At 60.1% G+C, this 57109-nt stretch carries 50 protein-coding genes, 1 tRNA gene and 3 pseudogenes (1 of these 54 cut by a window edge); 31 read left to right on the top strand and 23 right to left on the bottom strand.

The features are described 5' to 3' along the window. A protein-coding gene (pcrA, locus tag HMPREF2743_RS07435; RefSeq protein WP_070818500.1) for a DNA helicase PcrA crosses the window boundary here: on the bottom strand, window positions 1–987 show its start. 1533 nt of this gene lie to the left of the window's left edge; only the first 987 of its 2520 coding nucleotides appear in the window; its start codon is at window positions 985–987; its stop codon lies off the left edge, out of view. Between the two features lie 121 nt (window positions 988–1108). Here pcrA and HMPREF2743_RS07430 point away from each other — a divergent pair, with 121 nt between their 5' ends. The 3 genes from HMPREF2743_RS07430 to pgi all read left to right on the top strand — a co-directional run bounded on the left by HMPREF2743_RS07430 (window position 1109) and on the right by pgi (window position 4168). Next, a complete protein-coding gene (locus tag HMPREF2743_RS07430) occupies window positions 1109–1471 on the top strand; it encodes a chorismate mutase (protein WP_070529391.1) in 363 nt (120 codons plus the stop codon). Window positions 1472–1538: 67 nt separating this feature from the next. Further along, window positions 1539–2432: a trypsin-like serine protease gene (locus HMPREF2743_RS07425; protein WP_070818528.1), complete on the top strand. Its 894-nt coding sequence runs from the start codon at window positions 1539–1541 to the stop codon at window positions 2430–2432. Window positions 2433–2533: 101 nt separating this feature from the next. Continuing rightward, the gene (gene pgi / locus HMPREF2743_RS07420) at window positions 2534–4168 is read left to right on the top strand and encodes a glucose-6-phosphate isomerase (RefSeq protein WP_070818499.1); all 1635 of its coding nucleotides are present in this window, start codon (window positions 2534–2536) and stop codon (window positions 4166–4168) included. A gap of 161 nt (window positions 4169–4329) precedes the next feature. Here the strand turns inward: pgi and HMPREF2743_RS07415 are convergent, their stop codons facing one another. The 5 genes from HMPREF2743_RS07415 to HMPREF2743_RS07395 form a co-directional block, all read right to left on the bottom strand. Beyond that, on the bottom strand, window positions 4330–5397 hold the full coding sequence (locus tag HMPREF2743_RS07415) for an HNH endonuclease signature motif containing protein (protein ID WP_070529395.1): 1068 nt from the start codon (window positions 5395–5397) through the stop codon (window positions 4330–4332). 52 nt (window positions 5398–5449) lie between these two features. Further along, on the bottom strand, window positions 5450–5863 hold the full coding sequence (locus HMPREF2743_RS07410) for a YccF domain-containing protein (RefSeq protein ID WP_049155174.1): 414 nt from the start codon (window positions 5861–5863) through the stop codon (window positions 5450–5452). 10 nt (window positions 5864–5873) lie between these two features. After that, window positions 5874–6695, bottom strand: a complete 822-nt coding sequence (locus HMPREF2743_RS07405; protein WP_070818498.1) for a DNA-formamidopyrimidine glycosylase family protein — start codon at window positions 6693–6695, stop codon at window positions 5874–5876. A gap of 27 nt (window positions 6696–6722) precedes the next feature. Continuing rightward, on the bottom strand, window positions 6723–7991 hold the full coding sequence (locus HMPREF2743_RS07400) for an alpha-hydroxy acid oxidase (protein WP_070529400.1): 1269 nt from the start codon (window positions 7989–7991) through the stop codon (window positions 6723–6725). A gap of 87 nt (window positions 7992–8078) precedes the next feature. Beyond that, window positions 8079–13016 (bottom strand): Lhr family ATP-dependent helicase, encoded by a 4938-nt coding sequence (locus HMPREF2743_RS07395; protein WP_070818497.1) that lies wholly within the window; start codon window positions 13014–13016, stop codon window positions 8079–8081. 34 nt (window positions 13017–13050) lie between these two features. Here HMPREF2743_RS07395 and HMPREF2743_RS07390 point away from each other — a divergent pair, with 34 nt between their 5' ends. Continuing rightward, window positions 13051–13809: a 3'(2'),5'-bisphosphate nucleotidase CysQ gene (locus HMPREF2743_RS07390; protein WP_186312204.1), complete on the top strand. Its 759-nt coding sequence runs from the start codon at window positions 13051–13053 to the stop codon at window positions 13807–13809. 41 nt (window positions 13810–13850) lie between these two features. On the opposite strand, the gene HMPREF2743_RS07385 is transcribed toward HMPREF2743_RS07390, so the two are convergent. Beyond that, the gene (locus tag HMPREF2743_RS07385; RefSeq protein ID WP_070818496.1) at window positions 13851–14519 is read right to left on the bottom strand and encodes a TetR/AcrR family transcriptional regulator; all 669 of its coding nucleotides are present in this window, start codon (window positions 14517–14519) and stop codon (window positions 13851–13853) included. 104 nt (window positions 14520–14623) lie between these two features. On the opposite strand from HMPREF2743_RS07385, the gene HMPREF2743_RS07380 reads away from it, so the two are divergent. From HMPREF2743_RS07380 to HMPREF2743_RS07360, 5 genes are all read left to right on the top strand, one after another. Beyond that, window positions 14624–15496, top strand: a complete 873-nt coding sequence (locus HMPREF2743_RS07380) for an NAD-dependent epimerase/dehydratase family protein (RefSeq protein WP_070818495.1) — start codon at window positions 14624–14626, stop codon at window positions 15494–15496. Between the two features lie 70 nt (window positions 15497–15566). Next, the gene (locus HMPREF2743_RS07375; RefSeq protein ID WP_070818494.1) at window positions 15567–16391 is read left to right on the top strand and encodes a thymidylate synthase; all 825 of its coding nucleotides are present in this window, start codon (window positions 15567–15569) and stop codon (window positions 16389–16391) included. Beyond that, on the top strand, window positions 16391–16936 hold the full coding sequence (locus tag HMPREF2743_RS07370; protein WP_070710656.1) for a dihydrofolate reductase: 546 nt from the start codon (window positions 16391–16393) through the stop codon (window positions 16934–16936). The genes HMPREF2743_RS07375 and HMPREF2743_RS07370 overlap by 1 nt, the downstream gene beginning before the upstream one ends. After that, complete coding sequence (locus HMPREF2743_RS07365) at window positions 16936–17223, top strand: glutaredoxin domain-containing protein (RefSeq protein ID WP_070710655.1); 288 nt, start codon at window positions 16936–16938, stop codon at window positions 17221–17223. Before HMPREF2743_RS07370 ends, HMPREF2743_RS07365 begins: the two co-directional genes overlap by 1 nt. A gap of 91 nt (window positions 17224–17314) precedes the next feature. After that, window positions 17315–17387 (top strand) — tRNA-Arg (locus HMPREF2743_RS07360). Between the two features lie 43 nt (window positions 17388–17430). On the opposite strand, the pseudogene HMPREF2743_RS12475 reads toward HMPREF2743_RS07360, so the two are convergent. After that, window positions 17431–17691: pseudogene (locus HMPREF2743_RS12475) on the bottom strand (IS481 family transposase); the annotation flags it as partial. Between the two features lie 140 nt (window positions 17692–17831). Here HMPREF2743_RS12475 and HMPREF2743_RS07350 point away from each other — a divergent pair. From HMPREF2743_RS07350 to HMPREF2743_RS07320, 7 genes and pseudogenes are all read left to right on the top strand, one after another. After that, complete coding sequence (locus HMPREF2743_RS07350; protein WP_070818493.1) at window positions 17832–18467, top strand: MptD family putative ECF transporter S component; 636 nt, start codon at window positions 17832–17834, stop codon at window positions 18465–18467. Then, entirely contained in the window at window positions 18464–19189 is a 726-nt protein-coding gene (locus tag HMPREF2743_RS07345; protein WP_070818492.1) for an energy-coupling factor transporter transmembrane component T family protein, read from the top strand. Before HMPREF2743_RS07350 ends, HMPREF2743_RS07345 begins: the two co-directional genes overlap by 4 nt. Further along, window positions 19186–20655 carry an ABC transporter ATP-binding protein gene (locus tag HMPREF2743_RS07340; RefSeq protein WP_070818491.1) on the top strand — a complete coding sequence of 490 codons (1470 nt, stop codon included), beginning with the start codon at window positions 19186–19188 and terminating at the stop codon, window positions 20653–20655. Before HMPREF2743_RS07345 ends, HMPREF2743_RS07340 begins: the two co-directional genes overlap by 4 nt. Before the next feature lie 7 nt (window positions 20656–20662). Continuing rightward, window positions 20663–22411: an ABC transporter ATP-binding protein gene (locus HMPREF2743_RS07335; protein ID WP_070818490.1), complete on the top strand. Its 1749-nt coding sequence runs from the start codon at window positions 20663–20665 to the stop codon at window positions 22409–22411. Further along, window positions 22404–24176, top strand: coding sequence for an ABC transporter ATP-binding protein (locus HMPREF2743_RS07330; protein ID WP_070683882.1), 1773 nt, complete (start codon window positions 22404–22406; stop codon window positions 24174–24176). Before HMPREF2743_RS07335 ends, HMPREF2743_RS07330 begins: the two co-directional genes overlap by 8 nt. A 375-nt stretch (window positions 24177–24551) precedes the next feature. Beyond that, window positions 24552–24674: pseudogene (locus HMPREF2743_RS07325) on the top strand (transposase); the annotation flags it as partial. Window positions 24675–24676: 2 nt separating this feature from the next. Then, window positions 24677–25216, top strand: a pseudogene (locus HMPREF2743_RS07320) (IS256 family transposase); the annotation flags it as partial. 122 nt (window positions 25217–25338) lie between these two features. Here HMPREF2743_RS07320 and HMPREF2743_RS07315 read toward each other — a convergent pair. Next, entirely contained in the window at window positions 25339–27561 is a 2223-nt protein-coding gene (locus HMPREF2743_RS07315; RefSeq protein ID WP_070818489.1) for a LamG-like jellyroll fold domain-containing protein, read from the bottom strand. A gap of 126 nt (window positions 27562–27687) precedes the next feature. Here HMPREF2743_RS07315 and HMPREF2743_RS07310 point away from each other — a divergent pair, with 126 nt between their 5' ends. Further along, window positions 27688–28116, top strand: coding sequence for an OsmC family protein (locus HMPREF2743_RS07310; RefSeq protein ID WP_070818488.1), 429 nt, complete (start codon window positions 27688–27690; stop codon window positions 28114–28116). Window positions 28117–28147: 31 nt separating this feature from the next. On the opposite strand, the gene HMPREF2743_RS07305 is transcribed toward HMPREF2743_RS07310, so the two are convergent. Then, entirely contained in the window at window positions 28148–29149 is a 1002-nt protein-coding gene (locus HMPREF2743_RS07305; protein WP_070710650.1) for a hypothetical protein, read from the bottom strand. Window positions 29150–29273: 124 nt separating this feature from the next. Here HMPREF2743_RS07305 and HMPREF2743_RS07300 point away from each other — a divergent pair, with 124 nt between their 5' ends. After that, window positions 29274–30200 carry a DUF1906 domain-containing protein gene (locus HMPREF2743_RS07300; RefSeq protein ID WP_070710649.1) on the top strand — a complete coding sequence of 309 codons (927 nt, stop codon included), beginning with the start codon at window positions 29274–29276 and terminating at the stop codon, window positions 30198–30200. 23 nt (window positions 30201–30223) lie between these two features. Here HMPREF2743_RS07300 and HMPREF2743_RS07295 read toward each other — a convergent pair whose 3' ends face one another. The 6 genes from HMPREF2743_RS07295 to HMPREF2743_RS07270 form a co-directional block, all read right to left on the bottom strand. Next, window positions 30224–31216: a hypothetical protein gene (locus HMPREF2743_RS07295; RefSeq protein WP_371441231.1), complete on the bottom strand. Its 993-nt coding sequence runs from the start codon at window positions 31214–31216 to the stop codon at window positions 30224–30226. Window positions 31217–31301: 85 nt separating this feature from the next. Continuing rightward, window positions 31302–32948 (bottom strand): solute symporter family protein, encoded by a 1647-nt coding sequence (locus tag HMPREF2743_RS07290; protein ID WP_070818486.1) that lies wholly within the window; start codon window positions 32946–32948, stop codon window positions 31302–31304. Window positions 32949–32951: 3 nt separating this feature from the next. After that, window positions 32952–33296: a DUF485 domain-containing protein gene (locus HMPREF2743_RS07285; RefSeq protein WP_070818485.1), complete on the bottom strand. Its 345-nt coding sequence runs from the start codon at window positions 33294–33296 to the stop codon at window positions 32952–32954. Window positions 33297–33731: 435 nt separating this feature from the next. Further along, the gene (locus HMPREF2743_RS07280) at window positions 33732–34589 is read right to left on the bottom strand and encodes an aldo/keto reductase (protein ID WP_070818484.1); all 858 of its coding nucleotides are present in this window, start codon (window positions 34587–34589) and stop codon (window positions 33732–33734) included. 160 nt (window positions 34590–34749) lie between these two features. Beyond that, window positions 34750–35106, bottom strand: coding sequence for an FKBP-type peptidyl-prolyl cis-trans isomerase (locus HMPREF2743_RS07275; RefSeq protein ID WP_010187736.1), 357 nt, complete (start codon window positions 35104–35106; stop codon window positions 34750–34752). 172 nt (window positions 35107–35278) lie between these two features. Beyond that, window positions 35279–36571, bottom strand: coding sequence for a citrate synthase (locus HMPREF2743_RS07270; RefSeq protein ID WP_083299027.1), 1293 nt, complete (start codon window positions 36569–36571; stop codon window positions 35279–35281). Between the two features lie 151 nt (window positions 36572–36722). Here HMPREF2743_RS07270 and serC point away from each other — a divergent pair, with 151 nt between their 5' ends. The 3 genes from serC (at window position 36723) to HMPREF2743_RS07255 (ending at window position 40030) form a co-directional block, all read left to right on the top strand. Next, on the top strand, window positions 36723–37853 hold the full coding sequence (gene serC / locus HMPREF2743_RS07265) for a phosphoserine transaminase (RefSeq protein ID WP_070745056.1): 1131 nt from the start codon (window positions 36723–36725) through the stop codon (window positions 37851–37853). 154 nt (window positions 37854–38007) lie between these two features. Then, window positions 38008–39186, top strand: a complete 1179-nt coding sequence (gene sepH, locus HMPREF2743_RS07260) for a septation protein SepH (RefSeq protein ID WP_070818483.1) — start codon at window positions 38008–38010, stop codon at window positions 39184–39186. 13 nt (window positions 39187–39199) lie between these two features. Next, window positions 39200–40030 (top strand): DUF6928 family protein, encoded by an 831-nt coding sequence (locus HMPREF2743_RS07255; RefSeq protein ID WP_070818482.1) that lies wholly within the window; start codon window positions 39200–39202, stop codon window positions 40028–40030. Here HMPREF2743_RS07255 and HMPREF2743_RS07250 read toward each other — a convergent pair. From HMPREF2743_RS07250 to HMPREF2743_RS07240, 3 genes are all read right to left on the bottom strand, one after another. After that, window positions 39982–40803: a TrmH family RNA methyltransferase gene (locus tag HMPREF2743_RS07250; RefSeq protein ID WP_070523069.1), complete on the bottom strand. Its 822-nt coding sequence runs from the start codon at window positions 40801–40803 to the stop codon at window positions 39982–39984. The two genes, HMPREF2743_RS07255 and HMPREF2743_RS07250, sit on opposite strands and share 49 nt — an antisense overlap. A gap of 44 nt (window positions 40804–40847) precedes the next feature. Further along, entirely contained in the window at window positions 40848–42251 is a 1404-nt protein-coding gene (locus tag HMPREF2743_RS07245) for an NCS2 family permease (protein WP_070818481.1), read from the bottom strand. 126 nt (window positions 42252–42377) lie between these two features. Then, window positions 42378–43007 (bottom strand): DUF3027 domain-containing protein, encoded by a 630-nt coding sequence (locus HMPREF2743_RS07240; protein ID WP_210400253.1) that lies wholly within the window; start codon window positions 43005–43007, stop codon window positions 42378–42380. 65 nt (window positions 43008–43072) lie between these two features. Between HMPREF2743_RS07240 and HMPREF2743_RS07235 the strand changes: the two genes are divergently transcribed. After that, on the top strand, window positions 43073–43924 hold the full coding sequence (locus HMPREF2743_RS07235) for a glutaminyl-peptide cyclotransferase (RefSeq protein ID WP_070818526.1): 852 nt from the start codon (window positions 43073–43075) through the stop codon (window positions 43922–43924). Window positions 43925–43935: 11 nt separating this feature from the next. Further along, window positions 43936–44523, top strand: coding sequence for a DUF2771 domain-containing protein (locus tag HMPREF2743_RS07230; protein ID WP_010187766.1), 588 nt, complete (start codon window positions 43936–43938; stop codon window positions 44521–44523). A 152-nt stretch (window positions 44524–44675) separates the two neighbouring features. Here the strand turns inward: HMPREF2743_RS07230 and HMPREF2743_RS07225 are convergent, their stop codons facing one another. After that, complete coding sequence (locus HMPREF2743_RS07225; RefSeq protein WP_010187767.1) at window positions 44676–45056, bottom strand: cold-shock protein; 381 nt, start codon at window positions 45054–45056, stop codon at window positions 44676–44678. Window positions 45057–45584: 528 nt separating this feature from the next. Between HMPREF2743_RS07225 and HMPREF2743_RS07220 the strand changes: the two genes are divergently transcribed. Then, complete coding sequence (locus HMPREF2743_RS07220) at window positions 45585–46247, top strand: resuscitation-promoting factor Rpf1 domain-containing protein (protein ID WP_010187768.1); 663 nt, start codon at window positions 45585–45587, stop codon at window positions 46245–46247. A 100-nt stretch (window positions 46248–46347) separates the two neighbouring features. Here the strand turns inward: HMPREF2743_RS07220 and HMPREF2743_RS07215 are convergent, their stop codons facing one another. Next, window positions 46348–47304 (bottom strand): SNG1 family protein, encoded by a 957-nt coding sequence (locus tag HMPREF2743_RS07215; RefSeq protein ID WP_246824476.1) that lies wholly within the window; start codon window positions 47302–47304, stop codon window positions 46348–46350. 111 nt (window positions 47305–47415) lie between these two features. Between HMPREF2743_RS07215 and HMPREF2743_RS07210 the strand changes: the two genes are divergently transcribed. Beyond that, window positions 47416–48018, top strand: a complete 603-nt coding sequence (locus HMPREF2743_RS07210; RefSeq protein ID WP_246824481.1) for a TetR/AcrR family transcriptional regulator — start codon at window positions 47416–47418, stop codon at window positions 48016–48018. 124 nt (window positions 48019–48142) lie between these two features. On the opposite strand, the gene HMPREF2743_RS07205 is transcribed toward HMPREF2743_RS07210, so the two are convergent. Next, a complete protein-coding gene (locus HMPREF2743_RS07205) occupies window positions 48143–48328 on the bottom strand; it encodes a hypothetical protein (RefSeq protein WP_010187772.1) in 186 nt (61 codons plus the stop codon). 93 nt (window positions 48329–48421) lie between these two features. Here HMPREF2743_RS07205 and HMPREF2743_RS07200 point away from each other — a divergent pair, with 93 nt between their 5' ends. Genes HMPREF2743_RS07200 through HMPREF2743_RS07185 form a run of 4 tightly spaced genes read left to right on the top strand, consistent with a single transcriptional unit; the run spans window position 48422 to window position 53970 of the window. Further along, a complete protein-coding gene (locus HMPREF2743_RS07200) occupies window positions 48422–50524 on the top strand; it encodes a helicase-associated domain-containing protein (protein WP_070818477.1) in 2103 nt (700 codons plus the stop codon). A 37-nt stretch (window positions 50525–50561) separates the two neighbouring features. Continuing rightward, window positions 50562–52199 carry a DNA repair helicase XPB gene (locus HMPREF2743_RS07195; RefSeq protein WP_070818476.1) on the top strand — a complete coding sequence of 546 codons (1638 nt, stop codon included), beginning with the start codon at window positions 50562–50564 and terminating at the stop codon, window positions 52197–52199. Between the two features lie 4 nt (window positions 52200–52203). Beyond that, window positions 52204–52842: a DUF3239 domain-containing protein gene (locus HMPREF2743_RS07190; protein ID WP_070718703.1), complete on the top strand. Its 639-nt coding sequence runs from the start codon at window positions 52204–52206 to the stop codon at window positions 52840–52842. Beyond that, window positions 52843–53970, top strand: a complete 1128-nt coding sequence (locus tag HMPREF2743_RS07185) for an aminotransferase class I/II-fold pyridoxal phosphate-dependent enzyme (protein ID WP_070818475.1) — start codon at window positions 52843–52845, stop codon at window positions 53968–53970. It begins immediately after the preceding gene. A gap of 71 nt (window positions 53971–54041) precedes the next feature. Here the strand turns inward: HMPREF2743_RS07185 and HMPREF2743_RS07180 are convergent, their stop codons facing one another. Continuing rightward, a complete protein-coding gene (locus tag HMPREF2743_RS07180; RefSeq protein WP_070745028.1) occupies window positions 54042–54569 on the bottom strand; it encodes a CPBP family intramembrane glutamic endopeptidase in 528 nt (175 codons plus the stop codon). Window positions 54570–54906: 337 nt separating this feature from the next. Between HMPREF2743_RS07180 and istA the strand changes: the two genes are divergently transcribed. Next, entirely contained in the window at window positions 54907–56532 is a 1626-nt protein-coding gene (istA, locus tag HMPREF2743_RS07175) for an IS21 family transposase (RefSeq protein WP_070818474.1), read from the top strand. A gap of 5 nt (window positions 56533–56537) precedes the next feature. Continuing rightward, window positions 56538–57089: an ATP-binding protein gene (locus HMPREF2743_RS07170; RefSeq protein ID WP_246824475.1), complete on the top strand. Its 552-nt coding sequence runs from the start codon at window positions 56538–56540 to the stop codon at window positions 57087–57089. Window positions 57090–57109 lie beyond the last annotated feature (20 nt).

Genomic DNA, 57109 nt, shown 5'->3' with positions numbered 1-57109 from the left:
TTGCTCAAGCAGAATCGTGTGCGCCTGCGGGTAGTCCCGCTCGAACTCCTGAATATTCCTGATGGTGGCTCCGCGGAAGGCATAAATCGACTGATCAGAATCACCCACCACACACAGTTCCGGAGCATCCGGCGGCAGCTCGCCCCTGCCCACCAAGGCCGAAACAAGCGCGTACTGCGCGTGGTTGGTGTCCTGGTATTCGTCGATAAGCACATGCTTAAAGCGGCGACGATAAAACTCCACTACCTGCGGGTGCTGGTTAAAGATGCGCACTACTTCCCCGATAAGGTCATCGAAGTCCACCGCGTTCGCGGCACGCAGGCGGCGCTGATATTCCTCGTACACACTCGCCACAGTGAGCTCGAAAGGATTCTTCGTCCTCTCTGCCTCCGCGCGCGCCTGCTCCGGAGAGACGAGCTCATTCTTGCGGTTGGAAATCTGATTCGCCAGAACACGTGCCGAATACTTCTTCAGATCCAGCTGCATGTCCTTTGCAATCATGGTGAGCAGCCGGCGCGCATCATCGCCGTCATAAATGGTGAAATTGGTGTTCAACCCCGGCACCAGTTGGGCGTTATTGCGCAGGATACGCACGCAAATGGAGTGGAAGGTAGACACCCACATCCGCTCTGCGACGGGGCCGACAAGCTGGCCCACGCGCTCCTTCATCTCCGCGGCTGCCTTGTTAGTAAAGGTGATGGCAAGGATCTGCCACGGGGCGACCCCACGCTCGCGCATGAGATAGGCAATGCGGCGGGTCAACACGGCGGTCTTACCCGAGCCCGCGCCGGCCACGATGAGCAGCGGCGAGCCCGAATGCGTCACGGCCTCTTCTTGTTGCGGGTTTAAACCTTCCAGCAACGGATCGGAGCCCTGACCGGAAGGGGCATCCGCGTTGAGTCCGGGCGTGGGAAATAAGCCACCAGCGGTGGCGTCAGTGGAAGGATCAGAAGAAGAACGAGGCCTAAACGGAGAATTGTTATTCATAATGCTCTCCAACCTACTAGCACCACCGGACATTGCCTGCCACACCACTTTTTATCTGCGAATACCGACGTCACGACTCATAATTCCCCTTTGCTTGAACGTGGTGGCACAATCTGAAGACATGAGCGCTTCACAATCTGGCACCCCTGACTCGGGCTTGAGCCCCGAACACCAAGACCCCAACGTCGTGGACAATGGCCTCGATATTCGTATGCCCTCGGGCACCGATGACCCGCTGAGCGATGCCGAGATTCAGCGCTACCGCGAAGAAATCAACCGGCTCGACCGCGTTATTCTCGACGCCATCAAGCGCCGCACCGATATTTCCCGCACCATTGGCAAGACGCGAATGAGTTCGGGTGGTACCCGTTTGGTGCATACCCGCGAAATCGCTATCCTCAACGAATTCCGCAGCGAGTTGGGTGAGGAAGGCCCCGCCATCGCCTCTGCCCTGCTGCGGTTGGGGCGCGGCAAGCTTGGCTAGCTAAGCACCTCGCGGAATAGTCCCCAACGCCCGCTCCTCACGCCTGGTCGTGAGCTACTCTCTCTTCATGCGCTTTTTCTCTCGTCTCGCTGCAACTCTCGCCGCAGCTAGTTCTGCCTTCGTGCTGACCGCCTGCAGCGGTTCTTCCTCCCACGTCGCTTCCATTACCACCACGACCCTGAACCTTCCCGCCGTCGGCGATTCCGGCCGCACACAGGATTCCGGAACAAATAGAGGTTCGGAAGAGGTCCTCGACAGCAATTCTCTCTGGGATAACACCACTGAAATCCCCCAAGCGGAGCGCCCTGATCCCCGCGTGGACTTGGCCCAGCCGGAAGCCGCTGAGTACTTCATGACGGTGGGGTTGCTGACGCCAGGAGCAGCTATTTATAACGCCGCTGGCGATAATCGGTGTTCAGCCGGGCACTTCGTAGGCGATGGCGAGCGCCTCTTTATTCTCACCGCCGGCCACTGCGGGGACAAGGGCGACACCTTTTTCTATAAGGATCGCGCTGGAGACAACGTGAAGATCGGCGAAATGGTGTTAGAGGCCCGTAATACCAATACGGACAGGATTAACTCGGCCGACATCGCGCTTATCGAAGTCTCCAACCCAGCTGCACAAGTGTCGACGTCACCGGCCCTTAATGCTCCTTTGGCGGGATGGATGCCTCTTGAGGAGGTAGCTTTGACGAAGCCCACAATTTGCCGCGCCGGCTCGACGCGAGGAGTCTCCTGTGGCAACTTCATCGACCGCCACGAGGATCAGGGGCTGTTTACTTTCGGCAATGACAGCGCCCCAGGCGACAGTGGCGGACCAGTCTATGCTTCCATCGACGGCAAACTCTGGGCCGTTGGTGTGCTGTCCTTCGGCAACGACCAGGACCCCTCTGACGTCGAAGTGGGCGCCATGGAGATCGGAAACACGATGAAGCAATTCGATTTAAAGCTCTACGCCTAGTTCATCGCAGTGCAGCCTTCTGCTTCGGCAGCGAAGGGGTTTCTGGACTACGGTGGACACAGTAAGTTTCATGTCTGCTACCTGCCAGAAAGGCTTTTGCAATGGACATCACCGCTCAGCCGCAGTGGGCCGCGCTCACCTCGCTTTTTGAAAGCAAGAAGGACCTCAACCTGCGTGAGCTTTTTGCCAACTCCGCTTCCCGCGCCGCAGACTATTCTTTCGACGCCGCGGGCCTGCACGTGGATCTGTCGAAAAACCTCATCGATGAGGAAGTAGTCACCGCGCTGGTGGACCTCGCCCGAGCTGCCGACGTCGAGGGACGCCGCGACGCCATGTTCGCCGGCGAGCACCTCAACAACACCGAGGACCGCGCCGTGCTGCACACCGCGCTGCGCCTGCCTGTTGAAAAAGATTTGAGCGTGGACGGCCAGGACGTCGCTGCCGACGTCCACGAAACTTTAGGCCGCATGCGCGACTTCGCCACCGCGCTGCGCTCCGGCACGTGGCTGGGACATACGGGCCACACCATCAAGAAGGTGGTCAACATCGGCATCGGCGGCTCCGACTTGGGCCCGGCCATGGCCGCGAAGGCCCTGCGCTCCTACGAGGTAGCGGGCATTAGCGCGGAGTTCGTCTCCAACGTCGACCCGGCGGATCTCGCCGCAACTCTCGACGGCCTCGATGCCGGATCCACCCTCTTCATCGTCGCTTCCAAGACCTTCACCACTCAGGAAACCCTGGCCAACGCTCACGCCGCGCGCCGCTGGCTGATTGAGCAGTTTGATGGTGACGAGTCGGCCGTCGCCAAGCACTTCGTTGCGGTCTCCACCAACGCGGAGAAGGTCGCGGAGTTCGGCATCGACACCCAGAACATGTTTGGTTTCTGGAACTGGGTGGGCGGGCGCTACTCCGTCGACTCCGCCATCGGTCTGTCGCTCATGTGCACCATTGGCCCACTGGACTTCATGCGTTTCCTCGAGGGCTTCCACGCCATGGATGAGCACTTCCGCACCGCGCCTATGGAGCAGAACGTACCTGTGCTCATGGGTCTGCTCGGCGTCTGGTACTCCAACTTCTTCGGCGCGCAGACCCACGCGGTGCTGCCTTACTCCGAGGACCTTGGACGCTTCCCTGCCTACCTGCAGCAGCTGACTATGGAGTCCAACGGCAAGTCCGTGCGCCGCGACGGCACCGCTGTCACCACCGGCACCGGTGAGATTTACTGGGGCGAGCCGGGCACCAATGGCCAGCACGCCTTCTTCCAGCTCATGCACCAGGGCACCCGCCTCATCCCGGCGGACTTCATCGGCTTTGCCCGCCCGAAGGAGGACTTCCCTACTGCAGACGGCACCGGTTCCATGCATGACCTGCTCATGGGTAACTTCTTCGCGCAGACCAAGGTTCTGGCTTTTGGTAAGACTGCGGAAGAGATTGCCGCCGAGGGCGTGGACCCGGCCGTGGTCCCGCACAAGGTGATGCCGGGCAACCGCCCGTCCACCACGATCCTGGCGGAGGAGCTCACCCCGCAGACCCTCGGCGCACTCATCGCGCTCTACGAGCACATCGTGTTCACCCAGGGCATCATCTGGGACATCAACTCCTTCGACCAGTGGGGTGTGGAGCTGGGCAAGCAGCAGGCCAACGACCTGGCACCGGCAGTCTCCGGCAAGGAGGAGGCCGCATCCGGCGACGGCTCCACCGATGCTCTGATCGGTTGGTACCGCAACCACCGTTAAGCACTGCTTGGCGACGTCTCCCCCCGGCCGAACGGTCGGGGGTTCACGCGTTTTAACGCGTCAATCGAGATGTGGGATCGCCAACGCCGCAGAGGCCCTGTGGGCGTCCGCGTGGTGGTGCGTTTCCTTTGCGTTGCGTGTCCTTCGTGCTGCGTGGCGGTTTACCCGCCACGCGGTCCAAGTCCGCGTTGTGCGGCTTGATACGCAGCCTGGGCGGTTATCGGTTCTCCCCAGGGAGGGATGTAATCCACATCGCCGCGTAGTCGGAAGACATAGCCGGCACCGGTGGGTTTCTCCGGGTCATCATCATTGACGCCGTTGTGATAGGCACACAACATTGTCAGATTCGGCGGGTCGGTGGTACCTCCTGCTTTCCATGGGATGAGGTGGTGTACCTGGGCATAATCAGCAGGTTTATTACATCCCTTCCTGGCACAGGTGGGATGCTCGGCGCTGGCCATCATGCGCTGCTCAAACCCGGCCAAACGTTTCATGCGGTGCAGCCACACCGGCCCGATCGTGGGGTGGATGAGGGTTACGTAGCCGATCTCGGCAAACTTATAGTTCAGAAATTCCGTGCCGGTCATGCGGCCGCCATTGGTTAGTTCGAGCACGATGTCATCACCGTCGCCGCTCACAATCTTGTCGAGCTTGTCCAAGGTAACGACCACGCTGGTGAGCACCGCCGGTTTGGTACCGCCGTGAGATTTGTTGAAGAAGACGTGCCTGGAAGCATCAAGCAGGTTGTCCTTGTTGATGGATTCCAGCACGCCGCGCATCTCAGTGACGGTCAAAGGGTCATCGGTAATGGTCAGCGAGTGCGGCCCATCAGCACGGTAGGTCATGCGCACCCCGGGCGTGGGAATACGTTTGGGCTTGAGCTCTTTGAGGCGTTTAGCCGCCACGGCGGGGATGTTGTGGGCGGGCGTGCCGGCGAGCTTTACACGCAGGTTCCACACATGAAGCTGATTCTTCAGCTTCTTCGTGTAGGACTCAATAAGGCTCAGCGTGGCCAGGTCATGGCCTTGTTCTAAAGCTCGGCTGCGGGCGGTGCGTTGCTTGCCCGTGAACTTGGTGGCGCCGAAGTAGATGTAGTTTAAGCGCGCCAGTTCGGCGGCGTCGGCCGGTCCAGCGCCGAGTGCGCGTAAACGTTTCTCGCCTCCTACCGCCTGCTCCACCAACTTAATCCCCGAGTTGCGGTAGGAGAAGTAGGTCTCTAAATCCCCCATGCCTCAGAACACTAAAGCACCCTTGGCAACCCCGCAACCGGAGACAGAAACTCTAAAGCTTGATCATCGACTCCCAGCCGAACGGAATGTGGTCAGAGTCCACAATCTTGCGGCCGAACGGGAAGCACGTCACCGGGATCATCTTCAGGTTGGCCAGAGCCACCGGGATGCCCACGATGGTCACGGCCTGCGCCGCTGCAGTGGTGACGTGGCCGATGGCCAGCCACAGGCCAGCGACAAGGAACCAGACAACGTTAGAGAACCGAGACATGCCGCCGGTACCTTTGACCGGTTGAATGACGGAGCGCCCAAAGGGCCACAGGGCGAAATTCGCCATACGCATCGAGGCCACACCGGCGGGAATCGTCACGACGGGGATGCAGGCCAGGATGCCTAGGAGAAAGTAGCCCAGTGCGAGGACAAGGCCACCAGTTGCCAACCAGATGATGTTCAAAATGATCTTCATGCATCCCAGCCTAGCGATGCGGCTGGCAGTGCGGGCACCACCAGATGACGCGTTCTAGCTCACCTTCGTCGCCGCCCGCGTCCACTCCTCCCAACGTGGACTTCTCAATCAGCGTGCCGCAGCGCCGACAGCGCTGACGGTTGCGGCCGAAGACGTACGTGGTCTCCCCTGCCCGCTTCACGCCGGTCGTTACGCGTATCGGCGAGTCCCGGTTAGCCCAGATGAGGCGGCGGGAGATGGTGAGGATATGAGGGACGTCGACAAGCGCTACCGGTGTTGCTGGATGAACGCCGGCTAGGAAGCAGATCTCGGCGCGGTACTCGTTGCCCAAACCCGCCACGTTGCGCTGGTCCAAGAGCGCGGCGCCGATGCTGCGCTCGGGGCGTGATTCGATGCGGCGAACGGCCTCCTCGAAGCCGCCGTCTAACCACTCGGGCGCGAGGATGTCTGGGCCCAGGTGCGCCATGCGCTGCTCAAACTCGCGGGCTGGAAAGACCTCGACCAGCCCTAGCCAATGCCCTACCAACTCAATATCGCGCGGGGTGTTCTCCATCTGCAGCACCACGCGTGCGCTGTGGCCGGGCTTGCGCCAGCGGTCCCCGGCATAGTGGATGGCCCACGTGCCCTCCATCTTGAGGTGGGTATGCAGGATGAGCTCGCCGCCGAAATCCATGAAGAGGTGCTTGCCATAGGGCCAGACCTCCTCGCACACCAGCCCGTCGAAGCGCACGGTGGCATAGCGCGGCACGCGCAGGGAGGAGGAGATCACGCGCCGGCCGTCCATGAACTGCAGCCGGTTCGACAGCTGCAGTACGGAATCACCCTCGGGCACAGCAGAACCTCCTCACCGAACGGGTGCCTACTCTACCGGCGCGTCCTTTCCCGCACCGAATGCCAGCGCGCCCGGCTCCCACGGGGTGACCACGTGCTGGCGGGATAGGTCTTCGATCTTCTTCACGCCGAGCAGCTGGAGGGTGTTCTTGAACTCCTCCGCGAGCAGCTCGATGACGCGGTCGACGCCTTGCTTGCCGCCGGCCATCAACCCGTAGAGGTAAGCGCGGCCGATGAGGACGAAGTCCGCACCCAGAGCCAGCGCAATGGCGATGTCGACGCCGGACATGATGCCGGAGTCGTAGATGATTTCCACGTCCGGGCCCACCTCTGCGCGCACGGCCTCAAGGGCCTGGAGGGTGTTGACCACGCGGTCGAGCTGGCGCCCGCCGTGGGAGGACACCACGATGCCGTCGGCACCAAGGTCAATGACCTTGCGCGCGTCCTCGGGATTGACGATTCCCTTGACGAAGAGCTTGCCCGTCCACTGCTTGCGAATCCACGCCAGGTCCTCGAAGTTGAGGCCTGGGTCGAACATGGTGTTGACAAGCTCGCCCAGGGTGCCGGTGGTCGAGGTCAACGACGCGAAGGTAACTGGGTCCGTGGTGAGAAAGTTGAACCACCACTCGGGGCGCCACGCGGCATCGAAGACCGTGCCGGCGGTCAGGCGCGGCGGGATGCGCATTCCGTTGCGGGTATCGCGCAGGCGCTGGCCCGCCACGGGCGTGTCCACGGTAACCACGAGGGTGTCGTATCCATTGGCGGCAGCGCGCTCGATGAGTTCTTGGCAGGCAGAGTGGTCCTTCCACAGATAAAGCTGGAACCAGCGGCGTCCGCTATTGCCTTGCGACGCCGCGACCTCCTCGACCGAGCGCGTGCCCATCGTGGAGAGCGTAAACGGGATGCCTGCGTCGCGGGCGGCTTGGGAACCAGCGTCCTCGCCTTCGGCATGCATGAAGCGGGTAAAGCCGGTCGGCGCGATGCCGAAGGGCAATGCTGCCGGCTCGCCGGCGATCTCGGTGCCAAGGCTGATGTCGTGCGCGCCGTTGAGCACGTTGGGCATGAGGCGAACATCGCGGAAGAAATCGCGAGATTCCTGGTAGCTAACCTCATCGCGGGCTGCACCATCGACGTAGTCAAAGGCCGCCTTGGGTGTGCGGCGCTTGGCAATCTTGCGCAGGTCCCACACATCAGCGGCCTCTGCCAGGCGGGCAGCCCGGCGGTCGAGGTTGGGTGCTTCGAACCGCATGAGGTTCTTGAGCTCGGACACGTTAGGTAGTTGGCGCTTTAGCCGCATGGAAACAAGACTCCTTTTCTATTGGGCTATCAGCTTTTGAGGTTAGACCCATGAAAAGCCCGTGGGCTAAATGAAGGTGAATATCATTCAGCGGCGTCGGCGGCGCGGGCGGAAGCCGCCTGGGCTTCCCGGTGCAGTCGATGGGCCACCAGACTCAGTGGAATCCTCCGGATCATCGAAGGAAAGCTCCTCCATCGCCTCGGCGGCGCGGCGCCCGCCGCGACGTGCGGGACGGTAAGGCTCGGCGGAGCGCGCGGCTTCTCCAGATTGGCCGTGCTGTCCTGCACGGCCGGAAGAGGCGGTGTGGGCAGATCCAGTAATCCGCACGCCCTTCGGGGTCAGTGCCGCCCCTAGTGTGCGCAGCTCGCCGCCCAGCTTTGATTCGAAGATGGGCCGCCCGTTCGCCTTCTCAATGACCAGCTTGCCCAAGCGCCCAGCGGCCACCAGCTCGTTGAGGCCTGCAAGCACTGCGGCTAGTACCTCGGTGCGCTCGATGCCCTCGGGCAAAGCGTTGAAGAACGTGGTCAAGGTCTTTCCGCCGCGAGTCAGGTGGGCTACGGGCAGGCCATCCATGAGCACCACTAAAGCACCCGCGGCGCGGGTGGGACGGGCCGCTGATTCGCCAGCATCAGCGGGTGGCCAGGACAGCGCCGCGCCATAGGGGTTCGCAGGGTCGGTCGCGGCTAGAACATAAGTCTGCGGCTCGCGGGTACCGGACGGCCAGCCCGTGACATCGGGGGAATCATCCACCCCGCGCAGGCGGTCAATGACCGCAGGCGTGGAGAACTGCGCGGCGCCCAAGCCTTCAATGACATAGCCGCGCATGGCCTTGCCAGATTCCTCAAAACCGGAGAGCACCTTATAAGCCAGGGCGAAACCGCCCAGGACGTCCTCAGCCACCACGGATCCGCGGGTGAGCACGCCGTAGCGGTCCAGCCAGGCCTCGCCGTGCGCGATGGAACGCGACGTGGCATCGGTGGCCGCGGGAACGGACAACGACCACCGCCCCACCACGTCGGGCGCGGTCGGCGTACTCGAGGCATTGTGCGCTTGCGCAAAGGACGTGCGCCCCATGCGCAGGCGCGAGCGCGTTGGCCGACGCCGCGCGCGATGCGCCGCACGCCCGGCGCGCCCACCTGCGGCCAGGTGGGCCCGGATAGGAGCGAAGGAATCGGGGCTGACCAGACCTGCTTCCACCAAGCCCCAGAGCGCCTCCCGGACCTCCTCGGGTGTGCCGCTCAGCTGCGGTTGAATATCGGAGATGAGGTAGCTACCGCCGCCCTGCAAAGCCTCCAGCAGCTGGGTTTGCAGCATGGACAAGCCCACCTCCTCCGCAGAGATCTGCGGGGCGAGCTGCGCGGCATAATCCACCGGCAGCAGCATGATCCACGGGTCGTTGGAGCCGGCCTTGCCCGCGCCCACGATGAGAACCTCGCCGCTGGCGGTGAGCTCATCGAGCATCGTCGGCGAATAATCCCCGACGCGCGCAGGAAGGATGAGGCTCTCCCAGGCCGAGGCCGGCAGGCGCACGCCGGCCAGCTGCTCGATGACGGCGAAGACGCCGTCCACCCCGCGCAGCACTGGGCGCCGGCCCACCGCCGCCACCTGTTGCCAATCCGGCAGGAAGCGCCCGAAGGCCGCGGGAGAAACAGGCTGCGTGGCAGCTCGGGCAGCCGCCAGCGAGCGCGAGCGGATGACCTTGAGCACCTCCGCCGCGCAGTACTCCTGCTCCTCCACGCCCTGGCGGTAGTGCCCCGCCAGGATGGAATCCAGCCCATTCAGCGTCGAGTGCGCCACCGCGGCTGACAGGCCAAAAGCTTCCTGCACATCGCGCGCCACAAAGGGCCCGCGCGTGCGCGCCCAGCGGCTAACCAGCTGATCGACGGCATCGGTAATCGTGGCCTGCTGTGCAGGAATACCGGGCGGAACGGGGATGCCGAGACCGTCGCGAAGCAGCGGCGCATCGAGCGCTTGCGCCACGTGCTCGCGGCCGTTGATGCGCACCCGCATAATGCGTGCACCGAGCGCATCGAGTGCGCTGAGTGGCACCGTGGCGTGCGCACCGAATTCCTCGACCGGGATGGGGCCGAGCACGCGCAGCAGGTCCGCGACCTCCTCAGTGGTGCGCGCCTGACGTTCCGGAGTGGTGCGCTGCAGCTGGGCGTGGACTTCGGCGATGATGGAGCCGTCGAGAAGCTCGCGCAGCTCCACCGTGCCCAACAGCTTCGCCAACAGCGCCGAGTCCAATGCCAAGGCCGCTGCGCGCTTTTCCGCTAGGGGCGAGTCCCCCTCGTACATGAACGCGCCGGTGTAGTTGAACAGCAGCGAGGACGCGAAAGGCGAAGGCTGCTCCGTGGTGACCTCCGCGATGCGCACGCGGCGGTGCGCCAGCTCCCGCATGACCTCCGTGAGCGCCGGCAGGTCATAGACATCCTGCACGCACTCGCGCACGGTCTCCAGGATGATGGGGAACGAGGGGTAGTTGCGGGCGACGTCGAGAAGCTGCTCCGCGCGCTGGCGTTGCTGCCACAAGGGCGCGCGCTTGCCCGGGTTACGCCGCGGCAGAAGCAGCGCACGCGCCGCGCACTCCCTAAACCGGGAAGCAAAGAGCGCGGAGTTTCCCACCTGCTCGGTGACAATGTCGGCGATCTCATCGGCGTCGAAAAGAAAGAGCGCTGCATCCGGGTCCGCCTCCCCCTGCGGCAGGCGCAGCACGATGCCATCATCGCCCGCCACCGCCTGCGCATCCATCCCGGTGCGCTCCGCCACGCGCTGCCCCACCGCCAGCGCCCACGCCGCATTCACCGGCCGACCAAACGGGGTGTGCAGCAGCACGCGCCAATCCCCCAGCTCATCCGTGAAGCGCTCCAGCAGCAGCGTCTTCTCATCCGGGATGAGCCCGGTGGCCTCGTTCTGCTCGTGCAGGTAGGCGGCGATGTTACGCCGGGCGCGCTCATCAGCGTCGCGCACCACGGACGGATCCGCGTATGCCTCTCTCCGGAATGCGCCCAACGCCTTGCCCAGCTCATACGGCCGCCCCGCGGAGTCACCATTCCAGAAAGGCAAACGCCCCGTGTGCCCCGGCGCGGGTGTCACCAGCACCTGGTCGCGCGTAATCTCCTCCACGCGCCAGCTCGTCGCGCCAAGCGTAAAGATATCCCCCACCCGGGTTTCATAGACCATTTCCTCATCGAGCTCGCCCACGCGGCGCGGCGATTTCTCCTCGCCGCCCACGAGGAACACCCCAAACATGCCGCGGTCCGGGATGGTGCCGCCGTTGGTCACCGCCACGCGCTGCGCGCCGGGGCGCGGAGTGAGCACGCCCGTCACGCGGTCATAGACCACCCGCGGCTTCAGCTCAGCAAAGTCCGTCGAGGGGTACACACCACTGACCAGGTCCAGCACGGAGTCGAAGACCTCGCGCGCCAGGTCCTTATAGGGCCAGGCGCGGCGCACGGTTTCGTACCAAGCGTCGGCCTCGAGTCCCTCACTCGTGCCCGCGCTTGCCGACGCCACCACCGCCGCCACCGTCTGCTGTGCCAAGACATCCAAAGGGTTGCGCGGGGAGTGCATCTCTTCGATGAGGCCCTCCTCCATGCGGGCGACGGTGAGTGCTGATTGCACGAGGTCCGCGCGGTGCTTGGGATAGAAGGAGCCATGAGAGACCGCGCCCACGGAGTGCCCGGCGCGGCCCACGCGCTGCAGGCCCGAGGCCACCGACGGCGGGGATTCCACCTGCACCACCAGCTCCACCGCACCCATGTCGATGCCCAGCTCCAGGGAGCTCGTGGCCACCACGGCCTTGAGGGTTCCCTCTTTGAGCATGGTCTCCGTCAGCGCGCGCTCGTCCTTGGATACCGAACCGTGGTGCGCACGAGCGATGACGGCCGGGGCCTTCCCGGCGACGTCGACCTGCTTCATCAGCTGGGCTGGGTCGCGCCGGGTGGCCGGGCTCAAGGACTCCGGGTCGTGCTCCTGGGCATAAAGCTCGTTGAGCCGGCTGGTGAGCCGCTCGGCGGTGCGGCGCGAGTTGACGAAGACGAGGGTGGAGCGGTGCTCCATGACTTCGGCGTAGAGCTCTTCCTCGATGAAGGGCCAGATGGACTTCGCCGTGGGCAGGGCGGAGTCTCCTGCCCCGCCTTCTTCCTTGCGATACGCGTGCACGCGCATCGCATCCTGGGGGCCTTCGGTGATGCCAAGGGGGTCGTCGACAGTCGCCTCCCCGATGGGCGAGCCCTGCTCCGGGGTGGGCAGGTCCGACATGTCCTCGACCGGCACGTGGACGTCGAGCTGCCATCGCTTCTTCGCCGGTGGCGCGATGATGTCCACGGGACGGTCGCCGCCCAAAAAGTTGGCGACGGCACTCAGCGGACGCACCGTCGCCGACAATCCAATGCGTTGAAATTCCCCGGCGATGAGCCCGAGGCGCTCCAAAGTCAGCGCCAGGTGCACGCCGCGTTTGGTACCGGCCAGGGCGTGGATCTCATCGATGATGACGGTATCCACGGTCTTCAAAATCCCCGCCGCCTTGGAGGTGAGCATCAAGTAAGCCGATTCCGGCGTGGTGATGAGGATGTCCGGTGGCTTGCGCACCTGCCGAGCACGCTCTGCCTGCGGGGTATCCCCGGAGCGCACGCCAACGGTAATATCCGGCACCTCCAGGCCCAGCCGTTCGGCGGTGCGGGCAATGCCGTTGAGCGGGGCGCGCAGATTGTTCTCCACGTCCACGCCCAGGGCCTTGAGAGGTGAGATATACAGCACTCTCACGCCGGCATGAGCGCCCTCGCGGGAGGGCTCATTGCTCAGCGGCAGCGCGGTCTGGCCTTCGCGCTCCACCAAGGAATTCAAAGCCCACAGGAAAGCCGCGAGCGTCTTACCGGAACCGGTTGGTGCTACAACCAGTGCGTTCGCGCCGCCGGAAATCGCCTTCCACGCCTGCTCTTGGACCGGGGTGGGGGCGGCGAAAACGTCCTGGAACCAACCGGCCACCTGCGGGCGGAACTTCGCCAGAACGTTTTTAGACATGCCCTACTGTATCGCGCGCGCTAATCTGGTCACTATGACCGTTGAGATTTCTGATTCCCGTCTAACCAACTCCCTCGCCGATGGCTGTGGCGAGATCCTCAAAGGCGTGCGCAACGGTGGCCTGCTGCGCGGCTTGGCGCTGGGTGATGCCGGCGATGAAGCCGCTCAGGAATGGATCGCCCGCGTCCTTGAGCAGCACCGCCCACAGGACGGCGTCCTGTCGGAGGAGGCCGCCGATGATTTGAGCCGTTTGAAGAAGGACCGCGTGTGGATCATTGACCCGCTCGACGGCACCAAGGAGTTCGCTACCGGCCGACAGGACTGGGCCGTCCACATCGCGCTGGTAGAAAACGGCACCCCGATCCACGCGGCCGTCGGAATGCCGGACATGGGCGTGACCTTTAAGTCCTCCGATGTGCGCGCGGTAACGGGCCCGCTGTCCAAGAAGTTCGTGGTTTCCCGCAACCGCCCGCCAAAGGTTGCGGGTTATGTCGCGGAGAAGATGGGCTTTGAAACTGTCGGCGCGGGCTCCGCGGGCGCGAAGGCCATCCATGTGCTCTTGGGTGACTATGATGCCTATATCCACGCCGGTGGCCAGTACGAGTGGGACCAGGCCGCCCCGGTGGGCGTGGCCCTAGCTGCGGGCCTCCACTGCTCGCGTCTGGACGGCTCCCCCATCAAGTTCAATAACGAAGACACCTTCATCCCGGATCTGCTGATCTGCCGCCCGGAGCTAGCAGACGAGATTCTGGAGCACGCCGCCGCCTACGCGGAGGCCAACGGCGGTTACTAGGTTTCTTGTGCGGCGTTCCCCTCCTACGCAGCGCCGCTAAGTCAAATTCCCAACTCGTCTGCAAGACGAGAGACCATTCGAGCATTTAATTCGTGGTGGTCATGCAGCGTGTCTTTGCCGAGGTATCCAAATACCTCGGCATTTATTACGCCAATAATACTTATCCACGCTTCAAGCGCCTTTTCCATGACGTCAGCGGAAAGTTCTACATCAAGCTCATCAGCGGCTGCGGCAAGGTCGCGCGAGAACTGAGAGGAACGCGGTTCTAACTGTTCAACCGAGGCCTCAGTTAACAACTCGGCCAGACGCCGACTAACTTTTGTACCCGCGACCGTAGTCTCTGAAGCTGGCGCTTCGTATCCAATGATGGGCGTGCCATAAATTAGCGCCCACCTTTGAGGAAACTCCAAAGCCCACGCCCTCATAGCAAACACAAGGCGCAGAAATCTGTCCCGCGTCTCAGTAGCCTCACCGATTCCCCGCACAACGGCATCATCAAGTGCTTCAAACGCATCAACGATCAGCATCGTTAATAGGTGGGCCCTGTCGGGCACATAGCGGTAGATACCCGAAGAAACTATCCCCAAATCACGTGCAATTGCACGAAGATTCAAGGCTTCTGGGCCGCCTTTATCAAGCTGCTCCCACCCTACCTCAACAATGCGCAACATCGTCTGTTCGCGAGCACGCGCTCTTGGGGTCATTGACATATAGAAACTATATCAACAAGAAAGAGAGCACTGCTCTTGAATCTGAATAACTGCAATTATAGAATTAGAGAGCACTAGTCACTATTTAGAGCAGAGGTCACCTAATGCATTTTCTCATCACCGGGGCAGGCCCCGTGGGCCGATCACTTTCACGCGAACTCACCAAAAGAGGGCACACATGCACAATCATGACGCGGCGGCAGCCCCATTTCGCCGCCAGTGGGAACGTGCAGTTCAAGAAAGGCGATGCAACACACAGTGACGCCTACCCAGAACAGATCGACGGAATTGCCCACTGCATCCATGCCCCATACGACGCACAAAAGTGGCGCGACCTGCTCATTCCAGCTGAAGAAACCGTGCTAGAGGTAGCCGCCCAACGGGGCATCCCCGTTGTCTTTCCCGAATCGATGTATGGATTCGACCAGACTTACGAGGTAATTTCGCCTGACACGCCCCTCACCCGATCCCACAATGGTAAACCCAGTGTTCGAGCGACCCTAATCGAGAACCGCTTAGCCTCTCCCTCGCGCACTACCTCGGTAATCGCGGCCGATCTGTACGGACCAGATGCCGGCCCCGGATGCGTTTACCATCAGCTCATCATCGGGAAGAAGCGTCCCCTTGCTCTTTTTAACGCACACGCTAAACACTCGGTCACGTACCTTCCCGACTTCGCCCGTGCGCTAGCTGACGCACTACTGGACGAATCGACACCTCCTATAGTTTCCACGCCTTGCGCGCCCGCGCTCACCCAAGCTGAATTTGCTCGAAGCGCCGGATGCCAACACTCCCCCATCACGATTCGCCCATGGATGCTGAAGCTAGGTGGCATTGTCAGCACGGACCTGCGAGGCCTACAAGAAATGAGATACCTGTGGGACCGTCCCTCCATTCTTACCGGAGCTAAGTCCTCATGGCAGGCGACCCCAACCGACGAAGCATTAAAGGCTATTCATCAAGCTCAGTCGGCGTAGTGACAAATCCAACAACTAGTAGCCCTACCTCACTACCTAAGACTTTTTGAACGCTCTACACTTGGACGTCATGAGTGAAACTCCCACTGCTTCTTCATCCCTCAAAACACCGTACGAGGACCTCCTGCGCCGTGTCCTCGAAGATGGCGCACCCAAGGGCGACCGCACTGGCACCGGCACCCTCTCCCTGTTCGGTGCCCAACTTCGCTATAACCTGGCGGAGTCTTTTCCCCTGCTGACCACCAAGAAGGTCTACTTCCACGGCGTGATTGGTGAGCTGCTGTGGTTCCTGCGCGGCGACTCCAACGTAAAGTGGCTGCAGGAGAACAAGGTCCGCATCTGGAACGAGTGGGCCGATGAGGACGGTGAGCTGGGCCCTGTCTACGGCGTGCAGTGGCGCTCCTGGCCCACTCCGGATGGCCGGCACATCGACCAGATCCAGGTCGCCCTGGACACGCTCAAGAACAACCCGGACTCGCGCCGCAACCTGGTCTCCGCGTGGAACGTCTCTGAGCTGGACAAGATGGCGCTCATGCCCTGCCATCTGCTTTTCCAGCTCTATGTCGCTGACGGCAAGCTCTCCATGCAGGTCTACCAGCGCTCGGCAGACATGTTCTTGGGAGTGCCCTTCAACTTGGCTTCCTATGCCGCGCTGACCCACATGTTTGCCCAGCAAGCAGGTTTAGAGGTAGGCGAGCTCATCTGGACCGGCGGAGATTGCCACATCTACAACGACCACATCGAGCAGGTTAAGGAGCAGCTCTCCCGCGAGCCCCGCGAGTACCCGCAGCTCAAGCTCCACAAGTCTGAGAGCCTCTTTGACTATGACTTCAAGGATTTTGAGGCCATCGGCTACGACCCCCACCCCACCATCAAGGCACAGGTGTCGGTCTAATGCTGGGCGCAATCTGGGCCCAGTCCCTCGACGGGGTCATCGGTGACGGCGTGGTCATGCCTTGGCACGTGCCGGAGGACCTGAAGCACTTCAAAGAAGTGACCATGGGCGCGCCTGTCATCATGGGCCGCAAGACGTGGGAATCCCTCAACCCCAAGTTCCGCCCACTTCCGGGCCGGGACAACATCGTGCTGTCCAGCCATGAACCCGGCGAGTGGTCTGCGGGCGCCACCGTGGTGGATAACCTCGATGCCGCGCTTGATGCCACGCCTGGCGACGCCTGGATTATCGGCGGCGGCCAACTCTACAACTCCGCTCTCGACCGCGTGGACACCATAGAGCTCACCCTCATGGGTGTGCAGGTCGGCGATGCCTACGGCGACGATGCCGTGCACGCCCCCTCCGTACCGGATGAGTTCAGCTTGTCTGCCGATAGCGACTGGCTGACCTCACAGTCCGGACACCTCACCATCCCCGGCCAGCCGCCTAGCGAGCTGCCGATGAAATACCGTTTCCTCACCTACGACAGAAAGGCTGCTGCCTAATGAGCACTAACGTTGCCGCTCCCGAAACCACTGAGCACGTCACCATCTTCTTTGCCGACTGGTGCCCGTTCTGCCAGCGCCTCATTTCCGCACTCAACCGCACGGAGACCCCGCACGCGCTTGTCGACGCCGAAGCCGAAGGCACCGAAGACATCAACGCGTGGATTGAGTCCGTCAACGACGGCAACCGCATCGTGCCCACCGTCCTCTACTCCGACGGCACCCACGCCACCAATCCCGCTGCTAGCGAGGTCCGCGCCAAGTACGCGGAGCTGGCCAGCGAATAAGCCCCCCGCAGCCAGCGCGACCAAAGGCCACGCGTTTACCGCCGCCCTAAGCAGGGCTGCTAGTCTTACCTAGGTGCGCAACGCACCCCCTGCCCCAGTAGCTCAGGGGATAGAGCACGGCTCTCCTAAAGCCGGTGTCGGAGGTTCGAATCCTCTCTGGGGCACGCTGTGAAGTCTCGAGACATCGTTCCGGTCGGTGTCTCGAAATTTTTTGTTTTTAGTTGCCCCGTTGGGGTTGAGTTCGTTGTCTTTCTTGTTGTAATAGATCTTTTCCTCGGTGCGTGTGTAGGCGGCGATTTGTGCCCCGGTGGCGGTTATTTTGATGTCGACGTGGTTGTCGACGCAGACCATGGTGATGGGTTCTCCGCCCCATCGGCGTCCGATGTAGAGGCGGCGTAGTTTGTCGCCCCATCGCAGTGCTGTCTTGCCGTTCGTGCCTACTTTGTCGGTGCGTAGTCGGTAGTCGTGCTCTGGTTTGATGTCCGCTTATCTGCATTCGCCCCCATTAAGGGTGAACCTTCAGATCAATACTAGAAATAGTTTATAAACAGTATTATATGTATTAGGCAAGCCTTACCTTGCCTGATTTTCATGAATCGAGGTTTACTATGACCAAACAGTCCTCTACGCCCGCACGGAGTACAAGCTCATCCAGTGGGTCGACGGCACGTTTAAACACCAAAGATCTCATCAACGCTGGCATCTTTGCTGCACTTTACTTTGTAATCACCTTTATAAGCGGAATGATTGGATTCGCAGGACCACAATTCATGTTTATTGGATGGTTTATCGCGGCAATCGCAAACGGAATCGTGCTAGCGCTTTATGCCGTCCGCACGTCCAAAATGGGTGCTTTCACCCTCGTCGGTGGTATTAACGGATTAGCATTCATGCTCACCGGACACTACTTCTGGACCTTGCTGGGAAGCATAATTCTTGGGTTTATCGCAGATTTGATTATTACAAAAAGCCACCTCAGTATTGCCAAGTCCTTCCCTATTGCCTACGGCATCTTCTGTGTCTGGATTTCTTTGCCTTTTATCCCGCTAATTCTGGATACGGACTCATACTACGTCGATATCGCAGACCAAATGGGTCAAGAATACGCCGATGCTATGTCGGATATCTTCCAGCCATGGACCATTGGAGTACTGGCCATTTGTGCGCTCATCGTCGGCTTTATCGGAGGAAAGGTCGGAGTTCGCGTCAGCCGCAAACACTTTGAAAGCGCTGGTCTCCTGTGAGCCTGCAAAAACAGGGCGTGCTTCGTCGATCTTCGATCGATCCACGGACCGTGCTGCTTTCTGTTCTAGTAATCAATGCGGTAGCTCTCAGCCACGGCCACCTACCGACACTGCTGATTTCTATCGCCTTCAGCTCCATCGCACTAGCTACAGTAAAGCCACACTATGGTCTTATATGTCTGTTCGCTTTTGCATTATCCTATCTAGGGTATTGGGGCCTATTACAGCTTCCTGGCTCCACATTTTTCGCTTTTTCAGCGGCAATTTTTTCGTGGCTAAGCCGTTTTGTCATCAGCATGTCCATCGGCGCATTCGGCTTGCTCACTCTCACACCATCCACGTTGACCTCAGCACTGCGGGACCTGCGTTTACCAGGCTGGGTCACCATTCCACCGGCGGTATTCCTGCGCGTTTTGCCGATCATCGTGGCAGAAGCCAAAGCCATCCGCGATGCCATGGTCCTTCGGGGTCTCCAGCCTGGAGTAAAAAGCTGGATCACACAGCCCACACAATCGTCCGCGATGCTGATCATCCCCCTATTAGGCGCCGTCGTCCGCGCTGGTGATGAGCTCGCTGCCTCTGCTCTTGTCCGCGGATTGGGAGGCCCCACACGCCCAACCACCACCGCCGATCTTTCCTTCAAGCTTGTCGATGCAACTGCACTAGCTGGGTTGGGCCTCATTGTTGCCTCTGTCTGGCTCCCCACGGAGGTCCACTTATGAACGAACGCAGTATCGCAACCAGTGTAAACGCCCACAACGCTTCTTTTACATATCCATTGGGCGCTCGGCCAGGCATTCAAGGTGTATCTGATGTGTCTTTTTCTGTCTCTCCAGGACAGTGTCTACTGATTACCGGTGATTCCGGATCGGGAAAGTCCACGGTACTCAAGTTGATCAACGGACTCATCCCCCATTTCAATCCAGGAGAGCTACTAGGCACCATCACTATTATAAAGGATGACCAGGCTTTTAACCCTGCGGAAGAACCGCTGTCCCGAGCCATCGAGTTCAGCGCCTCAGTATTCCAGAATCCAAGGACACAATTTTTCACTGAAAGCGTCAATGCAGAATTGGCCTTCGGGCTAGAAAACCTTGGTGTAGATCCCAAAGAAATTGAGTCGAGGATTCAATCAGCGGTCGAGCTACTAGGCATTAAGGATCTTCGGGGCCGGCGATTCAAAGAATTATCCGGTGGGCAGTTACAAACCGTGGCATGCGCATGCGCGCTTGTGTCCCCGGGCAGTCTCGTGCTTCTCGATGAACCCACGTCCAATCTCTCCATGGAAAGCATCGATATTCTTGCACGCGTGCTACACCGCTTGAAGGAATTAGGCACAACGATCATTATCGCTGATCACCGTCTCTTTTTCTTAAAAGATATCGCTGACCAAGTTATTTACTTGACTCAGGGAAAAATAACGCGGAGTTTCCGCGCTCAGGAGTTTTATGCCTTAGACGAACCCGAACGCAAACAATTGGGGCTACGCAGCTTACACCATGTTCCCCTGCCCGCGAGCGTGCCGGTACCACCCACGCTCGAAAACGCCGATCCCCAGCGGAGCGGACTCGAGCTAAGCAACATCTGTTTTTCTTATGGCGCACATGAGGTGTTAAACATTGACCACGCATTTTTCCCCAGCGGCGAAGTCACCGCCTTAATCGGGCCCAACGGCGCTGGAAAAACCACCCTCGCCAGGATCATTTGTGGTCTTGCTTCTCCCAAACGCGGCGGTAGTCTCCGTTTGAACAGCAAACGAGTAGGAGCGGCTGCCCGCAGACGTGCCGCGTATATGGTGATGCAAGATGTTGGCCGCCAATTATTCGCAGCCACCACCGAAGAAGAAGTCACGCTCGGACTGGCAAAGAAGAAGCGGGACCACATCGATGTCAATGAGATTCTCCATCGCCTCGATCTGGCAGGAATGGCCCAACGGCATCCGCAGTCTCTGTCCGGTGGGCAACGGCAACGCTTAGCCATAGCTTCAGCCCAAGCCGAGCAAGCAGCGATCTACATCTTCGATGAACCTACCTCTGGCGTGGGCTGGCGCCAACTGCAATCCATCTCTGCGCTACTTCGATCTCTTGCAGCAAGCGGAGCAGTGGTCATCGTCATCACCCATGACCACGAATTCATCCAAGAATCAGTCACCAGAATCATCGATATGACTGACATCAACAAGAATTGAGAAAGAAATGTCTGAACTAAAACAAAGTTCCACAGAATCAAGCGGAACCCACGCACCAGAATCACACGGTGCGTCACCGGAAGAAGAGGCTCGCGCAAAACTAAAAGCCGGCCAGGTCGCTCTAAAAAAACTACTGGCCCCAGTGCAAACAACCATCTACTTCGCACAGTTTCTCGCGCTTATATCCTCGGTACTCGCCGTAGCACCCTACGTCGCGTTGGTGGCACTGGGAAATGCTCTAATCGACGGCAATACTGATGACGTCGCGTCCATTGTGAAATGGCTACTTGCTGCATTTTTGGGCCAGCTATTCTTCTATTTCCTTGCCCTTGCAATCACCCACTTCGCTGATGCAAAGTTGGTGGGGATTAACCGGCGCCGAATTATTACCGCTATTGCGAAAGCACCACTCTCGTGGTTTAGCCAGACTAATTCCGGCAAAGTCCGCAAAGCCGTCGAGGACGATACGTTAACTCTGCACACCCTGACAGCCCATGCTCCTGTAGAGAAGGTCGCCGCGATCTTTACGCCCCTCGCGCTTCTGGTTTATGCCTTTATCTTGGATTGGCGCCTTGGTCTACTTTCTATTGCCACTGTGCCCATTTTCCTAGCAATCCAAGCATATTCAATGAAAGATATGGGCACAAAAACTGCGGAAATGGATAATTATCTGGGTGAGGTCTCTGCGACTGCGGTGGAGTTCTCCGAAGGTATTTCCGTCGTCAAGGCTTTCGGCACCGTTGGCAAAGCCCACGCTCGATATCGCGAAGCTGCCCAAAAATTCGCGGAATTCTATTACGAGTGGGTACGTCCGCTTCTGCGTGTTTCCGCAATCTCAGAGTCTGTGGTGGCGGTTCCTGTCCTCATCCTTATCAATCTAGGAGTCGGTTCCCTGCTGATAGCTGGTGGCTATGTCACGGTCGCTGAAGTCATCGCAACAACGTTAATTGCGCTGGTGCTCCCGGGCACGATTCAAACCGTCGGCCAAATGATGTGGTCTTACCAGCTCGCTGGCAATGCGGCGTTGCGCCTTGATGAAGTCATGACAATTTCCCATGTGAAAGAAGGCCAAAAGAGCCTCGATGCCAGTAGTCAAGACATGGAGGTGGAGTTCCATAAGGTCAGCTTTAGCTACGCCCCAGACACACCAGTCCTCCAAGACTTTTCTGCGCAACTAAATGCAGGCACTGTCACGGCATTGATTGGCCCCTCCGGGTCTGGCAAATCCACAGCAGCAACGATGTTGGCGCGTTTCCAGGATCCAGATTCGGGCACAATCACTATCAACAACGTGGATATCCGTGATCTCACTTTCGACAGTTTGTACCGCATTGTGGCTTTCGTCTTACAAGATCCTCACTTACTGCGTATGAGTATTCGGGAAAACATTCGCCTTGCACGCCCAGAAGCCCGCGATGAAGAGATCTGGCAAGCCGCAGAGGCTGCGCACATAGCTGCTGATATTCGCGCTTTACCGGCTGGGCTCGACACCGTTGTTGGTGAGGACACCTCTTTATCCGGTGGACAACAGCAACGCATTTCTATTGCCCGGGCAATCATTACCAATGCCCCAATCTTGATCCTGGATGAAGCTACTGCGGCAACTGATCCTGACTGCGAAGCAGAAATTCAAGCAGCTCTAGCCACACTCGTCAGAGGCAAGACCGTCTTAGTCATCGCCCACAAGCCGGAGTCCATCCAAGGAGCAGACCAAATAATCTGCCTCAAGCCTATGAAGGATAATTCTCATGTCTAATGCCACTACGCCTGTTAGTTCGCGTCTTCGTGATCCGCTACTCACTCGCAGTGTCAAAAAGCTGCAAAGTCCTGTAGGCCATAAGCTCAATAAAAGGTATGCTTGTCTATCGCTTATCGTTGGCGTGCTTGATGGCCTCGCCGTTCTCACGCTCGTGCCACTTACAAAGGCACTCGATGGGGATACGACGATCGCACCATGGATGTGGACGCTTTTGGCAATTGCGCTCGTAGCTTTTGCGCTACGATTTTTCGCAACCATGGCCTCTTACCACACGGCCTTGGATTTCATCCGAGCCGCGCACACGACTGTGGGCGATAAATTAGCAACGCTACCGCTCGGCTGGTTCGTACCGGCTAATACCGGCGGCCTATCTCGCCTCGTTTCAGATCGCTTTATGGTGGCGGCCGAGACCATTGCGCATATTCAAGGAACGATATACCGCGATAGCGCGGCACTTGTCACCTTGTTAGTAGGAGCGTGTTTCTGGAACCCGAAGCTGGGCTCGGTCCTTCTTATCATCGCACCATTGGCGCTCGTGGTGATGCAGTTGGCTGCATGGATTCGTGAGAAAGCATCGAACCGCGCACTGGGGCCGAGTAAAGAGCTCTCCCAGCGCATCGTAGAATTTGCTAACCGTCAACCAGCCCTGCGCGCGGCAGGACAATCACAAGTTTTTGCGCCACTAGAGCAAGCGCTAGAAATCGACCATAAAGCACGAATACGCGAGCTATGGGTATCCACATTAGCTTTGCTACTCAACGGCATAGTAGTGCAGATCTTCATTGTGGCTCTCATTATGGTCTCCGCGGATCTTGCCGTTGAAGGCGCCCTATCGCCACTAGAAACAATTGCGATCATCGGAATCAGCTTGAGGTTTACCCGCACGCTTGAGCAGCTGGGTTCTTCTTTCGTCGGTTTAGATGCCGGCCGTATCGCGCTCACAGAAACTGAGCTCATCACCGATGCCCCTTCCCTACCGGAACCCACTACTCCGCGCCCAGGCGATGGTTCGGGAAGTGTAGAGCTGCGTAATGTCACGTTTGGATACGGCGATAAACCAGTATTGGTAGATATCGCTTTCCATGCTCGACCAGGCACCGTTACCGCCATTGTCGGTCCTTCTGGCTCCGGAAAGACCACAATTGCGCGCCTTATTTCGCGATTCTGGGATGTAGATTCCGGGGCGGTGATGGTTGACGGCGTAGATATCCGCGAGCTTGGAACCGAACAGTTAATGTCCAGACTGTCCATGGTTTTTCAGGATGTCTACCTCTTCGACGACTCGTTAATCGCTAATATCCGCGTTGGTCGTCCCGACGCCTCCGATGAGGAAGTCTTCCGCGCAGCTGATCTTTCAGGCGTGACTTCTATTGCCAACCGCCTAGGGTGGCATACTCCTGTTGGTGAAGGCGGTCGGCTTCTATCCGGTGGTGAACGCCAGCGCGTATCTGTAGCTCGCGCGCTTCTCAAGCAAGCGCCGATTGTACTCTTTGATGAGGCTACCTCCGCGCTCGATGCAGAAAATGAGGCAAACATTCTTGCTGCGATGGACGAGCTACGGGAGCAATCTACTTTTATTGTCATCGCCCATAAGCTGGATACAATCAAATCTGCTGATCAAATCGTAGTCTTGGATGAACACGGGCAAGTCAGCCAGCTGGGCACGCATTCTGAGCTTTCCGATGTCCCCGGTATCTACCGTCACTTCTGGCAGCAACGCAAAGCAGCACGCGGGTGGAAAATCAGTTCGGGACGCGATTAACGCGGGCACCGAGATCGGCGTTGTTTGCGGGGGCACCCTTCTCCCCCATTACGTTGTTGGCAGTTCCGCTTGAAGGAGCCCAGGATTCGTACTCCTAGCCCCATGCTGGGGCAGGCTATGTTTATCTGCGTTCCTTCTGCCTTGTGGCAGTGGAACTAGTCGCTGGCTTCGGTATGGCTTGTTTTTGTCCCTGTCTGAAAATGATCCGGGGGGGGATGCCGCCGAAGGCAGTGGCATACTCCAGACTGCTAATAGGAACCTGACCCGCACAGAATGTGCGAGGTCTCAAAGTAATGTGGATGCCAGCGTGAAGTATGTCCGACCACCAGCGATGAAATAAGTCCCATACTCATTCAATTCGCTAGGAGGTCTGGCATGACCTACGACTATGTCATCGGCATGGACGTCGGTAAATACTTTCACCACGCTTGCGTCTTAGATATCGACGGCACCCAGGTGCTATCTAAGCGCATCAACCAAAACGAAAAATCCCTGCGCGTGAGGTAGCTGACTGGGGTGTATTGCTCCATAACTTCAACACTGTCTACCGCAGGTGGATGGACGAGAGGACCAGGGTTAAAGACCCTGATACAGGAAATTGGACATGGGTATGGACACATTCCAACGTGCGAAAGGCCTACAACAGTCTGAACCATCTATGGCGCCAAGGCATGCTCTTTGTCTACATCAATCAACCTAAAGGCGTCTTAGAACCTGCCCGCATCAAATCTACGACCAACAGTCTTGAAGGCGGGATTAACGCTCGCCTGAAAGAGATTGCGCGTGCTCACCGGGGCAGAACAAATGAACACCAGCGCAAAATGCTGGACTGGTGGCTGTACCTAAAAACAGAACTGCCCGACGATCCACTACGCATCGCCAGACAGTCCCACTGGGGCCAGGACCAACTCGCCAAAGTATCCATCCTGACCCACACCGAGAACCAAGCCGACCACGAAACAGGACGACCAGCCCTCTACGACAACGGTATCGACACCGAGTACACCCACTCAATCGGCATCCAAAAAGGCCAAATCTAACCCCAGCGACACGCCGAGCCAGACACACATTTTGACCCTTAACCCGCTAAAATCCGCCCAGGGCCATCACAATAGAAAACCCCCGCCTCAATGTGAGTCGGGGGACGGAGGGTGAACGGTAACTAGTTCAGACCCGGGATCTGCGGCAGCTTCGGCTGCGGGATGTTAAGACCGAAGATGCGGTTGATGGTCGGGATGAGGCCGTAGGCGGCACCGCCGACGACTGCAATGACGGCGATGATGGGGAGGATAACCTTCGCGCCACGGCTGGAGCCTGCGAAGAAGGCCGCAGCCATATCGTCGGCAGAAGGCTCCTTCGTGTTGGTCGGCTTAGAAGGCTTGGTCGGCTCGGTAGGCGTCGTAGTGGAGCTCGACGGCTCTTCCTCCTTCACGGCCGGGCGCGCGGTGAGCCACTCGTCGGAGTCCAGAACGCCCTGGGTCAGGCGGGTCTCACCAATCCAGCCGTACCACGGGTCCTGCGGCTTGCGGCTATCAAAGCCAGCGCCCATAACCCACTGCAGGTCGCGCGGGAGGAGGCCTTCAGCACCCTTGGCGTTGCGCAGGATGGGTGCACCGTTGATGAACATCTCTACGGTGTCGGAATCCGGCTTGTTGACTACGGCGATGTGCATCCACTCCTCGGTGGGAACCTCGTGGGACCAGACAGTCGAACCTTCGCCTTCCTTCGGTTCCGCCCACCAGCGCAGCTCACGGAGGTTAGAAATGCCGAACATGACGGTGGGGTCGGTGTCCTCGGATCCGTCGACAAGCTCGGCGATGCTGGAGTCGCGGGAGAGCGCACTCCCCCAGCCGTGCTCAGAGCCGTTGAAGTCCTTCGGAATCTTCACGAAGGACTCAAAGGTGTAGCCCTCGGAGGTATCGACCTTGTTGATCTCCGCGCCTTCCTTGGACCGAAACTCTGCCATCGCGAGCTTGCCAGCTGGGTCGGACCAGTAGAGGGAGCCAGAATCAGAGGACAACGGGTGGTGGTCCTTGGTGTAGGTGATGCGCTCACCCGTGTTGGAAGGACCACCCTCGCGAACGAGGTCACCGGCACCATCAGCACCGAAGACATCCGGAATGACTGCGCCTTCGGTGGCCACGTCGCCGTCGGCAAGCTGCTTGCCGTCCGTGTTCTTGGTCTGCCCCGGGCGCCAGTGGAAGACGGTCTTGTCGGACTTCACGAAGTCATTCGGGCCCTCCGGCAGCTGGTCCTTCGGGATGGTGTACGGGGTGTAGCCTTCCTCAGCGATGTCGCGGGCCTTCTGACCGAGGTCCGGGTCGTTTTCATCGCCAATGGTCCAGTCCGGGGCGAAGTCAGCGAAACGCTCCTTGAAGTTGAGCGGCACGTGGTAGCTATCGCCCTTGCCATCGAGGATGAGCTTGTCGAACTGCGTGAGCTCTTCAGCCGGCTTCTGCGCGACCCACGGGGACAGTGCGGTCATCTCCAGCTCGTTGCCGGAAAGATCGAACTCGAGCACGCCGAGTAAGCCATTGCCGCCCTGGTAAGCCATCTGGTAGTCCTGCAGGATGCCGATGACGTCGTGGCCTGCATCGTTCTTGTCCACGCGGTAGCCCGCGCCGTGGTGGTGGCCGCCCATGGTCAAGAAGATCTGGTCATTCTTCTTGATGAACTTGTCCCACAGGCCCTCGCCATAGTCCTCGGAGTAGAAGACCTCGCCGGCACCATCGATGTTGAGAACCTCGTGGCTGGTGAGGATGACCGGCAGGTCTGGGTGCGCATCGAGAACACCCTGGGCCCACTCGAGTGCTTCATCATCCGCGCGCCAACCCAACGCCAGGACCAGGTACTTCTGGCCCTCAGCCTCAAAAATGTGGTACTCAGAGTCGTTGTTGACTGCGGTGTGGCGCTCCTGGAAAGTATCCGGGTTGGCGGCCTGAGCGCGCTCGGCGCTGAAGTAGTCATTGTACGGGTGCGCCGAACCATCCTGAATCATGTCATGGTTGCCCGGCAAGATGGAGTAGTTCAGGTCGGAATCATCGAGGACCTTCATCGCCTCATCAGCAACCTTCCACTCCCCTTCGACGTCCGCCTGGTCCACCACGTCACCGAGGTGGGTAGCGAAGTCCATGTTGAGCGCCTGCTGGTTCTTCACCAGCCACTCGGTCTGCGCCTTAAAAGGCTCGCTACCGTAGCGCGCTTGCGCCAGGTTGCCGGTTTCCGGGGTGGAGTAACGGGAATAGAACTGAGTATCCGGCAGCACACCGATGCTGAAGCGCGAACCTAGGCCTTCCACCGACTCATCGGCAGAAGCAGGGACAATAAGGAACGTACCGGCCACCGAAGCGGTGACCACGGTGCCGAGCAGGCGGCGAAACGTCATAGATCTTCCAATCACAGTGAATAAAATCAAAAGAGACACCAGAAATGTATTCTGCGCAGCTTGCACCCACGTAACGACCGCATGAACGCCCGTTTAAAAGATTATCCGCCGCTAGGATGAACGCTCATGAGCAATATCACGAAGAAATACAACGTCGATGTCACCCGCGTAGATACCGGCCACTACCGTGCCACGAATGCTGCGGGCGCGACCCTCGAATTCGGCTCGGGCGAGGGACTACTGAGTCCGGTCGAGCTGTTGCTCGCTGCCGTGGCGGGCTGCTCGGCCGTGGATGTCGACGTAGTTACCTCCCGGCGCACGGAGCCGGAGCTTTTCGACGTCCATGTGGAAGGCACCCGCGTCAACGAGGACGGCGCCTCAAGGCTGAGCGACGTCGACGTGGAATTCTCCCTCCGCTTCCCTGATACCGACGCCGGCCGCCAAGCCCAGTCCATGGTGGATCGCCTCGTGCGCATCTCCCACGACAAGGACTGCACCGTGTCCCGCACGGTAGAAAACCCCACCAACGTCACGTTCCGCACGACCCAGCCCTAAGGCTGCACGCCTTAAGCGCCTGTGGGGCGCTTTAAGCGAAAGGGTTATCGTCGCGCGAGGGGTTCTCCTCCCACGATTCGGCGAAGGGGTTGTCCATGGTTTCCTGCATAGTGTGGGAGTCATCCCCGAAGGGGTTGCGCCCAGCATCGCTGCGAAGGCGGCAGTAGCGCTCCAGGTCCGCCTGTGCCATATAGCCCAGCTCTTCGCCGTCCACCACGAGCCAGGGAAGCGGGTTCGGATCCACCATGCGGCGCGGCTGCCCTTGGTGTGGCGAGGACAACATGGTGCGGATATCCGTCCGCGCTTGGTCTAGTTCCCCGAGGTCTTTCGGGCTCATTGAGGTTTTTATGGTCTTGCCGCCGCCGGTTCCAACCACCTCTGCCTTGAGCATGCTAAAAGAAAAGACTCCTGAAGGAATCGAGGGATTGCGCATGTCCACCTTGTCGAAGGCAAGGACATCGTCATCGTCAAAAACCAGAATGAGCCCTTGCGGGGTGATATACACCCAGGCCTCGTGCTGCATGTCAACGTCTACCCGGTAAAACCCGATGATCGGCTCGTCCGGCTCCAACAAACCATAGGCGTTGAGTTGCATCGTTCCCACGCCACCGCACTGCGCAAAGCCGTGATCCCACAGGTATTTCACCTGCCCTTGCAGCAACACTTCCCACAAGCCACGAATGAAGTCAGACAGGAGAGCCCCGTATTTATTGGCTAGCGGCTTGTGGATGCGCAAGTAGCCCGAGCGGATCTCAAACACGATTGGGTACGTCAGGGGCAGTGATTCGACGAAGGCCTCATCGATGTGCAGGCGGTCATTATTCGCCTCGATGAATTCTTCCGCGGGGAAAAGATGCTCCACCACGAGGGTGTTTCCTTCTTCACGGGTATCGAGGATCCACTGAGAGTTCCGACGGCAGTTCTCGATGTAGCCCTGAAGCGCCGCTTGCACCTCAGCATCGCTGAACTGCTGGTGGTTCAGCCGGAACACGCTGTCGCCCTGAATGAAACGCATTCTCAGCTCTTCAGTCATACTTATTCCTCCGTCTTTGGGTGCTCAGTGGTGAAATTTTAGACCATTGTGACTAAAGTTATCCCAGATACTTTCTTTGCGTTCGCCTTCATCGTCGCACTCAGCCCTCTAGGAGAACTCCACTATGTCTCTGTCCCGCCGTTCACTTATCAAAGCTGGCGCTCTCGCGCTGACCGCCGGCGCCATAGGCAGCCAAGCACCTGCCGCCCTCGCTGTGGGCCCAGCTGTGGGCACCATCATTGACTTCTCAGCCGGTGTCCCTTCTGCGCGCGCGATCAAGGCCGCAGGCCACCTTGGCGCCATCCGCTATGTTTCCCAGCGTCGCCCCGGCGCCGACTGGATGAAGGGCAAGCCGGTCACGCTGGCGGAGACGAAGGCCAACGCTGCTGCCGGTCTGAAGACCGCCTCCATCTACCAGTTCGGACGCGCCGACACCGCCGACTGGCTCAACGGCGCTGCGGGCGCTGCGGTCCACGCCCCGCAGGCCATCGCCATCCACAAGGCCGCTGGTGGGCCGACGGGCCGCCCGATCTACATCGCGATCGATGACAACCCCACCCGCGCTCAGTATGAGAACAAAATCCGCCCTTACCTCAAGGCCTTCTCGACGGCGCTGAGCGCCGCTGGCTACCAGACCGGCGTATACGGCAATTACAACGTCATCGACTGGTGCGTCAACGACCGCATTGGCCAGTTCTACTGGATGCACGATTGGGGCTCGGGCGGCAAGATTCACCCGCGCACCACCATCCACCAGAAGGCAAAGAACCAGGCCACCATCGACGGCGTGACCTGCGATATTAACACCGTCTATGCCAATGACTGGGGCCAGTGGACCCCGGGCCAAGGCGCGGTGACGCCGCCCAAGGTCAAGGACATCCCGGCCGTGCCGGACAACGTCTCGCTGCCCAACATCACCCTGCCGGATCCCACTGGTCGAGGCTCCAGTGTGAGCAGTGATGGCATCACCATTGCTGGTTCTTCCATCAGCAATGACCAAGTGCGCGGCGCGGTGGATATCCTCAACACCGTGCGCCAATCCATGGGCTAATAGCCATCCCGGGGCGCGATATTCTAGCGCACCCCGGGGGTCTTCGAGGCCGACGTCTTAGACGTTGGCCGAGAAGACGGTGCAGAGGAAGACGGCTCCGAAGAGGAAGATGTCGCGGCAGCCGATGTCGCTGTCGTGGAGGTCGCAGTGGGCGCAGCGCTGGACGTCGTCAAGCGCGTGGCAACAGCACCAGGATTAGCCAGCGCCTCCTTGTTCAGGTTGTTGCCCTTCACCAGGTTTTTACCGGTGATCTCCTTGCGTACATAAGACGTCAGCTCCTGAGCGCTTCCTTCGATGGACGCAGCCACGACGAAGTTCTCTCCAAAAGACACCGAGGAATGGCGGTCCTTGCTGTCCGACCATCCCCACTTAGAGCCCACGACGTCGCTCAGCTTCGCGGTGCCGTAGTTCTGTTGATATCCGTCGGCCGATACGGCATCGGCGTGTGACATCGCCACCAGCACAGGATGGGTCGGATCATCCTCCATGAGCTGAACAATGAACCTCACAACGTCGTACGTAGAGGTCATGGAATGCCCCCAGTCCTCCCCCGCGGACGTGGACTCCAAGCCATATTCTTTAGCGATGGCATCGATGGATCGCGGATATTTCTCAAAGAGCTGTGCGGCGCTCTCGTCGGAGGAATCAGCAATCATATCCAGTGCTACGTACTTGTCCTCGAAAGACCCGCGTTCCAGCACGTAGGTTGCGATGTAGAGCTTGATCAGGCTCAACGCATAGCGCGGCTGGTGTTCAGTGGTCGAGCCCATGTGCATGCCAGTCTCAATGCGGTAATACGTGATGGCCTTGGACTCATCGCCCTTGAGGAACTGACCTACTGAGTCCGGGACAGCGGCCAGCTGCAACTGGCCTTTCCGATGTGTGATGGGGCCAGGTTTGCGTGCGCTGGTCTGCGCTGAACCGCCAGCCGTGGAGTCTTCTTCGTGCGCTGGCGAGCACCCGACTAGAGAGGCTGCTCCGAGTACGCACGCCAGAAGGGCGGCGCCAGCTCGCACTGACGCCGCCCTGTGAGAAGGCTGAGAGTAAAACACGATGTTTGATTCTACTCGCTACCACCTGAAACGGTGTGATTGAGGCGTTTTAGTGATCCACCGGAGCCTCAACACCCACGCCGGTCAGGGAGCGAACCTCCATCTCGGCGGATAGTTCTTCCAGGTTGTCCGGCGGGGTCATGATGGAGACGATCCAGCCGGCGAAGAAGGCCAGCGGGATGGTGACCAAACCCGGGGAGGACAGCGGGAAGATGGACCAGTCGGCGTTCGGGAACATCGAAGTCGGGGTACCGGAGACTGCCGGGGACAGGAAGATGAGCACCAGGCAGGAGATAACTCCGGTGTACATCGACGCCACGGCACCTGCGGTGTTGAATCGACGCCAGTACAGGGAGTACAGGATGGTCGGCAGGTTGGCGGAGGCAGCCACAGCAAAGGCCAGAGACACCAGGAAGGCAACGTTTTGGGTCATGGCCAGAATGCCCAGGATGATGGAGACAATGCCCAGGACGACCACGGTGATTTGGGAAACGCGAACCTGCTCAGCCTCAGTGGATTCACCGTTGCGGATGACAGAGTGGTAGATATCGTGCGCGATGGAGGCCGAAGCAGTGATGGCGAGGCCGGCGACAACAGCCAGAACGGTAGCGAAGGCCACCGCGGAGATAACCGCCATGAAGATGGAGCCACCGATTTCCAGCGCCAGCAGCGGGGCCGCGGAGTTCGCACCGCCCGGTGCGGCGAGGATGCGGTCCGGGCCGACGAGTGCGGCAGCGCCGTAGCCCAGAACCAGGGTCATCAGGTAGAAGGCGCCGATGATGACGATGGCCCAGGTAACGGAGCGGCGAGCCTCGGTCGCGGTCGGCACCGTGTAGAAGCGCATGAGAACGTGCGGCAGGCCACCAACACCGAGAACGAGGGCAATACCCAGGGAGATGAAGTCGAGTTTCGTGGTGAGGTTCTTGCCGTACTTCAGCCCCGGCTCCATGATCTGGGAGGCCTCGTAGCCGCCCTCCTTGATAGCAGCGGAGCTAGCGTGCATATCAATGGCCTGGGTGAAGAGCGTGCTGAAGCCGCCCTTGAGCATGACGAAGGTGAGGATGCACATGATGACCACGCCGGTCACCAGAAGCACGGCCTTGATCATCTGCACGTAGGTCGTGCCCTTCATGCCGCCGACGAGGACGTAGACGATCATGAGGATGCCCACGATGCCGACGACGACGGCCTGCCACTTGAAGTCGTGAATATTCAGGAGCACGGCCACGAGGGAGCCCGCGCCAGCCATCTGTGCGATGAGGTAGAACAGCGATACGAACAAGGTCGAGATTGCCGCCGCCACGCGCACCGGGCGCTGCTTGAGGCGGAAAGACAGCACGTCCGCCATGGTGAAACGGCCGACGTTGCGCATCGGCTCGGCGACGAGCATCAGAGCAACGAGCCAGGCAACGAAGAAGCCCACTGAGTAAAGGAAGCCATCATAGCCATTGAGCGCGACGGCACCCACGATACCCAGGAAGGATGCGGCGGACAGGTAGTCACCGGAGATAGCCAGGCCATTCTGGCGGCCGGAGAAGCTACCGCCACCGGTGTAGAAATCAGAAGCTTCCTTGGTGGACTTACCGGCTTTCAGCACCACGTACATGGTGACGACAAGGAACGCCGCGAAGACTGAAATATTGAGAATCGGATTGCCGGCGGAGGATTCCGCTGCGGCCAAAGTAATGGTCTGCATTGTTTAGCCCTCCAGTTCCTGGCGAATGGCCGCTGCCTGCGGCTCGATGTTCTTATTGGCGTAATTGACGTAGATATACGTGATGATGAAGGTGGTCAGGAACTGGGCCAGGCCGAAGATGAGGCCAACGTTCCAACCTCCGCCAAGTTCGATTGCCATGAAGTCTGGCGCAAAAACGGCGGCCAGCACATAGAGGACGTACCACACAAAGAACGCCACAGTCATGGGAAAGGTGAACTTGCGGTACGTGCCGCGCAGCTTGGCAAACTGCGGGCTATCACGCATCTCGACGAACTCTTGCGGCGTTGGTTCGCGGCGCGAGTTAATCGAAGCAGGTGCGTCAGTCATGTCGCTCTCCTTACAAAGGGTCTTTTCTCCACAAACCGCGGTGAGAGACAAAAGGTAGTGTCTTCAATCACGTTTTGCCTTGCACAGTAAGTTACCTAACCCCTCTTGCAAGGTTGTAAATCCTGCCAAGAAAAGTTAATAACACACACTTTTACTACCCCCCACCCCTGCATCTACGAGGCATTTTCAGCTCACCGCTAGCACCCCCACAGGAGAATTCAAAGAGGGAATCTAATTTAGCAAACCGAAACTTCGCAGGATTTTTAACAGTTCTTCACTCTCCTCCCCTGCCGATCCCCATCTTCCCAGGCACACAACAAAGCCCGCCTTCAGCGCCCCACCCTTCTTCCCAAACATTGAAGGAAGAAAGAGCACGGTGCGGAAGACGGGCTCCATCGCTCACGGGCACGTAACGCGCCCCGCAGTGTTCAAGCTTTAGGCGCCAGGGAACTCGCGCGGATCCTTGAACATGCGGCCAAAACCTTCCCGGCCATCAAGCGCGTCGAGCGCCGCGACATCTTCGGCAGTAAGCTCTACCTCCGCGGCAGCGAAGTTTTCCGCCAGGCGCTCGCGGCGGCTGGACTTCGGAATGACGGAAATCCCCTTGCTCAGCAGGTATGCCAGGACAGCTTGGCCCGCAGTAATATCGTGTTTCTCAGCTACTGCCTCAACCTCGGGGTTATTGAGCACGACGCCGCGCGCCAGAGGCGACCAGGCTTCCGTCACGATGCCATGGCTATCGTGGAATTGACGCAGCTCCGGCTGTGTAAAGCCCGGATGCAACTCAACCTGATTGAGGACAGGAACGACACCAGTCTCATCGATCAGGGTTTGCAGAGTTTCCTCATAAAAGTTGGCCACGCCAATCGATGCAATCTGCCCCATGCCCTGCATGCGGGCGATCTCCTCAAAGGTCTCCACGTACAACCCGCCCTGTGGCCAGGGCCAGTGGATAAGGTACAGGTCAAGGTAATCCAGCTGCAGCTTGTCCAGGGACTCACGGAAGGCCTGGCCCACTTTGTCCTTGCCATGGTGGTCGTGCCACACCTTGCTGGTAATAAAGAGCTCATCACGGGTCACGTCGCCAGCCTTCATAGCGGCGTTGAGCGCTTGGCCTAGCTCTTCTTCATTCTCGTAGAGGGTGGCAGTATCGAAGTGGCGGTAGCCCAGGTCGATGGCTTCACGCACGGAGCGGACAAGCTCCTCCCCGTGCATCTTGTAGGTGCCGAGACCCAGCAGCGGCATCTCGCGGTCATCATTGAACGTAGTTTGTGGGACACTCATGCCCTCCATTGTGCCGCACTCCCGCGCGCTGTGTGGCGGAAAATGGCGGCTCGCGTCCTTCAACCCAGACGAAAACGCGCGAAACGCCCTCACCAATGTGTGCCGTGCTCTAGTGCACGGCCGGTAAGGGCGTCGTTTCGGGAAACGGAAAGGGCTATGCCCTTCTACGCTAGGCGCGGATGAGATCGATAACGAAGGTCAGCGTGCGGCCAGACAGCGGGTGTGCACCACCAGCCGGGCCATAAGCCTTCTCCGGCGGGATGACCAGCTTGCGGCGGCCGCCCACCTTCATACCCGGGATTCCTTCCTGCCAGCCGGCGATGAGGCCAGTCAGCGGGAACTCGATGGACTGGCCACGACCCCACGAAGAGTCGAATTCCTGGTTCGTCTCATAGTCAACACCAACGTAGTGAACCTCAACGAAGCCGCCCGGCTGGGCTTCGGCGCCGTCACCCACCACAATGTCTTCGATGACAAGGTCCTGGGGAGCAGGCTCCGTTGCCGGCTCAATTACGGGCTTTTCCATTGGGGATTATCCTCCTTGGATTACTTTCTTCTTTGCTGGCCGCATACACGTAGGCCGAGCCACAACGCCCTCCAGTATAAGCGGAGATGTGGGGCTCGGCCCTAGAAATGCAGCGTATGGGCTATACGCTAAGCCACGGCAGCCTGTGGAAGACCGCCGCTGAGGTTACTGTTTAGCGCTCGCTACGCGGGGTGACCTTACGCAGGGTCTCGCCGGTGTAAATCTGGCGCGGGCGGTTGATCTTGGTGTTGAGCTCAAGCTGCTCGCGGTACTGAGCAATCCAGCCCGGCAGGCGGCCGATGGCGAAGAGGACGGTGAAGAAGTCCGTCGGGAAGCCCATGGCGCGGTAGATCAAGCCGGTGTAGAAGTCGACGTTCGGATAGAGCTTGCGGGAGACGAAGTAGTCGTCGTTCAGCGCAATCTCCTCGAGCTTCATGGCCAGATCCAGCATCGGGTCGCCGCCCAGGTGATCGATGATCTCGTGAGCAGTGTCCTTGACGATGGCCGCGCGCGGGTCGTAGTTCTTGTACACGCGGTGGCCGAAGCCCATGAGGCGAACGCCCTTTTCCTTGTTCTTCACGCGGTTCATGAAGTCGGTAGCGTCACCATCGTGGTTGTTCTGGATATCCTCAAGCATCTCCAGAACGGCCTGGTTAGCGCCACCGTGCAGCGGGCCAGACAGAGCGTTGATGCCACCGGCGATGGCAACGAACAGGTTGGCCTGCGCAGAGCCGATCATGCGGACGGTGGAGGTGGAGCAGTTCTGCTCGTGGTCAGCGTGGAGGATGAGGAGCTTGTCCAGAGCCTTGGCCACAACAGGGTCAACCTCGTACTCCTCAGTCGGGTAACCAAACATCATGCGCAGGAAGTTCTCGCGCGCGTTGAGCTTGTTATCCGGGTACATATAAGGCTTGCCCTGCGACGCACGGTAGGCATAAGCGGCCAGCATCGGGACCTTAGCCAGCAGGCGGACGGTAGCCTTGTCCAGCTGCTCCTCATCCAGTGGGTTGAGCTGATCCTGGTAGTAAGCGGAGAGAATGTTAAGGGAGGAGGCCAGCACGGCCATCGGGTGCGCATCGCGCGGGAAGATGTTGAAGGCGGCCTTAAAGTCCTCATCCAAGAGAGTGTGGTGGCGAATCTCAGTGTTGAACTTCGACAGCTCGTCCTCAGTCGGCAGGTGGCCCTTAATCAGCAGGTAGGACACCTCGTTAAAGGTGGCGTTCTCAGCCAAATCCGCGATGTCATAACCACGGTGGCGGAGAATGCCTTCCTCACCATTAATAAAGGTGATCTTGGACTCGGTGGAACCGGTCGCTGCATAACCCGGGTCGAAGGTCACCAAGCCAGTCTCGTTACGGAGCTTGCCAATATCGAAGCCGGAGTCACCCTCCGTGGACTGCTTAATGTCCATCTCGTACTCGCCGCCGGGGTACTGCAGTACAACCTTGTTCTTTTCAGAAGCCACGTGTTTTCCTTTCCTCAATGTTCAACGCCGACCAAAGCCGGCGCGACAGATCTAAACCTCTTCACACTGTAGCAAAACTTGTGACTCTGCCAACATTGGCAATCCTGGCAAAGTATCTAGTGCGCGAACGAAATTAGGCTACACTGCCCACATGAGCAACTCAGAACTCGTCCTGCCAGCAGATATCCTCCCTTCCGACGGCCGTTTTGGCTGCGGCCCCTCCAAGGTCCGCCCCGCCCAAATTGAGGCAATCACCGCCGGTGCCGACACCATCATTGGCACCTCGCACCGCAAGCCCGCCGTCAAGAACCTCGTCGGCTCCATTCGCGAGGGGCTTTCTGAGCTATTTTCCCTGCCAGAGGGCTATGAAATCGTTCTCTCCCTCGGCGGCGCTACCGCTTTCTGGGACGCAGCAACCTTCGGCCTGATCGAGAAAAAGTCCGCCCACCTGAGCTTCGGCGAATTCTCCTCTAAATTTGCTAAATCCGCTGCCGCCGCCCCGTGGCTCGACGCCCCGCTCGTCACCGAAGCAGAGGTCGGCACCGCCCCAGACCCGAAGGCCGCCGACGCCGAAGGCGCCGACATCATCGCTTGGGCCCACAATGAAACCTCCACCGGCGCTATGGTTCCGGTAACCCGCCCTCATCCGGATAACGCAGAGCAGCTCGTCGTCATCGACGCCACCTCGGGTGCCGGCGGCCTGCCGGTAGATATGTCCGATGCTGACGTCTACTACTTCTCCCCACAGAAGTGCTTCGCTTCCGACGGCGGCCTGTGGCTGGCAGCAATGTCCCCGGCAGCCCTGGAGCGCATCGAGAAGATCAACTCCTCCGATCGTTTCATCCCGGCCTTCCTCAACCTGCAGACTGCAGTGGACAACTCCCGCAAGAACCAGACCTATAACACCCCGGCTGTAGCCACGCTGCTCATGCTGGAGAACCAGGTCCAGTGGATGAACGCCAACGGCGGCCTCGACGGGATGGTCAAGCGCACGACGGAGAACTCTTCCATCCTCTACAACTGGGCCGAGGCCCGCCCGGAGGCCACCCCCTTTGTGGCCGAGCCTTCCGAGCGCTCCCTGGTGGTCGGCACCATTGACTTCGAGGACAGCGTCGATGCCGCTGCGGTCGCCGCAACGCTGCGCGCCAACGGCATTCTCGACGTCGAGCCCTACCGCAAGCTAGGCCGCAACCAGCTGCGCGTGGGCCTGTTCCCGGCAATTGATTCGGCGGACGTCACCAAGCTCATCAAGGCTATCGATTACGTCCTAGACAACCGCTAAGCTTCGCTCGAAGCTCCTTCAGCCGCACAACAACATTTGTTGCATTTATTTGTTGCCGCGTACAACATGCCCCGCGCTCTTGCCAGAGTTCGGGGCATGTTCTGGGTAAAGTGGACTTCATCACATGTCCGCTACCAGGCTAAGGAGCGCCATCATGCGCGAGATTTTCCTCGCACCCAGCGACTCAACTGACACCTCGCTCGTCCTCCGGGCTGAGGATGGTGAGGAGTTCTTCCTCGAAGTCACCGACGAGCTTCGCGAGCTTTTCGCTCCCGCCGACTCTGCCGAATCCGAGTCCGAAACCGCGGCGGAAGGCTCGGCCGCCCAGGAGGAGGACGACGCCACCACGGCAACCGAAGATTCCTCCACCGCGTCTGCACAGGCTGAGCGCTCCACCGGCTTGCACACCGTGATGCCCACCTCTGGTGGTTCTCCATCCTCGCCTCAAAGCCAACCCGCGCCGCAGACACAAGAAATCCGTCTGCGCCCCAACGAAATTCAGGCCCGGATTCGTGCCGGCGCTTCTGCTGCGGAGATCGCCGAGGAACTCGACGTTCCGGAATCCCGTATCGAGCCTTTCGCACACCCGGTGCTCTTGGAGAGGGCGCGCATCGCGGACGTCGCCAAGCAGGCACACCCCATCCGCGAGGATGGCCCGGCCAAGCTCACCCTGTGGGAGATTCTGGCCACTGCTTTCGCCGCGCGCGGGCACTCGCTGTCGGAGGCGACGTGGGATGCCTACCGTCACCAGGGCGAGCCGTGGATCCTCCGCATTACGTGGAAGACCGGGCTGTCCGCCAACGAGGCCGAGTGGACCTTCAAACAGACCATGTCCTCGCCAGCCACGGTGGAGGCACGCAATTCCGTCGCCGCTGACCTGACGGACCCAGACTTCGTACAGCCGGTACGTTCGCTGACCTCTGTAGGCCGCGGAGAGCGCTACGACGAAGCCATCGATGGCCGTGACTACGCCGAGGACCGGGAAGTCAACGAGGATGCGCGCGCTGGCGCCCCCGGTGTGACGGAGCTGTCTTCCTACACCGGCGGCTACGACGACGCTGAGGCCGACGTCGACGGATACGCTGAGCCTTCCGTGCTCCCATCCCCGCACGGTGGAGAGCACCCGGCCGACACCGCAAGCGCTGAGGATGCGTCCGCTAACGAAGAGCCCGCGCAGCAGGCGGAGGAGAAGGAAACTGGAGTGGACGAGGACTTCCTCCAGAACCCGGATCCGGAGCCCAAGCCCACCAAGCGTCGCCGTAAGGCCGTCACCCCGCACTGGGAGGATGTGTTGCTCGGCGTTCGTTCCTCTACCAAGCGCCCCCGCAATTAACGAGTAGCCTGCCGTGGATACCCAAAGCGCCGTTCTCACTCTCTGGTACGTCACCGCCGCCGATCCCGCCGAGGTTCTTCGCGGCGAGCCCAAGGCCGACCGCGGCTTCGGCCGCAAGTTCCTTGCTCAACTCAACCCCTCTCTACCTGTCACGCCCATTGGGCAATTCCCCCTCAACCGTTCTGCTGAGCCCGGCGCAAGCGAGTTCTATGTGGGTGGCTATCCCGGTGTGACAGTCGTGCAGACCATCATCCACGATGATCAGCTGATTCTCTCCCAGCTGTCCCGAACCCTGCGCGAGGCCGTGCCCGCCACGGAGATTTACGCTTTCGCTTCCAATTCGGAGACTGGCTACGCCGGGTTTGCGCACTGGACGGGCAGCCGCCTGCGGCGCTCCCTGTGCGGAACGCGCTTTAACCTCTATGAGGATCATGGCCTGCCCGAAACCTTTGAGGCCCCCTATTGGGCTGGGGAGATGGATGAGCCTGTGGGCGGTATCTCCCTGCCCTTCGAGCCGCTCACCATCACCGAAGCCGCCCAGGAGTTCTGGCTCGGCATTGAGGTGGGTGAAGACGGCCCGGATGTGGACGTCGTAGGCTACGCCACCGACGGCCGCCCTGAGCCCAAGGTCGATACTCCCCCGCCCCGCCGAAGCGTGGGCGAGGTGGCCACCACCTCGGTGGCGAAGCTCGGCCTCAACGATTATGACGACTACGAGGAGCACGATCTCGAACCGGAATCCACCGGCGAAGAGATTGTCCGCACCGCCAAGCACCTCGGCGGACTCGTGCGCCGCTATGCGGTGTCGACGTCACGGAGCCTCTGGGAACGCTGGCGCTCGTAGAAGGCAATTGCCGCCGACGTCGCCACGTTGAGGGAATCCGTGCCCTCCGCCATGGGGATACGCGCCCTCACATCGGTGGCGCGCATGGCATGCTCGGTCAGGCCTGGGCCCTCCGCGCCAACCAGCAGCGCCACCTTCTCCGCCCCCTCCAGGGCGTCGGCGATATGCACGGCCTCCGGATGCGGGGTCAGCGACACCAGCCTGAAGCCTTGGTCGCGCAGCTTCTCCAGCCCGCGCTGCCAGGTGGTAAAGCCGCCATCGAACCGAGCCCAGGGCAAACGCAGCACGTGCCCCATGGAAACGCGCACCGAGCGCCGGTAGAGCGGATCCGCAGCTCCCGAGCCTAAGAGGATGCCATCAACATCCATGCCCGCGGCGTTGCGGAAGAGCGAGCCGATGTTCTCATGATCACCCACACCTTCCATGATGGCCAGGGTGCGAGCGCCCTCAATGACTTCATCCACGGTCCAGGCCTCTGCGCGGTCGGCTGCGGCAACCAGCCCGCGGTGCATGTCGAAACCTGTGACCTCCCCCAACGTTGCTCGAGTGACCTGATAGACGGGAATATCGCCAACATCGTGGTTCGCTAGGAAAGTGTCGAGCTTTCCTTCAAAGCCGATGATGCAGCGCACCGGGAAGCGGGAGGCGAGCAGGCGCTCCACGCACAGTGGGCCCTCACCAAAGACGAAACCCTCGCCGGACTTGTCCGCGTGCTTGAGATCGCGGATATCGTCCAGGCGAGGGTCTGTGGGGTCATCGATGACAAAACGCATGGCCCCTAGTTTAGGCACAGGGCCGCGTGCTCACCCCAGGCGGGCTAAGCCAGCAGCGAGCTGATGGGCTCCATGGCGAAGTAGACCACGAAGAGGGCGGCCACGAGCCACATGATCCAGTGCACCTTCTTGGCTTTGCCGGCAAAGGTAGCCATCAGGGCATAAGCGATGAAACCCACGCCGATACCGTTGGCGATGGAGTAGGTGAAAGGCATAACCACGATGGTCAGGAAGGCCGGGATGGCTTCTTCCATGCGGTTCCACTCGATGTCCTTGAGCTGGGCTGCCATCATCACACCCACGATGACGAGGACGGGGGCCGCTGCCTCAATGGGCACAATCTCGTAGAGCGGGGTGAGGAACATGGCCAGCAAGAAGATCACGCCGGTCACCACGTTGGCCAGGCCGGTGCGGGCACCGTCACCGATGCCGGCTGCCGAATCCGCAAACACGGTGTTGGAGGAGACCGAACCAGCACCACCGGCGACGGCACCAAAGCCCTCAACTACCAGGGCGGTCTTCATCTCCGGAAGGTTGCCCTTCTCGTCCACGAGGTTAGCTTGCTTGCCCAATCCGTTCATGGTGCCCATGGCATCGAAGAAGTTGGTGAGCAGCAGGGTGAAGATCAGCAAGACCGTGGAGACCACGCCCAGCTTGGTGAAGGCGCTAATCGGATCCACCTGGCCCACAATCGACAGGTCCGGCAGACCACCCAGTGAGCTGGGCACCTCCGGGGTGGCCATGCCCCAGTCCTCGGAGCCGGTCAGCGCCTGAATGATCATGGCGATGATGGTGGTAATGACGATGCCGATGAACAGCCCGCCGCGAACCTGGCGGATGACGAAGAAGGCGGAGAGAATCAGACCCACGACGAAGACGAAGGCCGGCCACGTAGCGATCGAGCCGTTGACTCCCAGGCTCACCGGAACTGTGGTCATTGCAGCATCCGGAACGCGGGTAACGAAGTGGCCGTCCACGAAACCGATGAGCGCGATGAACATGCCGATACCCACGCCCATCGCAGCCTTCATGGAGGCGGGGATGGCGTCGAAGACCGCCTGGCGGAAACCGGAGATGGCCAGCAGAACAATGATGAGGCCTTCAATGATGACGAGACCCATGGCCTCACGCCATTCCAAGCCGTTGAGGGAAACCATGGTCACGGCCACAAAGGTGTTCATGCCCAGGCCCGCGGCCATGGCGAACGGGTAGCGCGCAATCACGCCGAAGGCGATGGTCATGACACCAGCCACCAGGGCGGTGGCGGCGGCGACCTGCGGGATGCCCAGGGTAGTGCCGGCAGAGTCGGCGGAGGTACCCAGGATGAGAGGGTTGAGGAGAATGATGTAGGCCATCGCGAAGAACGAGACCACGCCGGCGCGGACCTCGGTTCCTACGGTGGATCCGCGTTCGGAAATCCTGAAATAGCGATCGATAGCTGCGTTCATCGTGAGAGGGCGCCCCTTCTATCTAGAGAAATGAAATTTTACCTGCTAAGGGTGCTCCATCGAGGCACTAAAACGCAAAACCCGCACGCGGCATTGCTGCTGCGCGCGGGAAGAAAACCTCACTCTTTAGTAGATAGGTCTCTCATCATCGAAGGGCCTCTCCTGCTCCGATCCCTCCTCACGGACGGTCGTGCCAGAATGCGCACCGCACCCGTAGGTGGCGTGTACCACTTTTCCATCCGCGGAGTATTCATTGGCACAGACACCATAATTAGGCAGCAGCTCGAGATAGAAAGCGCAGGTTTTGCACTGTAGCTGGGCTTGGGATGCCATATCCGAATTCGGCCCGTACTTCTTGCGCCAGCGCTCTTTGGCCTCCGTGAGGCCAACCTGGGAGAGCTTCCCTTCGTCCAGCCGGTCGTCATCGGGAGCGGGCGGCATGAGGTCGCCAGGACCAAGGTCTCCTGGGCGCAGGCGCTCGGAATAAGGAACCCACTCCGGCGCTTGAAGGGCCTGGCCGCCCGGGACGAGCGCGACCTCATTGACGGTTGGGGTGCGCGAGCCTTCTGCACAGGCAACGACGGCGTGCCACTCCCACCCCGGATAGCCCGGTACGTGCGCATCAAAACGGTGAGTGGCCACGTTGCGGCCCACTCCGGCAACGCCACGGTGCTTGCCGACGTCCCCCTCACCTACCTCCTCCACGGCCCGGCGCGCCAGGTTGACAGCGGTCGAATCGAGAAGCGGGGAATGCATCTTTTTCTTGCGAGTCACTCTCCCATTATTAATCACGTACCGCGCCATAGTGCACAATGACAGTCATGCCTCTCCCCCACACCGCCCGCGCCCTCCGCGCGCTTGCTGCTGCCCTCTCCGCTGCCACACTGCTCGCGCCCTTAGCGTCATGCTCTTCTCACCCCGCGCGCGAGGACGCTTCCTCGTCTACGGGGACGGGTGGGGCGTCGCCAAGCGCAAGCTCCCCAGAGCGCCTCGGCGTCACCGTCCTCGACACCGCGCCGCTGCCTCCCGATACCTTCACCCAAGGCTTGGAGGTCGACCCCGCCGGCAACCTGCTGATCGGCACTGGACTGAAAGGGAAGTCTCGATTGCTGCGCCTTGAGCCGGGGGCGCAAACCCCGTCGGAAGAAATCGCGCTCGAGAGCTCATTCTTCGGCGAGGGTATCACTCAGACCGACGCCGGCATCTGGCAGCTGACGTGGAAGTCCGGCACGGCCTTCCTGCGGGACTCCACCACCTTTGAGGAGCTCCGGCGAGTTCACTACGACGGCGAAGGCTGGGGCTTGTGCAACGCTGGTTCTGAGCTCATCATGTCCGATGGTTCCGCTGAGCTACGCCACCTCGACCCCCAGACTTTCGAAGAGCTCGGTCCCCGCACCGAGGTCACCCTCGACGGCTCTCCCGTGGATAATCTCAATGAGCTTGAGTGCGTTGATGGCGCGGTCTACGCCAACGTCTGGATGAGCGAGGATATCCTGCGCATCGATCCCGCATCCGGCGTGGTCACCGCAGTGATTGATACTGCGAACCTCAACCACGTTCCCTCTGCAGATCCCAACGCGGTCCTCAACGGCATTGCCCGAATCCCGGGCACCGACGAGTTTTGGATCACCGGCAAGCTCTGGGATGAGCTGTACCGGGTGCGCTTCGAGTAGGATTTTCTGCCATGGCTACCGTGAAGCAAGCAAGGAAGAAGTCGCTACTGCAGTTTCTGGCGCTCATTATCGCCGTGGCAGTCATCGTCGTTGCAGTGGTGTTGTTCCAGAAGTGGTGGAACGACCGCCCCGGCCCCGAGCCAGCAGACGTCACGATCACGGCCACAGTGGGCGAGGACACCTTAGAGGTCTCTCCCTACATCGTCTGCGAGCCCGGCACGGACTGCGAAGAGGGCGAAGTGCCTAACCTGACGGTGGGCCCCGATGACACCCTGAAATTGGAGATCCCCGAGGCTATCTACAACCACGAGTGGTCCGTGCTGTCCATCTATGATGACCCGGCCGCCAATGACAGCACCGCTCACGGCGCCAACGAAACCACCTCGCTAGAGATCCCCGGCTCCGTGCCGCCGATTGAGGCCTCCACCGGCGAGCGCCCCCAGCTAAAGGTGGTGGAGATTTCCACGCTCATGATTGGCCGCGATGCCAACGGCGAAGAGACCCCAATGCACACGGTGTGGTCCCTGTCCACCATGACGGATGAGGAGCTCAAGGAGTCCAAGGCCACTGGCGACGCTGAAGCTCCAGCTGAGAAGTAGCAGCGCTGCGGCGCGCGCTGCCCCCCCCCCCCACGCGCCTACACAAACGACAAAGTGCCCTAGTTGCCAAACCTAGGACTGATCATTGAAAAATCAGCCCAACTTTCGTCAGCTAGGGCACCTTTTAGTTACGGGTCTAAGGCTTTTGGCCCTTAGCTATCCAAGTCCTTGGCGATAGCACGCAGGATCTCGGCAACCTGGCGGCCAGTCTTGCGCTCCGGGTAGCGGCCTTGGCTCAGCACCGGCTGCACCTGGGTCTCAAGCAGTGTCATGACGTCGGAGAGCATGCTCGCCAGCTCTTCGGGCTTGCGGGCCGGGGTGCGACGGCGCGGGACATCAAGCACCTTGACACGCAGTGCCTGCGGGCCACGGCGGCCAGCCGCGAAATCGAATTCAATACGCTGGCCCTGGTGCAGCTCATCAACGCCCTTGGGCAACACATTGCGACCAACATAGACGTCTTCATCGCCGGGGTTGCTGACAAAGCCGAAGCCCTTGTCTGCGTCATACCACTTCACTTTGCCGATAGGCATGGCTCTTCACTCACTTTCTTTCCGTGTCTCCTCTTCTAAGAGCTTAGGCGCTGCCAGGCCCCAGGCTGATAGGCTCCGCCCGTCTTGGGACGAGGAGGCGCGGCGAAGCGTGAACCGAATCCTTGCAGCCGCGCGGAGGAATTATCCGTGGAACTTTTAAAGAGATACATTTTAACCCTCACGCTCCCGACAAAGAAACCCACGATAGATATCACCCCAACAATCACACCCGTTACATGTGTGATATAGCTAACATTTCCGCGCCGAGCAGGGGAAATGCTAAGAAATTGACACTTCCGTTACCGTTTTGGGCCATTTAACGTGACTGTTTCGTTATAAACCGCTACTCTCTCCCTCAGGCACTTCGGCTGCCGGCCGTGGAAGTCTCGCCCCAGACACAGTCCGGGCTTCCGCACGGCGGCCATACATGATGTGCATGAACATGAACATCAATTGCAAAACTATATGCCGGACTGGGCATCATCTGGGCGCGAGAAAGCAAGAACAACCTAGAGAAGGAATACTTTAATGGGACGCCACTCCGCTAAGAACAAGTCCATCGCCACCAAGTTTGCCGCCTCCACTGTTGCCGTGGGCGCCGCCGCAGCCATCATGGCACCGAACGCTGCCGCTGCACCGGATTCCGATTGGGACCGCCTCGCACAGTGCGAGTCCGGCGGCAACTGGGCCATCAACACCGGCAACGGTTACCACGGCGGTCTGCAGTTCAACGCTCAGACCTGGCAGGCCTACGGCGGCGGTGAGTTCGCTCCGACCGCTAACCTGGCAACCCGCGAGCAGCAAATCGCTGTTGCTGAGCGCACCCTGGCACAGCAGGGCTGGGGCGCATGGCCGGCCTGCTCCGCCAGCCTGGGCCTGAACTCCGCCCCGACCCCGCGCAACGTGAGCGCTGCCCCGGCACCGGCTGCTACCCAGGTAAAGGAAGAGACCGCACCGCAGGCACCGGCTGAGGCACCGAAGGCAGTCCACGAAGCTGCCGAGGAGCCCACCGACGAGCTGGCTGTTGACGCCCTCTACACCCTCATCGAGGACACCGCTACCCAGTACGGCCTGACCATCCCGGCTTCCTTCACCGAGCAGTACAAGGCCAACCGCCACGACTTCAACGCCTTCTACTCCGCTAACCGCCACGTCATCGACCCGCTGGCACAGGTTCTGGCTGCACGCTAAGCAGCGCGCCGCGCCGTGCAAGCTGAGCACATAAAGGCAAAGCTTTAACTACACAAAAGAGGCTGGATGGTTTCCTCCATCCAGCTTCTTTTAGTTTTGACTAAGCCTTTTCCTCAACAGCAACGCGTTCCTTAGCGCGCGACCGATCACAGGCCAGCAACACTAGGCCAACAACAATCCACAGCCCCAGCGACCACCACGCATGGCCGAAGCCTTGCCCATCAAAGAAGGACAGCGAGCGGACTAGGTGACCCGTCGCGCCGATGGGCATCCACTGCCCCAGCGTCGACCACCCGGCAGGCAGCAGCCACGGGCCGGTTGCCAGACCCGACAGCGGGTTCGCTAAGAAGATAGTCAGCACGGCACCGATTCCAATACCCGCGGCACCCATCACCCCCGCAAGGCCTGCAGTCACCGCAGACGTCGCAAGGATGCCCGCAGCGATAGCCATCCACTCGGCAGCGAAGCTGCCACCGAGGGTTCCATAGACGGAGTGCAGCATCCACGTAGCAACGAGCCCGCCGAAAAGCGCAATACCAACGAGCACCCCCAGCTTGACCCATTTCTTGCCACGAAATGCAAAGGTGGCAATGACAGCGGAAATAATCCCGCCAAAGGCCAGCGGCAGGCCCAACAGTGCGATACCGCTCGCCTGCGGGTCCTCCGCAGTCGTCGGCGCCAGCTCCTGCTTCTCCACGGACATTCCTTGCGCTTCAAGCTGGCCAGCGAGGCCATCAATCATCGTCACGTAGGGAGCACCATTTCCCGCAGCGGTGAACGCACTCGCGCCCTGCGGGGAGATGACCAGTCCACCAACAGCTTCACGCTGCAGCACCGCGTCGCGCACCTCGGCCTCGCTGTGCTTCACGACGATCTCCGGAGCCTCATCCCCCGCCGCACTCTCAATCTTCTGCGAGATACCTTCGAGCATGGGCTCCGGCGCCGAAATGGCAACCGGAACGCCAGCCGGACCCGATGCAAAGGTGGGCGCCAAAAACGCCCACAGCATAAGGCCGATGACGACGGGGATCCCCACAATGGCAACTATCGATTTCACAGCAACCGATGGCTGCTTTCCTTCCTGACTTTTCACCGCTGACACTTCTAACCTCCAAACGGAACAGGGTGTTTCGCTTACAAAGTGGAGCATAGTGTTCCGTTTGGTATGATGCAAGCTGTGAGACAAGACGCAGCAGAAAACAAGCAAGCCATCGTCGCAGCAGCCAGGCAGCTGCTCATCAGCGAGGGACCGGGCGTGTCCATGCGCTCCATCGCCAAGAAAGCCGGCGTGGGCGTCGCCACGGTCTCACGCCACTTCCCCGAACGGCTCTCCCTCCTCGATGCCGTCACCGGCGCGGAGGTAGCACACATCAAAGAAGAGGTGGACAGCCACCTACAAGGTTTCGACGAGGATCCCGAAGGCACCTGGCGCGATATGATTCATCGGATCGCCAGCCTTAACTTCGCCGCGGTTGTTCAAGCAGCGGCAGCCGAGGTGAATACTGCCTCATTCTCAGACGATGACGTGCAGGAGATCGCTACCCAGCGCAAAGCTGAACTGAAGTCGATCTACCAACCGATTATCGAACCCACGCGACAAGCAGGTCTCTGCCCCGAGTCCCTCACCCCGCTCGAACTTCACATCGGCATCGGTCTCATCACCCGCCCGCTGCCCAGAACACCAGTGAGCGCCGACTACCTATCAGGTATACAAGCCCAGCTCATCGATACGCTGCTCGACGGCCTTAAAGCCCAAGCCCGTGCCAACTAGTTGAGGCGCAAGTACATTACAAACACGTATAGCCCCACCGAGGAGAACATTCTCGGAGGGGCTGAAAGCAAGCCGGAAGGCTCAACGTATCCGCTAAGTGAAGCGCAGATTTCTGCGCGCCTACTTAGCGGTTGATGCGGGTGTACGGGTGAACGTAGTTGAGCTTTTCTGCCGGCATCGGCAGAATCAGGTCGTCACCGTACGGGCTGGAAGCACCAGCAAAAGGTGCAGTAAGTTCAGTAATAGCGTGCTCGCGGGGGCTGTTCTTCGGCCAAGCCGGGGATACGAAGCCTTTGTTCTCGTTCGACATGCTCCTTATTATTCCAAACCCCGCGGCAAAAAGTAACTTATTCACCCAACGAGGGCCCCATGCCTCCCCCGCCTACTAAGCTTGAGGGCCATTATGACCTCCCCTTCACACCGCGCCCGCGTTACCGAGAGCTACCGCGAGTGGCTCAGCCAGTTGCCTGACAAGGACCTGCGCGCCCTGCTCAGCAACCGCAGTGATGTTCTCTCACCCGCACCGAAGGACTTTGATGCGTTGGCCTCGCGCCTGACACTTCCGATGCACGTCGCGGATGCCTTAGCGGCAAGCAATGCCGAGCAACTAGCTACTTTGGAGGACATCGCACAACGCGGCGGCGAAATAGCCATGGTGGAAGACACCAACCCTGCAATCACGAAGCAGCTCAAGGAGCGCGGTCTCGTCTTTGGTGACGCCCCACAGGTGCGCATCGTCACCGCCGTGATGGGCTCACTTCCCACCGGCTGGTCGTTGCGCAACCAAGTAGAGTTCGATGAGAAGGATCTAGCCGCGCTTGCCCCCGAGGAGCGCCGAGTCCTTGATGCTTTAAGCAAAAGCGACGGCATGGGCTATACCACCGACACCGAGCCGGACATCAACTCCGAGGATCCCGCCAAGCGCCTGCTGGCCAAAGGTTTTCTGGAGCGTATCAACGCGCACTCTGTGCGCTTGCCGCACTCGCTCGCCCGCCTGCTGGCTGGTGATACCACCCCGCCCATTCCCACCACCCCCTCGGGGCGCGCGGGCACCCCGGAGCCGGATGCCAGGGCTGACGACGCCGGTGCCGCAGCTGGCCTCGAAGCCGTGCGTGGCATGGAAAGGCTCCTCGAGTTGCTCGGCAGTCATCCGGTAACTCTGCTCAAGGATTCTTCGGTCGGCGTTCGCCCACTCAACCAGCTGGCCAAGGATCTCGCTCTGGAAAAGGAGGAGGTCGCGCGGCTCATCTGCTTGGGCCACCACGCTAGGCTTCTCCACCGGGGTGAGCCGGATGGCTTAGAGGGCCACTTCCTCGCGCCTACCACCGGCTCCCAGGACTGGCTCGAGGCCGACCTTGGGGAGAAGTGGCGCATTCTTCTCGACGCCTGGCGTACCTCCCCCTGGGCCACGTGGAGCGATACTCGGGTGCTCGCAGACGACAGCTTTGTGCGCCGCCTCCCGCGCTTCCGTAGCTTCGTCCTCGGCGTCTACGCTCACTCCGCAGTCGCACTGAACACCGAAGAGTTTTGGGAGGACCTGCGGTTTCGCTCCCCACTCTTTGCCAGCCACACGCGCACGCTGACCATTGAGCAGCTACGCGCCGAAGCCGAATGGATCGGCGCCATTGCGCTGGGCAAGGCCACCCGCGTGCTGGCTGAGTCCGCCGCGGCCGCCAGCCTCGTCCCCAATACCGTCAGCGAATTCATCATCCAGCAGGACCTCACCGTCCTCGTGCCCGGCCCCCTTGAGCCAGACACGCACCGCACCCTCGCATCCCTGGCGGACCTCGAATCCCCAGGCCTGGCCAGCGTGTACCGCATCAGTGAGTCCACCATCCGCCGCGGCATGGACCAGGGACTCACCGCCCAGGAGATGACCGACTTCTTGGAAGCGCACTCCCCGACGGGTGTGCCGCAGGCGTTGGGGTTTGCCATCGGGGACGTCGCCAAGCGCCATGGCACCCTCCGCAGCGGGCCAGCACTCTCGTACCTTCGCAGCGAAGACCCCGCGCTCCTGGAGCTTGCCGTTGCCTCAGTCCCCGGTCTGCGCCTGCTCGCACCCACCGTGGCGGTCTCGCAGCTGCGCGTGGGCGCGCTATTGGAGAAGCTGCGCGCCAAGGGGCTCTCCCCCACTGCGGAGGATGAATCCGGCGCCTCCCTTACCGTCGCGCCCGAGCCTTACCTTTTGCCCACGCCACGCACGAAGCCCCGCAAGCGCGAGCCTGCCTCGGTGGATGAAGCCGTGCAGGCCTTGCGGCAATCAGCACAGAATCCCAGCGCACACCAGGAGGAGGAACCGGATCCGCTCACTCTAGCCCGCGCCGCCGCGCGCTTCCACGCCGATATCGTGATCTCCTATGCCGATAAAAGCGGCGATCTTCGCACCGTGACCGTGAAGCCACTGTCGGTGGAAGGCGGCTACATTGATGCCCTAGGCTCAGCGGGCAAACCCGTGCGCTTCCCGGTTCACCGTATTTCCTCCGTCCGCTTCGCCGACAGGGATTAAGTCCTTCCCTGACGCACAGAGTAGAAAGGCCCTAGATATGCCCGGACCACTCATCGTCCAATCGGACAAGACCGTCCTCCTCGAGGTGGATCACCCGCAGGCCGACGAGGCTCGCGCAGCGCTCGCACCTTTTGCTGAGCTGGAGCGCGCCCCCGAGCACATCCACACCTATCGCATCACCCCACTGGCGCTGTGGAATGCCCGCGCCGCCGGGCACGATGCCGAGCAAGTCGTGGACGTTCTGGAGAACTACTCCCGCTTCCCGGTGCCGCAGGCGCTGCTGATCGACGTCGCCGAGACCATGTCGCGCTACGGCCGCGTGCGCCTCCTGGCACATCCGGCCCACGGTCTCATCCTCGAATCGGACGAGCCTGTCATCCTGGAGGAGCTCACGCGCACCAAGAAGGTCAGCGAACTTCTGGGCCCGCGCATTGATGACAACACCATCGCCGTCCCACCTTCCGCGCGCGGGCGGCTCAAACAGGAGCTGCTCAAGGCCAGCTGGCCCGCCGATGACCGCGCCGGCTACGTCGATGGCGAATCCCACCCCATCGCACTGAGCACGGAGGAGGTGGACTGGAGCTTACGCGATTATCAGCAGTATGCCGCCGATTCTTTCTGGTCTGGTGGCTCCGGCATCGTGGTCCTGCCCTGTGGCGCGGGCAAAACCATCGTGGGTGCTGCCGCCATGGCCAAAGCACAGGCCACCACGCTCATCCTGGTGACCAACACCGTGGCCGGGCGCCAATGGCGCGATGAACTACTGCGCCGCACCAGCCTCACCCCGGAGGAAATTGGTGAATACTCGGGTGAGAAGAAAGAGATCAAGCCCATCACCATCGCCACCTACCAAGTGGTCACCCGCAAGACCAAGGGCGAATACCGGGCACTCGAACTCTTCGATTCCCATGACTGGGGACTTATTATCTACGACGAAGTCCACCTTCTGCCTGCCCCGGTCTTCCGCATGACCTCCGACCTGCAATCGCGCCGCCGCTTGGGGCTGACCGCCACCCTCATCCGCGAAGACGGCCGCGAGGGCGATGTCTTTTCGCTCATCGGGCCCAAACGCTATGACGCGCCATGGAAGGAGCTGGAATCCGCCGGCTATATCGCCACCGCGGACTGCGTCGAGGTGCGCGTGGACATGACGCAGGAGGAGCGCCTACTCTATGCCACCGCACAAGCGCGGGAGCGCTACCGGATTGCGGCGTCGGCAAGCGCGAAGCTGCGGGCCGTCGATAAGCTGCTGAAGAAACATGAAGGTCAGCAGGCGCTCATCATCGGCGCCTACGTGGCCCAACTGGAGGAGCTCGGTGAGCACCTAGACGCGCCGGTTATCGACGGCAAGACCTCCACCGCCAAGCGCGAAAAACTCTTCCAACAATTCCGCGAGGGCGAGCTTCTCACCCTGGTGGTATCCAAGGTGGCGAACTTCTCCATCGACCTTCCCGAGGCTGCCTTGGCCATCCAGGTCTCCGGTACCTTCGGCTCCCGGCAGGAAGAAGCCCAACGCTTGGGCCGCCTGCTGCGCCCGAAGAAGGACGGGCAGGAGGCTACCTTCTACACTCTGGTGGCGCGCGAATCCATCGATGCGGAATATGCCATGCACCGCCAGCGCTTTTTGGCCGAGCAAGGTTATGCCTACCGGCTGGTGGACGAAGTAGACTTGTGAGCTGATGAAGATTTTCAAGTTTGAAGTCAACGAAGACTTTGCCAAGAAGAACAATGAGCTCCTGCGTGATTCCGCGCGCCTGCGCAATTCCGGACTCATCATGGGCCTCTTATTTATCATCGGCGGCATTGCCGTCTACTTCGGCATGGAGGCCGTCTGGCGCATCACGCTAGCGCTGGGCATGGTGCTCTTCGGAATCTTTTGCGCCGTCATCGGCGTCTTGGCCTCAAGCAAGGTCGGCTCGGCTCAGAAACTCTATGATTCCTATCCGTTAGCCCCCGCCGTCGTCGCAGAGGTCAACGAGCGCGACATGGTCCTCATGGCGCTGGTGAATACCAACGTGGACCCGAAGGCTCCGCCGCGCTGGGGCGCCTGCCTGCGCACGGTCACCAATATCCCGGGCATTAAGCGCACCGTGGGAACCAAGGTTCCGGTGGCCGCGGTCTCCGGTCAGCGCAGCAGCGGCGATCAAGACCACTGGCAGCAAATCACCCCCATGCCGATTGCCTGGGGTACCCCGGATGCGGAAACCGTGACGATTGCCCGCAAATCCATTCCGGAAGACCAGTGGCAGCGCCTCGAGCGCGCCCGCAAGCGTCTAACCGATGTAAAAGCTACGAAATACGATCTACTGGTGCTCTAAATGACTGTTGAGAGACTACAAGAATTTGGCGAAACCATCTTCGCCACCATGACCGCTCTCGCCGTGGAGAATGACGCGGTGAACCTAGGCCAGGGTTTCCCCGATAGCGACGGCCCACAGCGCATGCTGGAGATTGCCCAGGAGAACATCGCCGGCGGCAACAACCAATACGCTCCCCTTCGCGGCGTCTCGGAACTGCTCAGCGCCATCGCGGAGACCTACTCCGTACCCCAGGACCACGTCGTGGTCACCGCCGGCGCTACCGAAGCGATTACCGCCACGGTGCTCGGCTTGGTAGAACCGGGCCACGAGGTCATTGTCCTCGAGCCCTACTACGATGCCTATGCCGCTGCCATCGCGCTTGCCGACGCCACCCGCATCCCCGTCCCCTTGAAGGAATCCGGCAATAGCTGGGATATCGACGTCGATGCGGTGCGTGCAGCCGTGACCGATAAGACCGCCATGGTCATCATCAACACCCCGCACAACCCGACCGGCTCGGTCTTTTCCCGCGAAGCACTCACCGAGCTCGCCAAACTCTGCGTGGAAAGGGACCTGCTGGTTCTCGCCGATGAGGTCTATGAAAACCTCACCTTCGGCACCGACCACGTCAGCATCGCTTCCCTGCCGGGGATGGCCTCCCGCACCGTCACCGTGTCATCTGCCGCCAAATCCTTCAACTGCACCGGGTGGAAGACCGGTTGGGCCATTGCGGAGCCTAAGCTTCTCGACGGCGTCATCAAAGCCAAGCAATTCACCACCTTCGTCTCCACCACGCCCTTCCAGCCGGCCGTGGCCCATGCCCTGCGTTATGAACAAGAATGGCTAGACGGCATGGTGGCTGAACTTGCAGAGTGCCGCAGCATCCTAGTGGAAGGTCTCAAGCAGCTGGGATTCCATGTACATGACACCGGCGGCACTTACTATGTGGTTGCCGATATCTCCTCTACCGGTTTAAACGGCATTGATTTCTGCATGCAGCTGCCCGAAACGAAGGGCGTGGCCGCCATCCCGCTAGCCGCTTTCACGGACAATCCCGAGCCGTGGAAGTACAAGGTGCGCTTTGCTTTCTGCAAGCGCCCTGAGGTCATCCGGGAGGCCGTGCGACGCCTAACGGACGAAAGATAGACCTGCGGCACAGAGCTTTGTGCTCAGAGTTGACCATTAATCGCCCCGAGCACACGAACGCAATCCTTCACTTAACCCGCCAGCAGTCCAATCCCAACATTAACGGCAGCATGTAGAATTGAGCACTCAATGATGCTGCCCGAACGATATCTCACCGCGCCAAGTATCCAGCCACTGAGGAACTGAACGGGAAGTATCGGCCACAGATGCACATCAACACTCAATAGCACGAGGTGAGGCACGAGAAAAAGAGCGGCCTGAAGTGTGTTCCCACCCCATAGTCCCCAGCGTCGAAGAAACAAGCCGCCGAGGAATCCTCGGAAGAAAATCTCCTCGCCTACGGCTCTAAGAATCGCGGCACCACTTACCCCTTGGACGAGAACGACACCTGGGAGGGTAAGACTAGCTGTCGGCACGAGACGGATACCAAGGTAACCAATTCCTAGCAGCACAGGGAACAAAACGAGGCTTAACCCTGCCGCTTGCCAGCTTCCCCATCGCAACCCCACATGTGCCCGGGCACGGGACACCCCAAGTGACTTTCGCCGGAAAAAAATATAGAGCACTGAGGGCCAGAGGAATAAAAGAAATTCAATCATATTTCTTTTCCTTTACCGTGAATGGGCGAAACGACGTTGCCATAAAGTTCTCCCGACTTCAATTGTAGGATTCGGGCCTGACCCCCGGAAAGTAGACACGTCGGGGGTTAGCTATGCTGCTTGGGTCAGTGTAGCTGATGTGAGCGCTTCGAAGGCATCAGGGGCTAGAAGATTGCACCAGGAGTGTCGTCTGCTGTTGCGACCGGCTATTTGGTAGCAGTGTCGTGACTATCTGGTAGCGCTTCAGTGAGTATCTGGTAGCAGCTCAGGGCGCTCGGGATGATACTTCCGGTAGCCGCACCACTCGGGTGCGGCGCGTACTGGAAGGAGTCCGCTGATGACGGATTACCGTGCGGTGATGACGCTGCTGATTAGGAAGCGTTCTTACCGCCAGATTGAAGACCAACTCGGGTGCTCGCACCGCGCGATTTCCCGAGCGAACCAAGCGCTGCGAAGCCTTGGCTTGACCACTGCCCAGCAGGTCGCGGCGTTGACGAATGACGAGCTGGACGAGATATTCGTTGACAAGCGCAGTAGCGGGCAAGGCGAGTTCGTCCCGATTGACTTTGACGCGGTCGTCAAAGCACGCACAGGGCGTGTGAAGCAAACACTGCAAGTATTGTGGGCTCGGTACACCACGATCCCCGCCCAGCCGGGTCAGCGTCACTACAGCTACGACCGGTTCCGCCAGTTGGTTGCTTCCCATGTCGATGCGGCCGGGCTTACCGCCCGGATCACCCATGCACCAGGGCATACGATGCAGGTGGATTGGGCGGGGACCAAGATGTGCCTGTACGACCCTGCGGGCACACCGGGTGCGAAAGTCAGCATTTTCGTTGCCGCGCTGCCGTATTCAGGGATGCTGTTTGCCTGTGCGTGTATTGACCAGCGGCAACAGTCCTGGCTTGATGCCCACCGTCAAGCGTTTGACTACTTTGGTGGGGTCTGCCAGGTTGTTGTCCCCGATAACGCGTCGACGGCATCAAACGCGATCAGCACTGCCGATAGGAATCGGAAGGTCAACGACACTTACCAGCAGTTCTTGGAGCACTACAACACAGCAGCACTTCCTACGCGCGCGCGTCGGCCGAAGGATAAAGCGAATGTGGAAGCTGCGGTAAAGATCGTCACACACAAAGTCATCCACGCCCTTGAAGGCCACCAGTGTGTTGACTTGGACGAGCTCAACGGAAAGATTGTGGACTTAGTCGATGCAATCAACAGGTCCGTGCCGTTTCGCAGTCAGCACATCAGCCGCAGGGATCTCTTCGAAGAACACGAGCAGCATCTCCTTGCTGACCTGCCGACAACCCCATGGCAGCACACCGAGTGGAAGCGCGCGAAAGTGGCCCCTGATTTCCATATCACGGTTGCAACGGTGCGCTACTCCGTCCCGCATCAGCTTGTTGGCCGCACTGTCGATGTGCGCATCACAGGCCAGGTCTTGACCGTCTTTGATCAGGGGACGACCGTGGCAACCCACCAGGTTTCGCATAAGCGTGGGGCCTATGTCACTGACTATGAGCACATTCCATCTGGAATGGACTCCACCCGTGGACTGTGGACCAGTGACTACTTTTATCGCGAAGCCAGCAAAACCGGCCCGGCAACACGCAAGGTCATCGAAAAACTCATCGCGGCGAAAGCCATCCCGGCCCAGGCGTACCAGTCTTGCCGAAATGTGCTTTCGATGGGCAAACACGGCAACAAACCAATCCTGGAAGAGGCATGCCAGCGCCTGACCGCCAACGACGGCAGCCGACGGGCGGTGTCATATACCGCAGTCAAAAACATGATGGCCGCCATACGCAAAGAACACGCCACTCGGCCCCGCGGATTAGACCAGGCCCCGCGTAGCACCACAACCGCCCAGCCTGTAGCCGCTGACCGGGATACCACCGGCGCGTTTCTCGGCGGTGCAGACCAGTTCAGCATGGACAACCTCGCAAAGAAAGGAAACTAAACCCCTTGTCATCACCAACCCCGCCAACAGATCGCTTCCTTGACGAATCCGTCCTGCCCGACTTCACCGCGCTGCGGATGACAGCCTTTGGCAGAAGCGTCATCGACATCGCCAACGATCCCGCATTCGACACATGGACGTTTTCCCAAAAGGTGCTCTACGCACTTGATAAAGAAGTCGCGGCCAGGCGCGAGCGACGCATCAACAAACTGCTGAAAGCATCCCGATCTCCAAACCTTGATGCTTGCCTTGAAAACGTGGTCTGCACGCCTGACCGCAACATCAACCCCGAGCAAGTCAGCAGACTCGCTCACGGACAATGGTGCCACCTGGGCCAAAACATTGTCATCCTGGGCAAATCCTCAGTCGGCAAAACCTACCTCGCCCAAGCCCTGATCACAGCAGCATGCCGCAAAGACTACTCCGCACGGTTCTACCGCACCGACATGCTCGCCGCCGAACTGGCAGTCCTCCAACCCGATGACCCTAAACGGCTGAAATTCATCCAGCACCTCCACGACGTCGATGTCCTAGTCCTCGATGACTTCCGGACCTGACCCCTGTTTGGTAGACACCT

This window comes from Corynebacterium sp. HMSC036D02 (assembly GCF_001836165.1).
Taxonomy (GTDB): domain Bacteria; phylum Actinomycetota; class Actinomycetes; order Mycobacteriales; family Mycobacteriaceae; genus Corynebacterium.
The sequence above is the reverse complement of the archived record's forward strand: the minus strand, read 5'-3'. Positions and strand labels throughout refer to the sequence as shown.

Bases quoted from the DNA above. Each gene is read 5' to 3' on its own strand.
- HMPREF2743_RS07430 (WP_070529391.1), top strand. From the start codon at position 1,109: ATGAGCGCTTCACAATCTGGCACCCCTGACTCGGGCTTGAGCCCCGAA.
- HMPREF2743_RS07425 (WP_070818528.1), top strand. From the start codon at position 1,539: ATGCGCTTTTTCTCTCGTCTCGCTGCAACTCTCGCCGCAGCTAGTTCT.
- pgi (WP_070818499.1), top strand. From the start codon at position 2,534: ATGGACATCACCGCTCAGCCGCAGTGGGCCGCGCTCACCTCGCTTTTT.
- HMPREF2743_RS07415 (WP_070529395.1), bottom strand. From the start codon at position 5,397: ATGGGGGATTTAGAGACCTACTTCTCCTACCGCAACTCGGGGATTAAG.
- HMPREF2743_RS07410 (WP_049155174.1), bottom strand. From the start codon at position 5,863: ATGAAGATCATTTTGAACATCATCTGGTTGGCAACTGGTGGCCTTGTC.
- HMPREF2743_RS07400 (WP_070529400.1), bottom strand. From the start codon at position 7,991: ATGCGGCTAAAGCGCCAACTACCTAACGTGTCCGAGCTCAAGAACCTC.
- HMPREF2743_RS07395 (WP_070818497.1), bottom strand. From the start codon at position 13,016: ATGTCTAAAAACGTTCTGGCGAAGTTCCGCCCGCAGGTGGCCGGTTGG.
- HMPREF2743_RS07390 (WP_186312204.1), top strand. From the start codon at position 13,051: ATGACCGTTGAGATTTCTGATTCCCGTCTAACCAACTCCCTCGCCGAT.
- HMPREF2743_RS07385 (WP_070818496.1), bottom strand. From the start codon at position 14,519: ATGTCAATGACCCCAAGAGCGCGTGCTCGCGAACAGACGATGTTGCGC.
- HMPREF2743_RS07380 (WP_070818495.1), top strand. From the start codon at position 14,624: ATGCATTTTCTCATCACCGGGGCAGGCCCCGTGGGCCGATCACTTTCA.
- HMPREF2743_RS07375 (WP_070818494.1), top strand. From the start codon at position 15,567: ATGAGTGAAACTCCCACTGCTTCTTCATCCCTCAAAACACCGTACGAG.
- HMPREF2743_RS07370 (WP_070710656.1), top strand. From the start codon at position 16,391: ATGCTGGGCGCAATCTGGGCCCAGTCCCTCGACGGGGTCATCGGTGAC.
- HMPREF2743_RS07365 (WP_070710655.1), top strand. From the start codon at position 16,936: ATGAGCACTAACGTTGCCGCTCCCGAAACCACTGAGCACGTCACCATC.
- HMPREF2743_RS07350 (WP_070818493.1), top strand. From the start codon at position 17,832: ATGACCAAACAGTCCTCTACGCCCGCACGGAGTACAAGCTCATCCAGT.
- HMPREF2743_RS07340 (WP_070818491.1), top strand. From the start codon at position 19,186: ATGAACGAACGCAGTATCGCAACCAGTGTAAACGCCCACAACGCTTCT.
- HMPREF2743_RS07335 (WP_070818490.1), top strand. From the start codon at position 20,663: ATGTCTGAACTAAAACAAAGTTCCACAGAATCAAGCGGAACCCACGCA.
- HMPREF2743_RS07330 (WP_070683882.1), top strand. From the start codon at position 22,404: ATGTCTAATGCCACTACGCCTGTTAGTTCGCGTCTTCGTGATCCGCTA.
- HMPREF2743_RS07315 (WP_070818489.1), bottom strand. From the start codon at position 27,561: ATGACGTTTCGCCGCCTGCTCGGCACCGTGGTCACCGCTTCGGTGGCC.
- HMPREF2743_RS07310 (WP_070818488.1), top strand. From the start codon at position 27,688: ATGAGCAATATCACGAAGAAATACAACGTCGATGTCACCCGCGTAGAT.
- HMPREF2743_RS07305 (WP_070710650.1), bottom strand. From the start codon at position 29,149: ATGACTGAAGAGCTGAGAATGCGTTTCATTCAGGGCGACAGCGTGTTC.
- HMPREF2743_RS07300 (WP_070710649.1), top strand. From the start codon at position 29,274: ATGTCTCTGTCCCGCCGTTCACTTATCAAAGCTGGCGCTCTCGCGCTG.
- HMPREF2743_RS07290 (WP_070818486.1), bottom strand. From the start codon at position 32,948: ATGCAGACCATTACTTTGGCCGCAGCGGAATCCTCCGCCGGCAATCCG.
- HMPREF2743_RS07285 (WP_070818485.1), bottom strand. From the start codon at position 33,296: ATGACTGACGCACCTGCTTCGATTAACTCGCGCCGCGAACCAACGCCG.
- HMPREF2743_RS07280 (WP_070818484.1), bottom strand. From the start codon at position 34,589: ATGGAGGGCATGAGTGTCCCACAAACTACGTTCAATGATGACCGCGAG.
- HMPREF2743_RS07275 (WP_010187736.1), bottom strand. From the start codon at position 35,106: ATGGAAAAGCCCGTAATTGAGCCGGCAACGGAGCCTGCTCCCCAGGAC.
- serC (WP_070745056.1), top strand. From the start codon at position 36,723: ATGAGCAACTCAGAACTCGTCCTGCCAGCAGATATCCTCCCTTCCGAC.
- sepH (WP_070818483.1), top strand. From the start codon at position 38,008: ATGCGCGAGATTTTCCTCGCACCCAGCGACTCAACTGACACCTCGCTC.
- HMPREF2743_RS07250 (WP_070523069.1), bottom strand. From the start codon at position 40,803: ATGCGTTTTGTCATCGATGACCCCACAGACCCTCGCCTGGACGATATC.
- HMPREF2743_RS07245 (WP_070818481.1), bottom strand. From the start codon at position 42,251: ATGAACGCAGCTATCGATCGCTATTTCAGGATTTCCGAACGCGGATCC.
- HMPREF2743_RS07240 (WP_210400253.1), bottom strand. From the start codon at position 43,007: ATGCATTCCCCGCTTCTCGATTCGACCGCTGTCAACCTGGCGCGCCGG.
- HMPREF2743_RS07235 (WP_070818526.1), top strand. From the start codon at position 43,073: ATGCCTCTCCCCCACACCGCCCGCGCCCTCCGCGCGCTTGCTGCTGCC.
- HMPREF2743_RS07230 (WP_010187766.1), top strand. From the start codon at position 43,936: ATGGCTACCGTGAAGCAAGCAAGGAAGAAGTCGCTACTGCAGTTTCTG.
- HMPREF2743_RS07225 (WP_010187767.1), bottom strand. From the start codon at position 45,056: ATGCCTATCGGCAAAGTGAAGTGGTATGACGCAGACAAGGGCTTCGGC.
- HMPREF2743_RS07220 (WP_010187768.1), top strand. From the start codon at position 45,585: ATGGGACGCCACTCCGCTAAGAACAAGTCCATCGCCACCAAGTTTGCC.
- HMPREF2743_RS07210 (WP_246824481.1), top strand. From the start codon at position 47,416: ATGCAAGCTGTGAGACAAGACGCAGCAGAAAACAAGCAAGCCATCGTC.
- HMPREF2743_RS07205 (WP_010187772.1), bottom strand. From the start codon at position 48,328: ATGTCGAACGAGAACAAAGGCTTCGTATCCCCGGCTTGGCCGAAGAAC.
- HMPREF2743_RS07200 (WP_070818477.1), top strand. From the start codon at position 48,422: ATGACCTCCCCTTCACACCGCGCCCGCGTTACCGAGAGCTACCGCGAG.
- HMPREF2743_RS07195 (WP_070818476.1), top strand. From the start codon at position 50,562: ATGCCCGGACCACTCATCGTCCAATCGGACAAGACCGTCCTCCTCGAG.
- HMPREF2743_RS07190 (WP_070718703.1), top strand. From the start codon at position 52,204: ATGAAGATTTTCAAGTTTGAAGTCAACGAAGACTTTGCCAAGAAGAAC.
- HMPREF2743_RS07185 (WP_070818475.1), top strand. From the start codon at position 52,843: ATGACTGTTGAGAGACTACAAGAATTTGGCGAAACCATCTTCGCCACC.
- HMPREF2743_RS07180 (WP_070745028.1), bottom strand. From the start codon at position 54,569: ATGATTGAATTTCTTTTATTCCTCTGGCCCTCAGTGCTCTATATTTTT.
- istA (WP_070818474.1), top strand. From the start codon at position 54,907: ATGACGGATTACCGTGCGGTGATGACGCTGCTGATTAGGAAGCGTTCT.